At 59.7% G+C, this 47,758-nt stretch carries 42 protein-coding genes and 6 pseudogenes; 22 read left to right on the top strand and 26 right to left on the bottom strand.

Annotated elements, in window-relative coordinates:
* Positions 1–1,384 (top strand): chaperonin GroEL (gene groL, locus C7I87_RS06515; protein WP_149903476.1); only part of this gene is annotated, 1,384 nt, incomplete at its 5' end.
* A gap of 797 nt (positions 1,385–2,181) precedes the next feature.
* Here the strand turns inward: groL and C7I87_RS06520 are convergent.
* The 3 genes from C7I87_RS06520 to C7I87_RS06530 form a co-directional block, all read right to left on the bottom strand.
* Positions 2,182–2,346 (bottom strand): hypothetical protein, encoded by a 165-nt coding sequence (locus C7I87_RS06520; protein WP_246696210.1) that lies wholly within the window; start codon positions 2,344–2,346, stop codon positions 2,182–2,184.
* A 63-nt stretch (positions 2,347–2,409) separates the two neighbouring features.
* On the bottom strand, positions 2,410–4,206 hold the full coding sequence (locus C7I87_RS06525; RefSeq protein WP_149903423.1) for a cation:proton antiporter domain-containing protein: 1,797 nt from the start codon (positions 4,204–4,206) through the stop codon (positions 2,410–2,412).
* A gap of 386 nt (positions 4,207–4,592) precedes the next feature.
* Complete coding sequence (locus C7I87_RS06530) at positions 4,593–5,261, bottom strand: hypothetical protein (protein WP_149903424.1); 669 nt, start codon at positions 5,259–5,261, stop codon at positions 4,593–4,595.
* A 685-nt stretch (positions 5,262–5,946) separates the two neighbouring features.
* Between C7I87_RS06530 and C7I87_RS06535 the strand changes: the two genes are divergently transcribed.
* Entirely contained in the window at positions 5,947–7,422 is a 1,476-nt protein-coding gene (locus tag C7I87_RS06535; protein WP_149903425.1) for an NAD-dependent succinate-semialdehyde dehydrogenase, read from the top strand.
* Positions 7,423–7,623: 201 nt separating this feature from the next.
* On the opposite strand, the gene C7I87_RS06540 is transcribed toward C7I87_RS06535, so the two are convergent.
* The 4 genes from C7I87_RS06540 to C7I87_RS06555 all read right to left on the bottom strand — a co-directional run bounded on the left by C7I87_RS06540 (position 7,624) and on the right by C7I87_RS06555 (position 11,311).
* Positions 7,624–8,310: a transposase gene (locus tag C7I87_RS06540; protein ID WP_149903426.1), complete on the bottom strand. Its 687-nt coding sequence runs from the start codon at positions 8,308–8,310 to the stop codon at positions 7,624–7,626.
* Positions 8,311–8,883: 573 nt separating this feature from the next.
* Positions 8,884–9,102 (bottom strand): hypothetical protein, encoded by a 219-nt coding sequence (locus C7I87_RS06545; RefSeq protein WP_188393758.1) that lies wholly within the window; start codon positions 9,100–9,102, stop codon positions 8,884–8,886.
* Between the two features lie 616 nt (positions 9,103–9,718).
* Positions 9,719–9,940 (bottom strand): hypothetical protein, encoded by a 222-nt coding sequence (locus tag C7I87_RS06550; RefSeq protein WP_149903427.1) that lies wholly within the window; start codon positions 9,938–9,940, stop codon positions 9,719–9,721.
* A 402-nt stretch (positions 9,941–10,342) separates the two neighbouring features.
* A complete protein-coding gene (locus C7I87_RS06555) occupies positions 10,343–11,311 on the bottom strand; it encodes a TIM44-like domain-containing protein (RefSeq protein WP_149903428.1) in 969 nt (322 codons plus the stop codon).
* Positions 11,312–11,743: 432 nt separating this feature from the next.
* On the opposite strand from C7I87_RS06555, the gene C7I87_RS06560 reads away from it, so the two are divergent.
* Complete coding sequence (locus C7I87_RS06560; protein ID WP_149903429.1) at positions 11,744–12,139, top strand: hypothetical protein; 396 nt, start codon at positions 11,744–11,746, stop codon at positions 12,137–12,139.
* Positions 12,140–13,239: 1,100 nt separating this feature from the next.
* Here C7I87_RS06560 and C7I87_RS06570 read toward each other — a convergent pair.
* Positions 13,240–14,007 (bottom strand): TerC family protein, encoded by a 768-nt coding sequence (locus C7I87_RS06570; RefSeq protein WP_149903431.1) that lies wholly within the window; start codon positions 14,005–14,007, stop codon positions 13,240–13,242.
* 68 nt (positions 14,008–14,075) lie between these two features.
* A pseudogene (locus C7I87_RS06575) lies at positions 14,076–14,348 on the bottom strand (YmdB family metallophosphoesterase); the annotation flags it as partial.
* A gap of 121 nt (positions 14,349–14,469) precedes the next feature.
* Between C7I87_RS06575 and C7I87_RS36605 the strand changes: the two are divergent.
* On the top strand, positions 14,470–14,730 hold the full coding sequence (locus tag C7I87_RS36605; protein ID WP_306440469.1) for a hypothetical protein: 261 nt from the start codon (positions 14,470–14,472) through the stop codon (positions 14,728–14,730).
* A 239-nt stretch (positions 14,731–14,969) separates the two neighbouring features.
* On the opposite strand, the gene C7I87_RS06585 is transcribed toward C7I87_RS36605, so the two are convergent.
* Together C7I87_RS06585 and C7I87_RS06590 are read right to left on the bottom strand one after the other, a co-directional pair.
* A complete protein-coding gene (locus C7I87_RS06585; RefSeq protein WP_149903432.1) occupies positions 14,970–15,404 on the bottom strand; it encodes a pseudoazurin in 435 nt (144 codons plus the stop codon).
* A gap of 568 nt (positions 15,405–15,972) precedes the next feature.
* Complete coding sequence (locus C7I87_RS06590; RefSeq protein WP_149903433.1) at positions 15,973–17,256, bottom strand: NAD(P)/FAD-dependent oxidoreductase; 1,284 nt, start codon at positions 17,254–17,256, stop codon at positions 15,973–15,975.
* Between the two features lie 35 nt (positions 17,257–17,291).
* Between C7I87_RS06590 and C7I87_RS06595 the strand changes: the two are divergent.
* Positions 17,292–17,465, top strand: a pseudogene (locus C7I87_RS06595) (transposase); the annotation flags it as partial.
* 342 nt (positions 17,466–17,807) lie between these two features.
* Here the strand turns inward: C7I87_RS06595 and C7I87_RS06600 are convergent.
* Positions 17,808–18,233 carry a BA14K family protein gene (locus tag C7I87_RS06600; RefSeq protein WP_149903434.1) on the bottom strand — a complete coding sequence of 142 codons (426 nt, stop codon included), beginning with the start codon at positions 18,231–18,233 and terminating at the stop codon, positions 17,808–17,810.
* 1,040 nt (positions 18,234–19,273) lie between these two features.
* On the opposite strand from C7I87_RS06600, the gene C7I87_RS06605 reads away from it, so the two are divergent.
* From C7I87_RS06605 to C7I87_RS06665, 13 genes and pseudogenes are all read left to right on the top strand, one after another.
* Complete coding sequence (locus C7I87_RS06605; RefSeq protein ID WP_149903435.1) at positions 19,274–20,329, top strand: NAD-dependent epimerase/dehydratase family protein; 1,056 nt, start codon at positions 19,274–19,276, stop codon at positions 20,327–20,329.
* A 17-nt stretch (positions 20,330–20,346) separates the two neighbouring features.
* Positions 20,347–21,468, top strand: coding sequence for an acyltransferase family protein (locus C7I87_RS06610; RefSeq protein WP_149903436.1), 1,122 nt, complete (start codon positions 20,347–20,349; stop codon positions 21,466–21,468).
* A 45-nt stretch (positions 21,469–21,513) separates the two neighbouring features.
* Positions 21,514–22,326: an ABC transporter permease gene (locus C7I87_RS06615; protein ID WP_246696211.1), complete on the top strand. Its 813-nt coding sequence runs from the start codon at positions 21,514–21,516 to the stop codon at positions 22,324–22,326.
* 3 nt (positions 22,327–22,329) lie between these two features.
* Positions 22,330–23,073, top strand: coding sequence for an ABC transporter ATP-binding protein (locus C7I87_RS06620; RefSeq protein WP_149903437.1), 744 nt, complete (start codon positions 22,330–22,332; stop codon positions 23,071–23,073).
* A complete protein-coding gene (locus C7I87_RS06625; RefSeq protein ID WP_246696212.1) occupies positions 23,063–24,934 on the top strand; it encodes a rhamnan synthesis F family protein in 1,872 nt (623 codons plus the stop codon). The genes C7I87_RS06620 and C7I87_RS06625 overlap by 11 nt, the downstream gene beginning before the upstream one ends.
* 240 nt (positions 24,935–25,174) lie before the next feature.
* On the top strand, positions 25,175–25,393 hold the full coding sequence (locus C7I87_RS35145) for an RNA-binding protein (protein WP_188393759.1): 219 nt from the start codon (positions 25,175–25,177) through the stop codon (positions 25,391–25,393).
* A 295-nt stretch (positions 25,394–25,688) separates the two neighbouring features.
* A pseudogene (locus C7I87_RS06635) lies at positions 25,689–25,917 on the top strand (glutamine--fructose-6-phosphate aminotransferase); the annotation flags it as partial.
* 277 nt (positions 25,918–26,194) lie between these two features.
* Entirely contained in the window at positions 26,195–26,836 is a 642-nt protein-coding gene (gene msuE / locus C7I87_RS06640; protein WP_149903438.1) for an FMN reductase, read from the top strand.
* A 79-nt stretch (positions 26,837–26,915) separates the two neighbouring features.
* Entirely contained in the window at positions 26,916–27,848 is a 933-nt protein-coding gene (locus C7I87_RS06645; RefSeq protein WP_149903439.1) for a TauD/TfdA dioxygenase family protein, read from the top strand.
* A 59-nt stretch (positions 27,849–27,907) separates the two neighbouring features.
* A complete protein-coding gene (locus C7I87_RS06650; RefSeq protein ID WP_149903440.1) occupies positions 27,908–29,266 on the top strand; it encodes an LLM class flavin-dependent oxidoreductase in 1,359 nt (452 codons plus the stop codon).
* A gap of 23 nt (positions 29,267–29,289) precedes the next feature.
* Positions 29,290–30,153: an ABC transporter permease gene (locus tag C7I87_RS06655; RefSeq protein WP_188393760.1), complete on the top strand. Its 864-nt coding sequence runs from the start codon at positions 29,290–29,292 to the stop codon at positions 30,151–30,153.
* 45 nt (positions 30,154–30,198) lie between these two features.
* Positions 30,199–31,194, top strand: a complete 996-nt coding sequence (locus C7I87_RS06660; protein WP_149903441.1) for an ABC transporter substrate-binding protein — start codon at positions 30,199–30,201, stop codon at positions 31,192–31,194.
* Positions 31,195–31,202: 8 nt separating this feature from the next.
* A complete protein-coding gene (locus C7I87_RS06665; RefSeq protein WP_149903442.1) occupies positions 31,203–31,973 on the top strand; it encodes an ABC transporter ATP-binding protein in 771 nt (256 codons plus the stop codon).
* A 341-nt stretch (positions 31,974–32,314) separates the two neighbouring features.
* Here C7I87_RS06665 and C7I87_RS06670 read toward each other — a convergent pair whose 3' ends face one another.
* The 7 genes and pseudogenes from C7I87_RS06670 to C7I87_RS06700 form a co-directional block, all read right to left on the bottom strand.
* Positions 32,315–33,043, bottom strand: coding sequence for a hypothetical protein (locus C7I87_RS06670; RefSeq protein WP_149903443.1), 729 nt, complete (start codon positions 33,041–33,043; stop codon positions 32,315–32,317).
* A 165-nt stretch (positions 33,044–33,208) separates the two neighbouring features.
* Positions 33,209–33,732, bottom strand: a pseudogene (locus C7I87_RS35880) (Tn3 family transposase); the annotation flags it as partial.
* 1 nt (position 33,733) lies between these two features.
* Positions 33,734–34,023, bottom strand: a pseudogene (locus C7I87_RS35885) (Rid family hydrolase); the annotation flags it as partial.
* Positions 34,024–34,118: 95 nt separating this feature from the next.
* Positions 34,119–35,117, bottom strand: a complete 999-nt coding sequence (locus C7I87_RS06685) for a quinone oxidoreductase family protein (protein WP_149903444.1) — start codon at positions 35,115–35,117, stop codon at positions 34,119–34,121.
* A gap of 1 nt (position 35,118) precedes the next feature.
* Positions 35,119–35,838: a 3-keto-5-aminohexanoate cleavage protein gene (locus C7I87_RS06690; protein ID WP_149903445.1), complete on the bottom strand. Its 720-nt coding sequence runs from the start codon at positions 35,836–35,838 to the stop codon at positions 35,119–35,121.
* A gap of 539 nt (positions 35,839–36,377) precedes the next feature.
* A complete protein-coding gene (locus tag C7I87_RS06695; RefSeq protein ID WP_149903446.1) occupies positions 36,378–37,331 on the bottom strand; it encodes a magnesium transporter CorA family protein in 954 nt (317 codons plus the stop codon).
* A 115-nt stretch (positions 37,332–37,446) separates the two neighbouring features.
* A complete protein-coding gene (locus C7I87_RS06700; protein WP_149903447.1) occupies positions 37,447–38,031 on the bottom strand; it encodes a Sec-independent protein translocase subunit TatA/TatB in 585 nt (194 codons plus the stop codon).
* On the opposite strand from C7I87_RS06700, the gene C7I87_RS06705 reads away from it, so the two are divergent.
* Positions 38,030–39,373 carry a hemolysin family protein gene (locus C7I87_RS06705; protein ID WP_149903448.1) on the top strand — a complete coding sequence of 448 codons (1,344 nt, stop codon included), beginning with the start codon at positions 38,030–38,032 and terminating at the stop codon, positions 39,371–39,373. The two genes, C7I87_RS06700 and C7I87_RS06705, sit on opposite strands and share 2 nt — an antisense overlap.
* Here C7I87_RS06705 and C7I87_RS06710 read toward each other — a convergent pair.
* The gene (locus tag C7I87_RS06710; RefSeq protein WP_149903449.1) at positions 39,348–39,536 is read right to left on the bottom strand and encodes a DedA family protein; all 189 of its coding nucleotides are present in this window, start codon (positions 39,534–39,536) and stop codon (positions 39,348–39,350) included. The two genes, C7I87_RS06705 and C7I87_RS06710, sit on opposite strands and share 26 nt — an antisense overlap.
* An 886-nt stretch (positions 39,537–40,422) precedes the next feature.
* Here C7I87_RS06710 and C7I87_RS06720 point away from each other — a divergent pair.
* Positions 40,423–41,952, top strand: a complete 1,530-nt coding sequence (locus C7I87_RS06720) for a CoA-acylating methylmalonate-semialdehyde dehydrogenase (protein WP_149903450.1) — start codon at positions 40,423–40,425, stop codon at positions 41,950–41,952.
* A 220-nt stretch (positions 41,953–42,172) separates the two neighbouring features.
* Complete coding sequence (locus tag C7I87_RS35890) at positions 42,173–42,916, top strand: 2Fe-2S iron-sulfur cluster-binding protein (protein ID WP_246696213.1); 744 nt, start codon at positions 42,173–42,175, stop codon at positions 42,914–42,916.
* Here the strand turns inward: C7I87_RS35890 and C7I87_RS06735 are convergent.
* From C7I87_RS06735 to C7I87_RS06760, 6 genes and pseudogenes are all read right to left on the bottom strand, one after another.
* On the bottom strand, positions 42,859–43,794 hold the full coding sequence (locus tag C7I87_RS06735; protein ID WP_149903451.1) for an SMP-30/gluconolactonase/LRE family protein: 936 nt from the start codon (positions 43,792–43,794) through the stop codon (positions 42,859–42,861). The genes C7I87_RS35890 and C7I87_RS06735 overlap by 58 nt on opposite strands.
* Positions 43,791–44,177, bottom strand: a pseudogene (locus C7I87_RS06740) (NAD-binding protein); the annotation flags it as partial. The pseudogene C7I87_RS06740 and the gene C7I87_RS06735, both read right to left, overlap by 4 nt.
* Positions 44,178–44,193: 16 nt before the next feature.
* Positions 44,194–44,502, bottom strand: a complete 309-nt coding sequence (locus tag C7I87_RS06745) for a type II toxin-antitoxin system RelE/ParE family toxin (RefSeq protein WP_149903452.1) — start codon at positions 44,500–44,502, stop codon at positions 44,194–44,196.
* Complete coding sequence (locus tag C7I87_RS06750; RefSeq protein ID WP_149903453.1) at positions 44,499–44,759, bottom strand: type II toxin-antitoxin system ParD family antitoxin; 261 nt, start codon at positions 44,757–44,759, stop codon at positions 44,499–44,501. Before C7I87_RS06750 ends, C7I87_RS06745 begins: the two co-directional genes overlap by 4 nt.
* A gap of 214 nt (positions 44,760–44,973) precedes the next feature.
* Complete coding sequence (locus tag C7I87_RS06755; protein WP_149903454.1) at positions 44,974–45,276, bottom strand: DUF982 domain-containing protein; 303 nt, start codon at positions 45,274–45,276, stop codon at positions 44,974–44,976.
* 325 nt (positions 45,277–45,601) lie between these two features.
* Positions 45,602–47,212, bottom strand: coding sequence for a C48 family peptidase (locus tag C7I87_RS06760; RefSeq protein WP_246696214.1), 1,611 nt, complete (start codon positions 47,210–47,212; stop codon positions 45,602–45,604).
* A gap of 27 nt (positions 47,213–47,239) precedes the next feature.
* Here C7I87_RS06760 and C7I87_RS35895 point away from each other — a divergent pair, with 27 nt between their 5' ends.
* Positions 47,240–47,701 (top strand): hypothetical protein, encoded by a 462-nt coding sequence (locus tag C7I87_RS35895; RefSeq protein WP_246696215.1) that lies wholly within the window; start codon positions 47,240–47,242, stop codon positions 47,699–47,701.
* Positions 47,702–47,758 lie beyond the last annotated feature (57 nt).

Here is a 47,758-nt window from a genome sequence, read left to right on the forward strand (position 1 = left end):
TCTGGCCCAGGCGATCGTCAAGGAAGGCGCCAAGGCCGTTGCCTCGGGCATGAACCCGATGGACCTGAAGCGCGGCATCGATCTGGCCGTCACCGAAGTGGTCGCCGCTCTCGGCAAGGCCGCCAAGAAGATCAAGACCTCCGAGGAAGTCGCCCAGGTCGGCACCATCGCTGGCAATGGCGACGAGTCGGTCGGCAAGATGATCGCGGAAGCGATGCAGAAGGTCGGCAACGAAGGCGTCATCACCGTCGAGGAAGCCAAGACCGCCGAGACCGAACTCGAAGTCGTCGAAGGCATGCAGTTCGACCGCGGCTACCTCTCGCCCTACTTCGTGACCAACGCCGACAAGATGGTTGCCGAGCTCGAGGACGTCTACATCCTGCTGCACGAGAAGAAGCTCTCCAACCTGCAGGCGATGCTGCCGGTCCTCGAAGCCGTCGTGCAGACCTCGAAGCCGCTGCTCATCATCTCGGAAGACGTCGAAGGCGAGGCGCTCGCCACGCTGGTCGTCAACAAGCTGCGTGGCGGCCTGAAGATCGCCGCCGTCAAGGCGCCGGGCTTCGGTGATCGTCGCAAGGCCATGCTGGAAGACATCGCCATCCTCACCGGTGGCCAGGTCATCTCGGAAGACCTCGGCATCAAGCTCGAGAATGTCGGCCTCAACATGCTCGGCCGCGCCAAGAAGGTGTCGATCTCCAAGGAGAACACCACCATCGTCGACGGCGCCGGCAAGAAGGACGAGATCCAGGGCCGCGTTGCCCAGATCAAGCAGCAGATCGAGGAGACCACCTCGGACTACGACAAGGAAAAGCTGCAGGAACGTCTGGCGAAGCTCGCCGGCGGCGTTGCCGTGATCCGCGTCGGCGGTGCGACGGAAGTCGAAGTCAAGGAAAAGAAGGACCGCGTCGATGACGCCCTCAACGCGACCCGCGCGGCCGTGGAAGAAGGCATCGTTGCTGGCGGTGGCGTTGCCCTGCTGCGCGCTTCGGCCAACCTCAACGCCACCGGCGCCAACTCAGATCAAGCTGCCGGTATCAACATCGTTCGTCGTGCGCTGCAGGCTCCGGCCCGCCAGATCGCTGCCAACGCTGGTGCGGAAGCTTCGATCGTCGCTGGCAAGATCCTGGACAATGCGAGTGCGACATTTGGCTACAACGCCCAGACCGGCGAATATGGCGACATGATCGTCATGGGTATCGTCGATCCGGTCAAGGTCGTGCGCGCGGCTCTCCAGGACGCGGCCTCGGTCGCCGGCCTGCTCGTCACCACCGAAGCCATGATCGCCGAAGCTCCGAAGAAGGACTCGGCTGGCGGCGGCATGCCGGCCGGCATGGGCGGCGGCGGCATGGGCGGAATGGGTGGCATGGGCGGCATGGGTTTCTAAGGGCACCTTTCGACCCTGGAAGGGCGGCAGCGATGCCGCCCTTTCCTTTTTGTGTTTTGTCGATCGGTTGATATGCCGCAGCGATTCGGGCAAGGAGCGAGGCCGGATGAAAAAACTGGCATTTTGCTTTTTTGCCGCGGTGAGATCGACTGAAAATCGCCTGCGCTGCCTTGGATGCCAGCCGTTCAGGAACAGGCTTAGCGGCCTATCCGCTTCCGAACCCGCCCGACAAGCGCTGGGCTGCCCAAGGTCGTTCAGATTGAAAAAAGCGCCGTTTCCGCCGAGAGCGTCATCGAGATTTCGACGCCTAAGGGCGCTCCGGGGCAATGCTTCCGCACTTCCGCGTTTTGTGCATTGCAATGTGCTCTGCGATCCCTATGTTCGCGCTGTCGACCACCTCCTCCTCCCAGATGTGATGTCGGCGTTGGAGGCAGCGCACGCCCCCCTCGCGCTGTTTTCTATCTTGGCCCGCTGCCAGCCCCCCCGGCAGCGGGCTTGATCGTTTGAGAGGCAATTTCGGCCTATTGCCCAGGCCGCTAAGGATGCGAATGCATCTGGACTTCCGAGCTTTGCCCTTCCCGCATTCGGCAACCAACTTAGCAAGTCCACCTGCCTCGTTGCCGACGTAGGCAAATTCGCGTTGCCTTCGGCATTGCCGGAGCTTGTGTCGATCACGACAGTCGAACGCCGTGCCGACGGATTTCACAGCCGCCGCATCAAACAGTCCGTCGTGATCTGCTACACTCCTCGGCGACGTTCCGGAATCCGCGATTGAGCAGGGTGACGCTCCAACTAGTCTAGCCCTTGTGACCCGGAACGAACTGACAGACCAACAGCGTGAGTTCGCCACTGTCCGAACCGAACACGACGATGGTCCCGCCAAGTGCGACCCGTTCGATCGCGAGTGCGAGGCTTTCGCCGCCGGCTGACTCGGCAGTGTCGCGCAAAAGGCGGTTCTGCATTCGTCGCTTGAACCTGCCTGCGGTCACAGGCATATGCGCGCTGGCTGGCTTTGGGTTGTGGGCTCAGGCAGCGGAAGGTGCGGCCGCCTGAGGCCGCGACACCGGCTTATCGCCAAGCACCTCTTCAACGATGCCGCGCGCGATCTCGCGTTCGCCCATGATCACCGTATCGGCGCCGAGCCCCTTCAGATGCTCGACCTCGGCATCGGAATGGGCGCGGGCGACGACGTTGATGTTGGGACTGGCGGTGCGTGCGCGCAGCACGATCTGGCCGGCCTCGAAAGCATTGGGGATGGCAAGGATCAGCCGCTTGGCGCCTTCGGGATTGGCGGCGGCGAACACTTCGGCATTGGCGGCATTGCCGGCGATGGTTTCGATACCGTCTGCTTTCAGCTTCGCCAGCGTCTTGTCGGCGTCCTCGATGACGAGGAAAGGCAGTGCTGCTTCCTTCAGCGCGGCACCGACGAGCCCGCCGACGCGGCCATAGCCGATTAGGATGGCATGACCGGTGAGTGCCGTCCGCGGCGGCGGCCCGTCTTCCCCTTTGGTCGTCGCGGCAACCGAGGCCACGTGGCCCGGTTCCGTCGCCGGGCCGACTGGCTTGGCGTCCGCCGGCGGTGCCGTCCTGGCGGCGCGGGCTTCCAGCCACGGCTTCATCCGGTCGATGATCAGGAACATCAGCGGGTTGAGCACGATCGAGAGGATGGCGCCGGCCAGGATCAGGTCCTGACCCTTTTCGGGCAGAAGTTTCAGCTCGACGCCGAGCTCGGCCAGGATGAAGGAGAATTCGCCGATCTGGGCAAGGCTGGCCGAAATCATCAAGGCCGTGGCCAGGGGATAGCCGAAAGCGACGACGATCACGAATGCCGCCAGCGACTTGCCGATGACGATGATGGCCAGCGTCGCCAGGATCGGCAGGCCGTTGTTGATCAGGCTGGACGGGTCGAAAAGCATGCCGACCGAGACGAAGAACAGCACCGAGAAGGCGTCGCGCAGCGGCAGCGATTCTTCGGCCGCGCGGTGGCTGAGCTCGGATTCGCTCATGATCATGCCGGCGAAGAAGGCGCCGAGCGCCAGCGAGACGCCGAACAGTTTTGCAGCGCCGAAGGCGACGCCGAGCGCAATGGCGAGCACCGAGAGGCGGAACAGTTCGCGCGACCCGGTATGGGCGACATAGTGCAGGATCCAGGGAATGACCCGGCGACCGACCACCAGCATGACGACGACGAAGGCGGCGACCTTGGCCAGCGTGATGCCGACGACACCCCAGATGCCGTAACTGGCCGGCAGCGACAGCAGGCCGCTCGAATGGGCATCCGCCTGTTCCTGGCCGCCGAGTACGCCGGCAAGCGCCGGCAGCAGCACCAGCGCCAGCACCATGGCCAGGTCTTCGACGATCAGCCAGCCGACGGCGATGCGGCCGCGCTCGGTCTCGATTAGGCGGCGTTCCTGAAGCGCGCGCAGCAGCACCACGGTCGAGGCGACCGATAGCGCCAGGCCGAACACCAAGCCGGCGCCCATCGACCAGCCGAGCATCCAGGACAGCCCTGCGCCGAGTGCGGTGGCAAAGCCGATCTGGACGATGGCGCCCGGCACGGTAATGGCGCGGACCGACAGAAGGTCCTTGAGCGAAAAATGCAGGCCAACGCCGAACATCAGCAAGATGACGCCGATTTCGGCCAATTGGTTGGCAAGCCCTGCATCGGCGACGAAACCGGGCGTGTGCGGCCCGACCAGCACGCCGGCTACGAGATAGCCGACCAGTGGCGGAATGCGGAAGCGGTTGGCGAGAGCGCCGAAGATGAAAGCCAGCCCCAGACCGGCGACGATGGTGGCGATAAGGCGTGTGTCATGCGGCATTGTCTATGGAGCGCCTTTCAAGCCAGCGATGTCGGATATGCGCCGCCCGAAGCCGCCGCCTGTTTTGCAATATGGTGGAAGGGGTAACGACGATGCAACCCGCAAGGGTGCGAAAAGCAACCCTGCGGCGACAAAATGCTGGACTGGCGACCGAGGTGCCGCCGATCTGTTTGGGCCGGACCAGACCTACGTGTTTGCGCGCTGGCAGCGCTGCCGTGTCGGGCCGATTGGCATGTCGAGATTCGACGGACACTGGTGTTCCGCGTCACCGCAGGAGATTATGAGCCGGGCGTCATCGACCCAATGCGAGCGCTCTGTATTTCCCCCCGTGTCAAGGTCACGCGATCCTCGCAGATCTCGGCTGTCCCCACCGCCACTCAGAACGCCTAAATTTTCCTTGATGGTAGGCCCTCCCCTCGGCCGATGGTGCCGTCGGGAACAACTTCGTATGATCGGAGTTCTGCCGCCAACTGCTCGATGAGGCGCTCGTCTTCGGGATGCATGTCCCCGCCGGCGGAGGGGCGACTACGCTTCGCCGAATCCATACGAAGCTCTGAATGAACCACCTCGGACACCGGGCCGCGGGAGGCCTTTTCGCTATAACTTCCGAAGATCTTGCCGAGACCTGATTTCACACGAGAAAAGAGCCCAGGGCTTTTGCTATGCTTGGTCCGCGCCGCAGGCTGCGCTTCCGATGGGGCTGTGTAGCGCGTGCTAGCGAATGGCCTGTCACGCCGATCAGACTGCGAGGCCTTCGCACCGCGAGGAATATCGATGCTGTGCCGCGCATTGCTGAACCAACTATCCTGCAGATTGGATTGCTGCGGCATGCCAGTGTGCTCGAGACTTCTTTGTGCTTCGGCGGGTCGAGTGTCGGGCGAACTCAACTCAGCTGAGCTCTCCTCAGAAGAGCTGAGCAGCAGCTCGCTGAGCTGCTGCTCAAGGCCAGCTTGATCCGGCCCCCTGTTGTCCGACTCTTGCCCCGGACGTTGCAGCTCTTGCTGCTTAGCGTACCAACGCGCCCAATAATCCGGATCATTATCGTTTTGGTCCATAGTACTCTCCTTAGGTGAGATGAAACTTCATAGCCGCCCCGGATCGGGACGAGCCTCTTCGACTCGGTCCTCCGCAGCAAAAGACTGTCGCGGCGTGGAAATCGAGACATTTGAAGACCTTTGCAGATACAGCTTTCGAGAATCTGACGAGTCGGGGAGGAGCAGCCCGGACGCATTTTCAGTTGATGGGAGATCTGGACTTCGGTGTGGCTATTTGATCAAAGGAGATAATGGCGTTGCGAACTGCTGCGATGTCCGGCCGACGAGGCCTGCCTTCGCGCCCCGAGCCAAGCGTCCAATTTCGCGACCACCCTTGGATCAACTGCTAATCAGCGTTCGCGCGTTTGACGAGGTCAGGAACATCGTTCTCGATTGCCGCGATCGGGCACGATGCCGGGACGGGCTGGATGCTTTCCAGCGCCATTGCCGCCTCTCTTGCGTTGGACGTCGGTGAACGAAAGCGTGCGCGCTGCCAAGCAATGAGTTTTCAACGCCCTCGCTGGCCGAAATGACAGCGAAGCGGTAATCTCTCATCGGCATGGTCGATGCTGCCCCCTCCGGATCAGCAATATTCGCGCGTTTGGGATTACCAACCGGACGTCCGAGGCCCTATGCTGAGATCGGCCGTGCGGGATAGACAAGCGCATTGCCCCAGACGTCCGCCCCGTTGAGGAGGAATCCGGTATTGCCGCTCTGCCCGCCTTTGATCCGTCACCTGAACACCCCCGACCTGTTTGTCACCATCGACCGCTTGCCGTGTCTTGGCACGCCTGTGAGCGACCGCACATTCGAGATCTTCAACCCATCGACTGGCGAATTGCTTGCGGAACTTCCGGACATGGGTGCCGAAGAGACGCGCGCGGCCATCGGCAAAGCCCACGTGGCGCAGCCTGAATGGGCGGCGCTGACCGCCCGAGAGCGCAGCGACATCCTTTGGCGCTGGCATCAGCTGATTGTCGATCACGCGGACGATCTCGCCGCGATCCTGACCGCTGAGATGGGCAAGCCACTTGCCGAGGCGAAGTCGGAGGTCTCGCATGCCGCTGCTTATCTGCAGTGGTACGCCGAAGAGGCCAACCGCATCTACGGCGAGACGATCTCAGCGCCGTCGACAGACCGCCGCATGCTGGTAATCAAACAGCCGATCGGCGTCGTTGGCACGATCACGCCGTGGAATTTCCCGGCGTCCATGGTGGCGCGCAAGATTTCGCCGGCGCTCGCCGCTGGCTGCACGATCGTGCTCAAGCCTGCTGAACAGACACCGCTCGTGGCGGGTGCGATGTTCGCCCTCGCCGATAAGGCTGGCTTTCCCGAAGGCGTCGTCAACCTGGTCTTTGCTTCGGAAGGCGATGCAGTAGGCCGCGAACTCTGTTCCAATCCCAAGGTCCGCAAGATCAGCTTCACCGGCTCGACCGAGGTCGGACGCTTGTTGATGCGCCAGTGCTCGGACCAGATCAAGAAGCTCAGTCTCGAACTCGGCGGCAATGCCCCGTTCATTGTCTTTGACGATGCCGATATCGATGCCGCCGTCGACGGGGCGATCCAAGCCAAGTTCCGCAATGCCGGCCAGACCTGTGTCTCCGCAAACCGCCTTTATGTGCAGGCGAGCGTTCATGACAGGTTTGTCGACGAGTTCGTCGAAAAAGTCCGGCGGCTTTCGGTGGGCGATGGCTTCGACCCAGCCGTTGCTATCGGACCCCTGATTGACAGGCATGCCCTGGCCAAGATCGAATCCCATATCGCCGATGCCGTTGCAAAGGGCGGCGCAGTTCGATGCGGTGGCAATCGCATTGGCAAAGAGGGGACGCTTTTCCAACCGACAGTCCTCACTGATATCTCTTGCGAGATGGCAGTGGCGCGGGAGGAGACATTCGGGCCGTTGGCTCCGATCATTCACTTCGAGGATGCCGATCGGATCGTGCACGAGGCCAACGACACGATATACGGGCTTGCTGCCTACTTTTACGCTTCCAACCTCAAGCGGGTGTGGCGTGTGGCCGAGGCGCTGGAATATGGAATGGTCGGCATCAACACAGGCCGCATGTCGTCGGAGGCCGCCCCCTTCGGCGGCATCAAGCAATCCGGCATCGGGCGGGAAGGATCTCGCCACGGGCTAGAGGATTACCTTGAGATGAAATACCTCTGCATGGGCGGGCTATGAGTTCGCCGAGGGTAAGCCATTACTCCAGACCGCGTCGCCACTCCAAAGCCGCAATCTTTTGCCGAATCCGTCTGCGGATTTGCCAGTGGCGCCTGCCAGGGGCTCTCCAGCCTGTGGCAAATCGCCATGAGGCCGTGAGTTTGCCGAGTAACTCTCGGAGACTGGTCCGTCACCAACGCAGCCTGAGGCTCAAAGCAGATCCTAAACCAGGCCGAGCTTCTTCTTCAGTTCCGAGTTCTCCTTCCGGAGGCGCTCTGCGAGAAGGGCCTTTAGCCGCTTGTTTTCGTCCTCCAGCGCGAGAAGGTCTTTTAGATCGTCGCTGCGCGGCGCAGGTGTCGAGGCCCGCTTCCATTGATAGTAGGTCTGCTCCGATATGCCCGCCTGCTTTGCAGCAATTTTCAAAGTGGCGCCGCCGCTAAGTGACTTCTCGATCTCGGAGAGCTTCTGAACTCGCTCTTTCGCGGAGTAAGCTTTCCGGGGGCTTCGAACTGCTGCCGTGGAATCGGACGTCTGAGGCTGTGTGACCGCTCCATTGGTGTGGGAAGTCGACGACATCTCCGGCTTCGACTTGCGCGATTGCGCAACTCTTCTCTTGGCCTTTGGCTTTTCTGTTTTCCGAGGGGACTCAGAGGAGGATGGGACAGCTTCAGCGCCATTTGGATCCGGCATAGGAGTCTCCGCTTGCGAGTTGAACAGATGTTCAGGATCGGCCGAGATTATGCTGGAGTCAATCGTCTGACAATTGCGCAGCTCGGTCGCCCCCGATTCTCGGTTTGTCTCGGCGAGGGCCGCTGAAATATCAAAATTCCCCCAAATGGACCGGGACTGCTTTTGAATGCCACGCTTCCGCTTGACTTCCAATACGAATGGTCGCGTTTGACGCCTCATGTTGCTTCCTTGTGAGCATTATTGTCGACGGCCGGACTGCGATTTTCACCGCCACTTCCTGTTCGGCGCTGGCGTTTATCCCGCGGAAGATGCCTTGGCAACCGTGTCGAAGTCATAGCGCCCTGATGGCACCCTTGTAGCCGAGGCTCCAAAGTTCGGTGCCGGACCGGATGAAAAGACGCTTTTGTCGACCTTGCTCGAGACAGGTCTTCGGGCATGAACTCCCGCAAAGCGCTTGCACCATCGCTACGCTAGTATGAGCTGGATTAGGTTCAACGGGTCACTGCGCCGCGAAAGCCAGCAGTATCTCGACCCTTTGGGCCGAGCCGGTGGTCTTTTTGTCGAGCGCATTCGGTCCGGGGCGGGCGGCGGTCGCTCAAACCGCACGTGTGCTCCGGCGCATCTCCAGAATGACATCGCCATCCCGATCGACGGGGCCGTCAGACAGATAAGCGGCGTGACAGCCAGGTTTCGCGCAGGCCAGATCATTGTCTTCCCCAGTGTGCGAGGTCGTTCTGGGGCTCGGAGACCTTTGTGCCGTGAAAAGAAAGGCGTCGCGTCCGCAACTTCCTTTCAACCGTGGACTACGCCGGCCACCTCGTCTTCGGCGGCGCGAACGAGGTGCTCGGGCTCGCTGATGAGCAGTTCCTGCGGCTTCTCCCCGCGAAGGAAGCTGTTGACCGGGGCGAACCAGTAGGCGACGCCAATTGTCCTTCTTCCCCCCGAAGATGTGTAGAACCTTTGCCAGCGCCTTGAATGATAACCAAAATCATCACGGACAACAGGCGCCATATCGCTGCTCGGCAGGCGCGTCCGGCGAGCAATCCGGACAATCCGCCGTTCCGCCATGTCGGGACCAATGTGCTGAAAAGGGCCGTGGCACATCTCCACGATGCCGATTTTCTCGAACCCGCATAAAACGCGCCCGTGAAGATTTTTGCAGTATCCAGAGTACGAATTTTGCTGGTTGGGCTATTCTATGGAATGACGTTCGTCGCGGCAGCCCAGAAATGGGATCATAAACGTAAAACCGTTCGGCGATTTCCTCCCATCCCGCTGAACGGTGCTCCCTCTGAAGGTTTTGACCTTCTTTTGGCCGGGCCGCATTCGAGCCCGGCCATTTTTGTCCGCCGGTCTCTGTTGACCGGCCGCGATCAACCCCCTCCCCCGACGGGATTGATCCTCAAAATCTAGACGGTTTTGCATTCGCCGCCGATCGGGAGGTTCGGGACAACTACCTTCCCGACAGGCACGAAATGGGATCGACTTTCCTAGCCTACAAAAATTATGGATTTCGAGCCGGTCGGACTAGACGGACGACCTCCGGCGTCGACCGCGGCCTCTGCGCAGCAAAAAGCCCGCTCCAGCGTCCGGAGCGGGCCTCAGCTCAAAACGGGCTAACTTTCCCTTATTTGCAGTCTTTCAACAGCTTCATCGCCTTCTCGGCATTGGCTTGTGAATCGTATGCCTTCGTTCCGGCGTCGGTCATTTTCTTGCCGTCTGGCTTCGTGGAAACCACGGAGCACTTCTTCGTCGTGGCGTCCTTCGCGACCCAATACTGGGTGGCGGAAAATGCCGGCACGCTAACGAGCGTCACAATCGAGGCTGCAACCAGAACCTTGCGAATCATAGTGTTCTCCCAAATAGCTTAAGGACGGCCCGGCTCGTTCATCCGTGAAGTGCTGTTGCCCGATAAGTCGGATGCGCGAACCGAACCGCCGCCCAGCGGTATCTCGGAATATCCGGCGAGGGCAATTTACAAATATGTAAAGTCCACCCGCGCAATGAATGTTGTTGAAGATGATGTCGCCGGCACGATCTCACGCGGCGGGGTCACCCAGGCCGGCACGGGCACAAAGTCGGGTGTCGGCAGAACGAAGACGCCGACCGGCGGCGGCTCGGTTCGCCGAACGAAAAGGACGACAACGATTTCTGCGGCGTGCGCATCACAATCGGCCATCCGTTCACACCGGCCATGCTGCAGAAGTCGATACGTGTCCCAAACCGCACAAATTCGGGCCCGCAAAAAGGGCTATGGCTTTGTGATGTCCTGAATGGCGGACAGGAGCCACTCTCCTCCAGCCTCACGTGTAAAGGTCCAGAGTTCCGTCGTCTCGACCGGATTGACGGGATCGCCATTTGCGATCGCGGATGTCTGACGGTTGCGCATGACATCAACAGCCGACCAATGCAGCGCCACGGTCGCATAGTCGCGCGCACCCTCCCGCCATGCTTCGGCGACTTCACCGTTGAGGAATTGAAGATTTGATACTTCGTTCTTCAATCCCTTAGTCGCGTTGTCGGCCAACTCTTCGGAGAGGTAGGAAACCATTTCTGGCGTCGTCAGCCGGCGCAGCCCCTGATGGTCCTCGCGGGTGAACGCGGCCTGCACGTCTGCGAGAAGACGCTCGAAGGTGGAACGGTCGTTTTGGGTGATACCGATTTCATCCGTCTTGGTCGCGCCATAGGCCGCGGCGGCGGCGGCGGCGGGCGCTGTGTAGGCTGGTGCTCCTGTCCGGGGGTTTTGTTGGCCGAATGGAAAGCCGCTTCCGCCTGTCGCGGCTGAACTGTTGTTTCGGTTGAAGAACCGCATCGCCAGCATGATGAGCCCGCCAATCAGCAGCAGCTGGAGTAAGAAGCTGAAGCCGCCACCCAAGCCGCCGAATCCATGGCCGAACATCATTCCAAAGATGCCATTAAAGACCAGCCCGCCGATGAGACCGCCAACGAGCCCCCCGCCAAACCTGCTCCAGAAACTTGGACGCGTCTGAAGAGACGATGGCTGCATCGGTGACGCCGGACTTGGCCGGTTTGGCGTCATCGAGCGATGAATTGGCGTCGTGGACGGTGCGATGGCGGTGGGGGCCGGCGCCTGGTATGTCCGGCTGCCGCGGCTGCCGAAGCTGCCGCCTCTGCGTGCCTCCGACGGATTGACCGAAAAAATTCCAAAGGCCGTCGTCAGTATCAAGAGCATCGAGAGAAATCTGAGCGGATTAGTCATTTTACGGCCTAACGATGTGGAGGGATGAGCGATCTTTTCGCCTCGGGCGGTTCAAAGTCCGTCGAAGATGGAAATACAATGGAGGCGATTCAAGCCGCGCTTCGTCCAAATTTACAAAACCTTAAGAATTGCGCAAAGAAATGAAATGGACAAACGCCTACGGGATAATCGAGGCCCAAGACGGCCTGTCTCAAAGCGTGTTCCGATGATGCAGCTAAAGGCGGCGCTCCCGAAGGAGCATTGCCTGAAACCGGCCAGCCGCTCGCCCGAAGGTCCGCCGCAATTTGCTATCGCATTCACCGTGTCCGGCACGCCAATGACAATTTGCACCTGCTTGTCGGGATGCGGTGGCCATTGGCCAGCCCTCCTTGATGCTGTGAACAACTTGCATGGGCTGATTGCGCCGGCTGCGGCTTCGCGCACACTTTGCACATGGCGGCAGACGTTGGCCTCGATGCTCTCTTGTTCGAAATGGCGGCCGCAAGCGTTCGGCTGCTGCCCCTGAGCTTTGGTGATAAGGCAGCCAGGATAGCCCGCCAGACTTCGGGGCGACTTCTTTTTGAGGTCCGGGTCGATGGTGATCCTCAATTTCAGCGAATTGCAGCCGTCCGCTATGTGACCGGCACAACCGGAATCCTCGCCTTGAGCAAGGACGGGCTGGCGGTCGTGTCCTTCACGGCCAATGGCGAACTCGCCAGCTTTATCGATCCATTGGAAAGCTGGGACAGTTTGCCGCTGCGCGAACAGGCGCGCAGCGACGTCGAGGGACACATCAACCTGCTCCTCGCCGCCCTTCGAAGCGCGGGCTGCATGCTGCCATACCGCTAGACATTGAATCAAAGGCCGTTGTGGATATTTCCGTTTCGTTTTGTCGGCGCATGTCACGGCTCCCTCGGGGGGCGCCACGATGGAGGCATCATTGACATCAGATTTCGCGGCTGCCTGGTTGCATCTTGATCGAGCGTATCACTATCTCGGGGGTGACGATGACACGAGCCGCAAATCCCGTGCAGCTTTGGATCTGTTGATCGAGGCCGTTGCGACGGAACAATATTCGCGCCCACGTGGCAAGGTGGTGCAGTTCCCCCGCCGAGGCCATTAGGGGTCAGAACGATAGCAGCTCAAATCCTGCGCAGCCTCTATAAACCAAAGACAGTAATGTTCTTGCGACCACTGGTCCGGGCAGCCTGTTTCTCAACATCGCGCAGGCCGGCTTCCGGTCAGTCGACCGGGTTCCAGATGATGGCGTACGCGAGAACGCTGGCGGCTTCGGCATCACCGAAGAGATTTTTCGCGAGACGATCGCGGCGGGCTGTGAGGTGTCGACCGGCACCCATCTGGGAGCACGGTGACGCGCTGGCGCGACGGGTCTATGCGGCGAAGATGAGCCGGGCCTGCCGCCTCGTTTTCCATGTGGAGCTTCGCGCTCTTTAAAAGCGGCGTCCAATCCGTCGTTTGAATCGAAGCGGCTCGACCGATTCATTGCGATTGTGGGTGAGCCGCGACGCGCCGTTGTGATACTCTCGCGAATGGGTGCCCTTTTTGGGTGGGCAAGGCTCCGGCCTTGTCCTATCGTCCAGCCCATGATTGCCGGCTGTATGCGGCTTTGTGCTGACCGACTGCTCCCCTGATATCGAACATGGTGCCTGTTGTCCTATTGGATGCACGCTGATAACGGCGCTCGCGTTTGGGGTAGGGCGCACTTCCGCCTCTCTCGTTTAACGCTACCGGCGAGGGATAGGCGTCGTCCTCAGTAGGGTTTGAGCCCTGGTCAAAGGCGAGTGTGGCTTGAAGCCTGACGGAGGCTCTGGCCGGGCCTGTCGGACAGCGTCAGCCGCTCAGCGCCTCCTTAAAGTGGCGGCATGAAGGTGAAGCCTCTTAGCCGGCGATGGCGTTCCGGCGAATTAGGCTTGTCCCGCCGGTCGGTCTCAATGCCCGTCGCCGGACTTCGCTTTCTTGCGCCGCCGCGCCAGCATGTTGAGCCCCTCGACCAGCGCCGAAAAACCCATCGCCGCGTAGATGCAGCCCTTGGGCACATGATAGCCCATGCCGTCGGCGATCAGCGTTATGCCGATCATCAGCAGGAAGCCCAGGGCCAGCATGACGATGCTCGGGTTCCTGGCGATGAAGTCCGCCAGCGGGCCGGCCGCCAGCATCATCGCCGTGACGGCCACGATGACCGCCATGTACATGATGGCGATCTCGCCGATCATGCCGACGGCGGTGATGATGGAATCGATCGAGAATACGAGGTCGAGCAGCAGGATCTGGAAGATCGCGCCGGCAAGCGAGATCTTGAGCGTTTCGCCCAGCATCGTGTCCTGATAGTCTTCGGGGTCGACCGTGTGATAGATCTCCTTGGTCGCCTTCCAGACCAGGAACAGGCCGCCGGCGATCAGGATCAAGTCGCGCCAGGAAAAGCCGTGACCGAGCGCGGTGAAGACCGGCGTCGTCTGCTTGGCGATGATGGAGACGGTGGCGAGCAGCACCAGGCGCATGATCAGCGCAGCCGAGATGCCGAGGCGGCGCGCACGAGCCCTCTGCTCCACGGGCAACTTGTTGGTCAGGATGGAGATGAAGATCAGATTGTCGATGCCGAGCACGATCTCGAGCACCACCAGCGTCAGCAACGTGACCCAGGCAGTCGGGTCGGAAACGAATTGAAAATGCGGCGCCAGGAATTCGATGAGCCGCATGGAGGTCGTCCCCTACGATCTAGAGCAGTGTCGCCGGCAATTAGGTACTGCGACCCCCCATATCAATGTCACGACCAGAAGGACGGCGCGGTTTCCTCCAGTCGTGGCCCGCGACGAAACGGCGCGATCTTCTCGGTCAGTCCGGTGCGGTCGGAAATATCGACGCCGACGCCGCACAATGTCGCCGGGCCGGTCGCTGCCTCGAAACGGCCTTTCGGCACCTTCGACAGGAACCGGTTGAGCGGTTCTTCCTTGTCCATGCCGAGCGAGGAATCATAGTCGCCGCACATGCCGCCATCCGAGAGATAGCCGGTGCCGCCATTGAGGATCTGGTGATCGGCGTGGGCTGGCAGCCGAGGATGCTGGCTGGCGCGAGGTGGCCAGGATCGTCTTGCACATCGATCCTAACAAGGAGCCGGAGCGAGCATTCAGGGCATGGGAAACGCACCTTGCACGCGATGGATGACCACGAATGGCTATCGCTACCTTCTTGCGCGGCGCGCCGTACTGATCCTCGAGGCGGCGGACGAATTACGGAAGCTTAAAAACGTTTGTCACTACGCGGAGGCCCGGCGACAGAACCTCACATGGGCCGCGGCAGACACGCCTCACCCCGCCCGGCCTTGCCTTCAATTGCATTGGGACGGAGCAGGCTTCAAGCGCAAGGCTGCCAAGTCATTGCGGCTGCGCGATCAGTCGCTCGGAAACGGCGACGCGGATTGAACCGCGCCGACAGCCCGTTACGAAGCAAGGTGTGGCTAACAATCGAAAAGCTGCTTGAATTTGCGCTCTCGCCGTAATTGGAGTCAGCAGAGACCACGTAATCAAGCAATATAGCCGTCGCGCCCGAACCTTGATCCCCAAGTTCATCAGGCCAGGCGCAATCGAAAGTCTCAGCCTTTCCGACCAGCAGGTGCGGATCTTCAGGTCTCGGTTCGATCCGCGATGGCGGATGCATGGGATCAGCCAGAGATCCCGGCGCGCGCGAAGATTTCGGCAAAGCGCTTCTTCGCTTGTGGGGGCGCATCGAAGTTGCGGAAGGCGTCGCTGGTCGCGGCTTCGCCCACCTTGACCACCATCACCATGCCCATGCCGTAATGCGCGGAGCACTTGATGCCGTAGTAGCCAGGCTGGTCAAAGCGTACCGTGATCTCCTCGTTGATCTTGCCGTTGAACCCGGCATAGCCCTCCGGAACCATGCCTTTGATCGAGGCGGCGTTGTGGCTCTTATTGCTGGCTACGAAATGGAGTTCGTCCCCGGGCTTGAGCTGGACATAGTCGGGTTCGAAGACCATCGAGCCGTGCTCGCCGCGATTGAGCATCTTAATCTCGATCGTGTCAGCGCAGGCGGCCGAGGACAACAAAAGCGAGAATGCGAGTATAGCGTTTCGGATCATGGATTGGGCTCCCATCAGCGCGGGCTGATTGCCCACGCAGTGGAGTTGCAATGGTCGTGCCAATTGCGAAGAAGGAGCCCAGAAGAAATTTCGTGCAAGTGTTCAGCGACTTACATGACGCGACAAGAAGCCGTACCGAACAGCATCGTGTCGCTGATGCTACAAACGAGAAACAGGGAGTGTCCTTTCAAGGATGGCGAACAGGGCTCCACCGACGCGGGTCGGGGTTGTGTTGTCATATAACCATCTCCGGAGTTCGCCCGCTTCCGAAGGTTTGAAAGCCCGAAGGGCGTACTTAGAGCGCGCTGAAGTGTTTAGGAATCCATCCGCGGAGATTCATCAGGGCCAGCGGCTCAACGCACCGAATAAGGCCGAACTATGACTGCAACCGACGGTTTTTGAGAATGGTGCCACTTTCGTCTTGCCAAGGAGGCGTCCACATAGGCACCCTGAGCAGGTTCTTGCCGCCCATTTGCCGGGTTGCTAAAGCTGCGGTCCTTTCTGGTACTCCAAATGGGTTCGCCGCCCGCATAGTCGCCCGCGCAGCCGATTGGGAGCGGCTTGGTGCTTATGAACGCGCCGAGGCCAGATGGGCGAGCTGAGCGCCTATTTCGTACCAGGCCTCCCGAGCGCGGATGAAGGGAATTTCGACCAGGTGCGATAATTGCAACGGCAGCTGCGCCTCACTTTGTTCGCCAAGGATCAGCAGAGCGAGTTCACGGCCGAACACCGTGCCTGGCGAGATGCCACGACCATTGTAGCCGCAGAAGCCGACAACATTCCTGGCAAATTTATGGAAGCGCGGCAGCGCATCCGTCGTCATGCCGATCTGTCCGTACCATTCATGGTCGAAGGCAATACTTCCAAGCTGCGGATAGAGCTTCGCCAGTGCCCGTCTGGCCCAGGCTTTGTGGATCGCCGTGCCAGTGTTGCGCAATGCACCGACACTGCCGAACACCAGCCGTCCCGACCTGTCCAGTCTGAAGGAGGACAAGATCGTCCTGGTGTCCCAGGCGCCCTCGCGCCCGGGCAAGATGGTTCGCAATAGATCGACGCTGAGCGGCTGCGTTGCCAGATTGAAGTATGGGAGATGCACCTGCTCGGCACGCGTGCTTCGCCACCGCCCCGTGCCGTACGCGTCCGTGGCGACCACTACCCACTCGGCATCTACTGCGCCGCCGGCGGTGCGGACAGTCCAGCCATCACCTTTCCGGTCTGCGGCGACGACGGGACTGGACGTGTGTATCGTCACCCCGGCTCGGAGACAGGCCTGGGCAAGGCCGCGCGCATAGGCGAGCGGCTGCAGCGTGCCGGCGCGCTCATCGAGCAAGGCGCCGGAATAGGCCGGCGTGCCCAGCCTTGCTTTCGTTTGCTCGGCATCGAGGACACGCACCGGCGCGCCACGCTTTTGCCACTGTGCCTCGCGCTCCTTGATCTCCTTGAGCCCTGCGGGACCGACGGCGCAGTGAAGCGTACCGCTTCTTTCCAGTTCGCAGTCGATGCGATGCCTGTCGATGATATCCATCACCAGTGCCGGGCCGTCGCCGAGCAACCGCAGCAAGCGCCCGCCATGGAGAGAGCCGAGCGCGGCGATCATGTCGTCAGGCATCAGCCACAAGCCGGCGTTGATCAGCCCGACATTGCGGCCCGCCCCGCCAAAGCCGATCTCACGGCTCTCCAGCAAGATCACCCTCCGGCCTGCTTCGGCCAGATGAAGGGCGCAGGACATGCCGGTGTAACCGCCGCCGATGACAACCACATCGGCCGATACTTCTCTGTCCAATGAGGCCGTTGCCGGCGGTTCGGGCGCGGTCGCTTGCCATAGACCGTGCGAGCGGGGATCATTCAGCATCGGTCGCTGTCGCTCCCAAGCCGCGAACAAGCCGCAGCGATGCGTATGTGCAAGGCGTGTCGACCAGGAAGGTTAAAATGATCACCGAGGAACTGTGCGGGCATGCCTTCTCGGCCTCGTCGATCTCGGCCATCAACAAGCGGCTGGACGAGAGCCTGAAGGCCTTTGCCGAGCGGCCGCTGCAAGAGCCCTTTGCCTACCTCATCATGCACGAAGCTCGGGGGCCTTCTCAGATTCGTCAGCCGAAGCAATTCCTCCTCCTCGTCGAAATCGTCCGCATGCCGCATCAGATCGGCGAGCTCTCCCGGCTCGGGTGGGAACAGTGCAGCCAGGCGGTCATCGGAGTTGTAGTGGTCGACGAGTGCGGCGCGCCTTTCGTGCAGGACCACCGCATGGGCCGCAACTTCCTGGCCTTCTCCGAGACGCCAACAACGCCGTGCTCGCCGCCGTCGGCTACAATCTCAGCCTCCTGCTCACTTTCGCTCTTCTTCAGTTCCGACTAACAAAAAGCGCTGACAAGGCCCAGCGCTTTTTGTCTGGGCAGGGAAGCCTCAGTTGGCAGTGCAGAAATGCTGTTCGCCGTCATAGCCCGTGAATGTGCCGGTGCGGGCGTCAAAGCTGCGATAACGGTCCGAACAATAGGCATACCATTCGCGCGTCCACGGTGCGGCACAACGGTGGGCGTAGAGCACCTGCGGCTGCGCGTAGTAGCGGCGAACCGGTGCCGGGCGCACCCGTAGTACGTCGCGATGATAGTAATCGCCATCGTAGTAATCGCGCGGCGGCGGCCGGTCATTGGTCAACCCGCCAACGATCAGCGCGCCGGCGGCAAGGCCGAGCACGCCGGCGGCAACCGCGTCGCCGCTGTCGTCATCGCCGTGAAGACGCCAATCACCCGCATTGGCAGCGGGCAAAGTCGCGAGCGCAGTGGCGACCACGGCGGCGGACAGAACGGCCGTCTTGAAAATTCGCTTCATGTCGATCTCCTTCGTGCCGGCCCTTTGAATTTCGGGAGTGCGTCCGGCGATACCGTGAACAAGCAAGCGGCGTACCTACTTGAAATTTCTGATTTTGCTCGTCTCTGACCGTAGGCATTGTCAACTTGCCGACCTTTTGGGTCCCGATCCGACAAACGACCCACTCCAAATGCGCCACAGCAAACAGTCTAGTCAGGGCATGTCAGCGGTTCCTGGCTGCCATTGGCGCCCTGGGCGTCTCCCAAAGGCTTTTAGGACACAGGCCAAGACACCTATGCCGGCGACCTAACAACTCCGGCAGTGGCCACGATGACCACGGTCCAATTAGGCGCCGTCACCAGCCCTGACGGAACTCTTGGTAATGGTGACAAGGGTGTGCGCCGACGTGACGGCTCCGCCTCGCATGGGGATTGGGACGTCCGCACCCGGGAAAGCCAGTACCCATGCATTGAGCAGGATCACCGACGGATCAGGTGCCGCATCAGCTCCATTTTCGGCCTCAAGGCGAAGGCGACCGCCGATATAGCGCGACAAAAGGCATGACCATCGGGCGAAATCCCTGGGATATGCCTCCCAAAGCTGCAAATGTAACGCAAAAATAGTTCGGCAGATCGCTCGCAGCTGATAGCCCTGGGTAACAAAAAAAGGACCCCTGAACAATGGACCAATGCATAGTTTCGACCATGAGGTGCATTGCACCGGCCACGACACTTTGAATTCCCAGGATGGAGAGCGGGGCGATGTTCCAAGGGTTCGGGACGACTATGATCGAACTCGCGAATCGGTTTAGAAACCGTTTTGAAAATCGGCTTGCTGAGAGACGTAAGGGGGGGCTGAACAAGTCCTTCGCGCTAGGCCCATTCATACCATCCGGTCGGTGCCGTGGAGCCCCGGTTGGTTTATCGGTCCGGCGCCTCAATGGCCGCGCTGCGCACCATTTCAGCTGCACGCCATTTTCATCGCTGTTTGCATTCGTGGGGGCCATGGCGTGTCGCCGCCCAGCGTCGGGGCGGCTTCTGTAAATGTATGGAGCGGAACCAATGGCGAAAGTTTGCTGGGTAACCGGTGGGGCCGGTTTTATTGGCTGTGCGATTTCAGCTGGCCTTGCAGATCATTTCCACCGTGTTGTCGCGATCGATAACCTTCATCCGCAGATCCATGCTGGGCGCAGAAGGCCCGGTGCCCTCGACCAACGCGTAGATCTTGTCGTCGCTGATGTGACAGAGCCAGACATCTGGCCAGAATTGCTAAGGAATGGCGGACCGGATGTCGTGGTTCATTTGGCGGCGGAAACCGGCACGGGACAGTCACTGACAGAGGCGTCTCGTCATGCCATAGTCAACGTTGTCGGAACCACGCGGATGCTTGACGCTTTTGCCAGCGCGCAGCATGTCCCAAGGCGCTTTGTGTTAACCTCAAGCCGTGCGGTGTATGGCGAAGGCGCCTGGAAGAGCGAGGCGACAGGTGAGGTAGTCTACCCAGGACAGCGGTCAAAAGAGCAACTTGCGCAGGCCCGGTGGGACTTTCCGGGACTGGCCCCATTGCCAATGCACGCTGCGGCCACCATTCCGCACCCCACCAGCATCTATGGAGCCACGAAACTTACCCAGGAGCAGGTTTTATGCGCTTGGGCGCTCTCGGTCGGCTCTGCAACAAATGTATTGCGCCTTCAGAATGTCTACGGTCCAGGTCAGTCGCTTACAAACTCATATACCGGCATAGTCTCGCTGTTTGCAAGACTTGCCAAAGAGGGCAAAAGCATCCCCGTCTACGAAGATGGCGACATTGCCAGAGACTTTGTGTTCATTGACGACATAGCTGCAGCGATCGTTCGGGCAACCGAACTGGACTTGCCGTCAGCAGCGCTTGATGTCGGAACCGGCCAAGGCACGACCATCCATGACCTCGCAAAGGCCATAGCCAAATTCTATGGGGCGCCCGACCCAGAGATCAATGGCTTTTATCGAAATGGGGATGTCCGGCACGCCGTGGCGGATATCAGCCGGACACAACAGGCGCTCGGGTGGTCTCCGCAGTATGATATCGCACAAGGGGTCGCTCGCCTGTCGCGCTGGATCGACGGCGAATTAGGCTGATATGAGAGCCGCCTGACGTGTCAGATTTGCACGACAACACAGCCCTCTTTGATCACCGGCTGGATTTCTTGGACGCCTTGAGAGGCTTTGCCTCGGTGTGGGTGGTCATGGTTCACGTTGCGATGCTGCCATCCCCGCGGCTTCAACTGCCACCGTTCATCAATGTAATCGTGACGAACGGCGTTATGGGAGTGGAATTGTTCTTTGTTGTTAGCACGTTTTCGCTGTGTCTAAGCATGATAGGTCACGGTGAGGAAAGGCGACCCGTTCTCGGCTTCGCACTTCGACGAATTTTCCGGATAGCGCCGTTGTTTTATGTGATGATAGCGGTAGCGTTCATACGCAATTTTAGCGGGACGGTCATCGACACGACAACTGTACTGCTCAATTTTTCGTTCTTGTTCAACCTCGTTCCCGGTTACCAGCCTTCCATCGTTCCGGCCGGATGGACAGTAGGGGTTGAAACGTTATTTTATGTCATTTTTCCGTTAGTCTACAGATGCGTAGATGGTATGTTATCTTCGGTTGTCATGTTGCTTTTGTCGTTGGCAGTGTCAAGCATCTTCTTCCACATTATAGGAATGCTCGTCTCGAACCCGGGGACGTATCATCTGTTCTCAATATTCTATCGCGCTCCGATTTTCATGTTTGGCTTCATAGCTTTTTACGCATTGTCTATCCTCAAAGCGCGCGACGACGCGAGATTGATTGGCTGCGTCCTTCTCGCAATTGTCCCGGTACTGTTCTTCGCCATCAATGCCGGCAAGACGTCGTTCATTGAGAACTACTACTGGGAGGGAGCGATGTTCGCTGCTTTAACTGTTGGGCTCGCCTTGGTTCGGGTCAAAGCGATCGTGAACGACATTTCCACATTTCTCGGACGAATTAGCTATTCGATCTACCTCGTTCACACGCCGATCATTGTCATGCTCATTCCATCGATGCGGTTAGTCCAAACTCACGTTCCCAATCTTATAGTGGCGTACCTGATCTGCCTCGGCGCGACACTGGCGCTGGTGGTACCGACAGCAACTTTGTCTTACCGCCTGGTGGAGCGCCCGGCCAATCGGTGGGGAAAGCGGTGGGCTTCTCGGATTGCCGATCGCCCTCCCCCCGCGAAGCTGGTGTCCGCCACATGACACTGGCAGCGGCGTCGACAGCATAAAAATTAAGAGCCCTTCGGAATGAACATCATGACAAGACGATTCGCTGATCGAGACGCTCTAGAAGACATCCTGGAGGCTATCAAGAAATATCACCTGGCTGCCACTTTCGGATGGCAAGACGTTGCCCAGCGCTATCGGCGTTCACGTGTTGGGGCCTTTTGGCTCACTATCAACATGGGTGTTTTAATCGGAGCTCTGGGGCTTGTTTTTGGAAACTTGTTCCACTCTCCAATGCAGGAATTCCTTCCTTTTATCTGCGTTGGGATGGTTGTCTGGGGTCTAATTTCGTCTTGCGTTGTCGAAGGCTGCACAAGCTTGATCAGCGCAGATGTCATTATCCTTCAAGTTAGAATGCCGATATTTACGCATATTTTGCGGGCGCTCTGGCGAAATATAATTATATTCTGCCACAACCTGGTAATATATCCGTTTGTTCTGCTTGCCTTCCTAATTCCCTTGCCGTCCACGGCTGCTCTCGCGATCCCGGGTCTATTGGTCGTTCTTTTGAATTTGGCCTGGATGATGCTTGTGCTGGGAATCGCATGTGCGCGGTTCCGAGACCTGACACAGCTAGTGCAGAACCTTTTGCAGGTGACGTTCTATGTGACACCAGTCATGTGGCAGCCAAGGAGCCTGCCAAACGGGGCCTCACCCTACTTGTTGGATTTTAACCCCTTCTATCATCTGGTCACGCTTCTACGGACGCCACTGCTAGGGGGAATTCCTACCCTGACGACATGGAAATATGCGATTGCAATGCTCATCCTGGGATGGATTTTCGCGCTCTGGCTTTTCGACCGCTACCGTCGCCGCATCGCGTACTGGCTGTAAACTATGTCGCATATCCACCTCAGGGACGTTGCGGTCGAATTTCCAATTTACAACGCCGCAAGCCGATCCATTAAAAACCGTGTCCTAAATGTGGCCACGGGCGGCGCGATACAGAGACGCTTCGATGGCCATGTGGTGGTTAAGGGGCTCGACAATATCAACCTCGACCTTGAAGACGGAGATCGCGTTGGACTGATTGGACACAACGGCTCCGGCAAGACGACATTGCTTCGCGTGCTCTCTGGGATCTATGCTCCCACCCATGGGGTTGCCGATATCCAAGGGGATAGTGTTTCACTCATCAATATCGGCCTTGGCATCGATCCGGAAGCAACCGGTCGGGAAAACATTCGACTGCGCGCAGCTATGATGGGAATGGCCCCCCACGAGTTGCACGCGCGTTTTGATGAGATCGCTGAGTTCTCCGGCCTAGGCGATTTCTTGGAAATGCCCTTCCGAACTTACTCGTCCGGGATGCAACTAAGGCTGGCTTTCGCAACATCCACGTCCATCAGACCGGCTATCCTTATTATGGATGAGTGGCTCTCGACAGGCGACGAGGATTTCAAAGAGCGCGCGAACAAGCGTCTTCATGACGTCGTGACGTCTACCGACATTCTTGTCCTCGCCAGCCACTCCAAAGAGCTTCTGCTGCAGAATTGCAACCGCATCGTGTGGCTAGAGCACGGTAAGATTCGGATGGATGGGTCCGCATCGGCGGTCGCGGCGCAGTACTTTGGCAACTGACGATAAACTCTTGCAGGTGGGTGCCCAATTGAAACGCTGCGTCATTGCTTTTTACTATGAACCTGCCGGACACGTAGAGGATTACTACTTTTTCCTCCTTGATTCGCTACGGCCATTTTCTGATCGGATTGTTGTAGTCTCAAACGGCGCTCTCAACGAAGCGTCGAAGAAACGTCTTGCCGCTTCCGTCGATGCTGTCATCGAGCGGGAGAACGAGGGTTTCGACGCCTGGGCGTACAAAACGGCGATCGAGCAGATCGGGTGGAAGAGCCTTTCGGAATTCGACGAGCTCGTTCTCCTCAATCATACGTTCTTTGGACCGATATTTCCTTTTTCGGAGATGTTCGCCGAGATGGAGAGCCGAACCTGCGATTTTTGGGGCATCTCCGCTCACAAGGCGATGCGGCCGCATCCGTTTGATTCGACCCAAGCAGAGCTTCCATTTCACCTAAATTCGCATTTTATTGCGGTACGCAGTCCGCTGCTGGAGTCCACGGAATTCGCCGAGTATTGGGATAAGATACCACCAATCAAGTCATATATGGATTCAGTCGGCAAGCATGAGGCCGTTTTTTCGAGGCGTTTCCAGGACCTTGGCTATGTATGCTCTGTCTATGTCGATCCGGCCGACTACAAGACACCGTACCCAGTTTTCATGGAGGTGGATCGCACAATAGAGCAGCGGAGTCCGATCCTTAAGAAGCGCCTTTTTTTCCACGATACGCTTTTTTTGGAACGCGGCGCGATCAACCTGCCGCGCGCCCTTGAGTTGATCAAAAAGCACTCGGATTATGACTTGGATCTCATCTGGCGCTCAGTCGGTCGGTTGTCGAAACCGCGCACGCTCAACAATAACGCAGCACTGATGTCAGTACTTCCAGAACAGGGTCTACCGACATGTTCAAAACAGCCGGCATTGCGGATAGGGGTCTTTGCTCACATCTTCTACCCCGAAATGACGGAGGAACTCATTCGCTATGTGGATAACATCCCTCCTGGCTATGATTTATTCATAACAACAGATTCGATAGAAAAGAAAGCTCTCATATTGCCAATGGCGGCTGCTGCATGCGGCGCAAAGAACGTAGACGTTCTCGTCGTTGATTCTAATAAGGGACGCGACGTATCGGCGCTACTAATAGGTTGTAGAGACCTCTTGTTAGACAACAAGTACGACTTGGTTTGCCGCCTACATTCGAAACAGTCCCCTCAAGATGGCGCGAAAGGCGATCAATTCAAGCATCATATGTTCGACAACCTACTTTACACCCCTGGCTATGTTCTGAATCTCATCAGCCTCTTCGCCGAATGCCCGTCGTTGGGATTGGTCCTGCCGGCGATGATACATGTCGGCTATCCTACAATGGGCCAGTCGTGGTTTGGAAACAGATCCAGGGTTGAAAAGTTGGCCAGGGAACTCGGGCTCAACGTCCAGTTGGACGATAATACTCCGGTGGCACCTTATGGAGGGATGTACTGGTTCCGGCCGATGGCGCTTAGGAAGCTGTTCGCCAAGGAATGGAGCTGGCGTGATTTTGCTGACGTGGATTATGGAGATGGGAGCCTTCCGCATGCCATCGAAAGGCTAATCGCTTACGTCGCGCTCGATGCTGGCTATGTGTTCCGGCATATTCTAACTCCGCAACACGCCGCACGAAACTACACGATGCTTGAGGCGAAACTGCAAGCGGCGGCCTCTGGCGCGTTGCCGGCAGACTTCGCAGGCATGGGTGTGAGCCGCTCGTTCCAAAACCTCATAGTATCATTGAAGCGCTCAATCATTTTCCGCTCGCCGCTGGCGTTCCGAATTTTGCGGCCCCCGTACCGCCTTATGGTCTCTTTGCTCGGTCGTTTACAATAGCGTCGTCAAGACGTGGAGGATCGCGTCCTTTGGCAACATCGCTGCCCGCGGTCATCGGGATTTTCGATCTGCTCAACGCGGCCAGGTCCTCGGCGACCCGATCCGCAATGGCTCGGCTACTATTGACCCGTGCCTGACACATTTGGGGCGTATGGTCTTCAAGTCGTCCGCATCCAATGAGGCAAAACGGACGCTTGAAAGTCAACTCAGGTGCTTTCGCCCGAACGGGAGGGGGGCATCATGGCTTTCTCGAAATTCGCCAGTATGTTCACGTCTGAAGACCTGAACCTTCTGCAGAAGGTATTCGACCAGCTATGCCAAAAGCGTCGTCTGGCTCTTAAAGACAGAGACCAAAGAGAGCGGCTTGCTTCAGAGGTCATGCAAGCCTTTGAGGCCGGCTTCACCGACGAAACAGAGTTGTGGCAAGCGCTTTCGAAGCGCCGCACAGCCCAAGGGTGAAACTTAGGCGTTGTGCTTTTTATAGGGGCCGCACACCAAACTTGTCAGTGGCGCCAGCGGCCATGGCCGGGGTCATGCGCAGCGATGCATGAGTGCGTACGAATTGTAGTTACATGAAGTGCAGCGCCACCGCGTTGGCGTGGGATTCGACCTTTTTAGGAGAGCCATTTGGTCAGGCGAGCAAAGCGGCGCATAAGGTTTGGCAACTTGGAAGTGCTTCGATTCTGCCTCAGCTAAGCAGATCTCTCGGCGGCTTGTTTCGAGATGAGCACGCTCGGCGTCGATTTTCTGGGGGATCGTGATTGCGCCGCACGACCGCATCTTCGAGAAAACCGTGTCCAACATGCAGGAAGTGGCGGCGCGTGAAGACGATGGAGACGATCGTGCTTCCGGATGTGCTGGCAATCATCTCGCCGATCATCTACGTGCTGCCGATCCAGATGCTGGCCTATTTCGCCGCCGTGTTCACGGGCACCGACGTCGACCAACCGCGCAATCTGGCGAAATCGGTGACGGTGGAGTAGGCTGCAAGCTGGATCGAAAAGCTCCTTAGGCCTTAGCGCAAGTCCGGTAAAACATTATGCATCGCTAATGCTTTTATGGTCCTGCCCTGAAGATCGGCGGCAAAACGTTCGCTTGTCGTCGCTCATCGCAAGTCCGGACCGCACTACGACAAAAACCGAGAAAACGAATTTACGAACGACTGCAAACACGCAATCTTCTTTCTCTATAGAGTTTGTATAATTACCTAGCCTGGTCCTGTCTTCGCGAACGCAGTCTGCGTTCCAAAGGAGAAGGATCATGACCACCCCAGCAATCGTCGGATTTTCCGGCAGCTATAACGCTCCCTCCCGCACGCGCATTCTGGTCGAAGAAATCGTCAGGCGAGCGGCGCGACGATATGACAAGACCTCCGAAGTCCTGGACATCGGCCAGTTTATTCCCCAGCTGGGCGCCGCGGTCCGTCTTTCCGATCTCAATCAAACCGCAAGGAGGCTCGTTGAGCGCCTGCTTCAAGCCGAGGCATTGGTTGTCGCCAGTCCGGTCTACAAAGGCAGCTACACCGGGCTCTTCAAGCACCTGATCGATTTGTTGGAACCCACTGCGTTCAGTGGCAAGCCAGTCCTGCTCGCCGCGACCGGCGGTGGCGATCGCCACGCGCTGGTGATCGAGCATCAGTTGCGACCGCTCTTCGGTTTCTTCGAGGCGCGAACGCTTGCGACCGGGATCTATGCCTCGGAACGGGATTTTGCCGATCCGACATCCATTTCCCCTGCCCTGGCAGAGCGACTCGACCGAGCGATAGGACAGTTCGCGCCCTATCTCGGACCGCGGATTCCACGCGAATTGTCCGTGCAGGCCAGTGTGCTCAGAGCGAACGGTGTAACGAGCCAAGCGCATGGGCGCACCTTGAGCCGAGTTCCTCTAGCCAGCTTGGAGTGAGGGCTGGTTCACGCCCCTCTTCGAACATTGGAAAGCCCCGAATTCCCGTCCAGCAACTCACTTAAGCACGGAGACTATCATGACAAAGCCAGTTCTCGTTGACGCTTCAATCACGCAAGCCGACGTCGCCCCGCTCACGGTGCGTGTTGGCGCGGAAATTCGCAACGTCCGCCTCTCCGGCGATCTGCCACACGCGGTCGTGGCCGGCATCAACGACCTCCTGCTGCGCCACAAGGTGGTGTTCTTCCGCGACCAGGGCCACCTCGACGATGCCGAGCAGCAGCGCTTTGCGCGCCTGCTCGGTGACCTGGTGCCACATCCGACTCAGGGTCCGGTCGCCGGGACGGCCTCGATCCTCGAACTCGATTCGAGCCGTGGCGGCGGGCGAGCCGATCAGTGGCACACCGACGTCACCTTCGTCGACGCCTACCCAAAGTTCTCGGTTCTGCGCGGCGTCGTCATTCCGCCGGTGGGTGGCGACACGATCTGGGCCAACACCACTGCCGCCTATGAGAGCCTGCCGACGGCGTTAAAACTTCTCGCCGACAATCTTTGGGCGGTGCACTCCAACGCATACGACTATGCCGCAGCTCGACCGCGAGCGACTGATGCGGAGAAAAAGCATTTTGACGAGGTGTTCACCTCGACGGTCTACGAAACCGAGCACCCGGTCGTGCGGGTTCATCCCGAAACTGGCGAACGCACGCTGCTTCTCGGCAATTTCGTGCAGCGCTTTGTCGGCCTTTCGAAGAACGATTCTCAAAAACTTTACGAGGTTTTCCAATCCTACGTGACCGCACCGGAAAACACCGTCCGCTGGCGTTGGCGGGCCGGAGATGTGGCGATCTGGGATAACCGAGCCACCCAGCACTATGCTGTCAATGACTATGGCGACGGCCACCGGGTCGTCCGCCGCGCCACCGTGGATGGCGACGTGCCCGTTGGCATTGACGGGCGTCGTAGCGCCACCCGCACCAAGGTAGCCAAACCGGCGACGGCGAAAGCCGCCTGAATCCAGCCCATTTCCCTCCAGTCAGCCATATCCCTCGAGTCAGCAATAAGAGGAACGAGATGTCCAGAAAGATCAGACTTGGCGCATTCCTGCCCGGCGGCGGACAGCATATCGCCGCGTGGCGCCATCCCCACGCGCCGGCCGACGGAGCGACCAATTTCGAGTTCCACAAGCAACTCGCGTTGACCGCCGAGCGCGGCCTGTTCGACGCCTATTTCCTCGCCGACAATCTGACCGTCGGCCTCGGCGCCCGCGAAGGCGGCAACGCCAAGATCGCCGGTTTCGAGCCGGTGACGCTGTTTGCCGCGCTGGCACCGCTGACCACGTATCTCGGCTTCATCGCCACGGCGTCCACCACCTATGAAGAGCCCTATACCCTCGCCCGCAAATTCGCCTCGCTCGACCTAATTTCGAACGGCCGGGCCGGCTGGAACGTCGTGACCTCGGCCGGCGACGAGACCGCCCAGAATTTCAATCGCGACCTCCAGCCCAACCACGCCGACCGCTATGCACGGGCGCACGAGCATGTCGAGACCGTCAAGGCGCTGTGGGACAGCTGGGAGGATGACGCCTTCATCCGCGACAAGCAGTCGGGCCGCTTCTACGACAAGGACAAGCTGCACGACATCGATCACAAGGGCGCGCATTTTAGCGTCAAGGGTCCGCTCAACGTGCCGCGCCCGGTGCAGGGCCACCCGGTGGTGGTGCAGGCCGGACAATCCGAGGACGGCCGCGGGCTTGCCGCGCATTCGGCCGAGGTGATCTTCACCGCCCATCAGAAGCTTGACACGGCGCAGGAATTCTACCGCGACATCAAGGCGCGCGTGGCGGAAGCCGGCCGCGATCCCGGTCAGGTGCTGATCATGCCGGGCGTAGCGCCCTTCGTCGGTCGCACCAAGGAAGAGGCACAGGCCAAGTACCAGCAGCTCAACGATTTGATCCTGCCCGAGGATGGCGTCGCCCTGCTCAACGGGCTCGCCGGCCAGACGCTCGACATCAGAGGCTATCCGCTCGACGGGCCGCTGCCGCCGAGTAAGGAGACCGAGGGCATGAAGAGCCGTCAAGCACTGATCCGCCAGATCGCCGACGAGCACAATTTTACGATCCGCCAGCTTTACCAATGGGTGGCGACGGCGCGCGGCCACTACACCATCGTCGGCACCGCCACTCAGGTCGCCGACAAGCTGGAGGAATGGTTCGCCAGCGAGGCCGCAGACGGCTTCAACATCCTGCCGCCATGGCTGCCCGGCGGGCTCGACGATTTCGTCGACCTAGTGATCCCCGAACTGCAGCGGCGCGGCCTGTTCCGCACGGTTTACGAAGGCCGGACCTTGCGCGAAAACCTCGGCCTCAGGCGGCCGGTGAACCCGTGGACCGCAGCCCGGGCCGTCCGTGCGACCGTGCTCGCCGCCGAGTGATCCTTGAAACGAAAGGCATTGCCATGACTTTGCAGCACATGGAGCGGCCGGTTGGCATCGGCACGCATGAGGGCACGGAGAGGGTTGGTGCGGGAGGGCTTGGCATGGACTTCCAGCGGCTCACTGTCCGGACCACGGTACGCATCATCTCGCGCTATGGCGTGCTTCTTGGCTTCCTGGCGCTGTGGCAGGCGGCGGCGAGCAGCGGTTGGGTGAATGCCGCCGTGCTGCCGCCGGTCGACATGATCGTCGCGGCACTCTGGAAAGGTCTCGCCGGCGGCAGTTTGCTCGGCGACATCGCCATAAGCCTTCAGCGCGCGGGCCTCGCCTTCGCTGCGGCGGTCATAGTCGCCATTCCGCTCGGGCTGATGATTGGCCAGGTCCGCGCCGTCGAAACGGCGCTCGATCCGATCCTGCAGCTGTTCCGCCAGACCTCGGCGCTGGCGCTCTACCCGGTGTTCATCCTGCTTATGGGTCTGGGCGAGGCCTCCAAGGTATTCGTCATCTTCTGGGCGACGCTGTTTCCGCTGCTGCTCAACACGATCAGCGGCGTCAAGGAGGTCGATCCGAAGCTGCTGGAGATGGCGCGTGTCTATGGCGCGCGCCGGCTGACGGTGTTTCGCCGCGTCGTGCTGCCGGGCGCGGTCCCTTCGATCTTCGTCGGCCTAAGGTTAGGGGCCACCACGGCGCTGTTGCTCTTGATCGCTTCGGAGATGATCGGCGCCAACAAGGGCATCGGCTTCCAGGTGATGAACGCGCAGTACAATTTCCAGATCCCGCTGATGTTCGCGGCGATCGTCATTCTGGCGGCGCTCGGCCTGATCGCCAACCAGGTGCTGGTCAGCCTACAGCGGCGGCTCTGCCGCTGGAATGATCCCGCCAGCTAAACAGCCTTCCGTTCACCTCATTTCAAACAATGAAAGACCCGGATCATGACCATCACCCGCCGTACGCTTCTTCTTCGCGCCCCGCTCGCCGCCGGCATCATCGCTGCCGGACTGCCATCGATTGCGCGGTCGCAAGCCGCTTCCGTCAAAATCCGCTATCTCGCCAGCCGCGGCGGCATCTCCCCGCACGAGCTTGCCGACGAACTTGGTTACTTCAAAGGCCTCGGCATCGAGCTCGAGAATGTCGGCTATGTCGGCGGCGGGCCTGAGTCGCTGTTTGCGCTCGCCTCCGGCAGCGTCGACCTCGGTTCAGCCGCGACACCCGCGGTGATCAACTCGATTGCCGGCGGCAACGACTTTGCCGCCGCCTATCCGAGCAACGGCATCAACAAGGACGTAAAAAGCGTCTTCTATGTGCTCGACGACAGCCCGATCAAATCGATCGCCGACATCGCCGGCAAGACGATCTCGGTCAACACGCTGGGCGCCCACCTCGACTATACGGTGCGCGAGGCGCTGCACAGCGTCGGGCTTCCGCCGGATGCGGCCAAGCTGGTCGTGGTGCCGGGACCGCAGCTCGAACAGACCTTGCGCTCCAACCAGGTTGACATTGCCGGGCTCGGGTACTGGCAGGCGACCTTTGCCGGCTCGCTGGTTGCCAATGGTGGTGTGCGCGGCGTTTTCAACGACACAGATGTGCTGGGTGAAATCGCCGGCGGCTTCGTTGTGCTGCGGCGCGACTTCATCGCCGCCAACCCGGACGCCGCCCGCAATTTCGTCCAACAATCGGCGCGTGCGTCGGACTGGTCGCGGCAGAATCCCGACGAAGCGCGCAAGCTGCTTGCCGATATCCTCAACAGGCGCGGCGAGAATGGCGATCTGGCGCGCTACTGGACGGGCTTCGGCCTCCGCGGAAAGGCTGCCGTAACCGACCGCGACGTCGACTTCTGGGTGAGAATTTTGGAGCGCGACGGCCGTTTGCAAAAGGGCAGGCTCAAGGCCGCCGATATTCTGTATCGGCCCAGCGAAACCAAGAGCTGAGGGCCGAGATGAGCGTGACCAGCATCACTCGTGGCGGAGAGGTCTCGATCCGTGACCTCTCCAAATCCTTCAGCCTTGGCGGGCGCCAGCTTGCTGTGCTGAGGACGCTCAACCTCGACATCCGCCCCGGCGAATGCCTGGTCATCGTTGGCGCCAGCGGATCGGGCAAGACGACGCTGCTGCGTATCCTGGCCGGGCTGGAGGCCGCCGACGGCGGCACTGTTTCGATCGACGGCAGAAAGGTCGAGGGCGTCGGCACAGAGCGGGCGGTGATCTTTCAGGAACCGCGCCTGCTGCCCTGGCTTAGCGTGCTCGGCAATGTCGCCTTCGGCCTCGAAGTGCGCGGCGTGCCGAAGCAAGAAGCCGAGAAACGGGCGCGCTTCAACATCGCTCTGGTCGGCCTTGCCGAATTCGCCGACGCCTGGCCGCGGCAGCTTTCGGGCGGCATGGCGCAGCGCGTCGGCATCGCCCGCGCCCTGACGGTGCAGCCCGAGATCCTGCTGCTCGACGAGCCGCTCGGGGCTCTCGACGCCATGACCAAGATTTCCATGCAGGAGGAACTGGCGCGCATCTGGAGTGAGGACAACGTCACCATGGTGATGGTCACCCATGATCTGGAAGAGGCTATCTATCTTGCGAATCGGGTTCTGGTTCTGCCGAAGGAAAAGAACGGCGCCGTCCGGCTGGTAGACATTGACCTGCCCCGCCCTCGTGACCGCAGCGAAAGCCGCTTCGTGCGCTATCGCGAGCAGCTTCTGCGCGAGTTCGGTCTGACTTGAAATGCGAGAAGAGAATGTTGGACTTGGCGGCCCGTGCTTTTGGGGTCAGGACAAGAGCTGTTCAAAATCTTGCGCTAAGGACGAACGGATCGGCGGAGCGGATGAAAGAACACGGCTTCAAGGAAACGAAGGCCAGCATTGCCAACAAACTGGCGGGGCACGCATCCCACGGCATTTTTTCTTGCCGCCCTAGCTGCAATCGGATGTAAGACGGTTAGACTAGAGGATATCTAGCGGCTTTTTTACATTCGGGGGACGTGGTGCGGGTATGGTTACGCCGGATAACTGCTTTGGTGCTGTTTTGGAGCTATGTTTGGCTCGTCGCGCTAAGTGTTGGACCCCTATTCCATCCCCTTGTTCAAGAACATGGCCAAGGGAATGCCCAATACGATCAAGCCAACGGCGGAAGCGACCTTAAGGAGCCACTCGGCGAAACCTTCTGGGTACGGTTGACGACTGACCCGGTTGCCTTCTTTACGGCAGTCCTTGCCGCATTCACCATTGTTCTTGGTGGATCCACTATTCTTCTCTGGTGGGAAACTAGAAAAGGAGGCGAGATAAACCGCCGGCTGGCCGCCGCCTCCGAATTGAGCGCAAGGGCGGCGATAGGCATTGAACTGCCTATAATCCGCGCATACCTCCCGAATTTGAACGCGGTCGATGGTCCAGTTCCCCCGATTGGCCCTGTGGCTTCCATAACTCTGACCCTCAGCCCATCGGCCTTTTGCTATGTCCCGGAGGTTAAGTTCCAGAACTTCGGCAGGACTAATGCTTTTCTCGATAGCCTTAGGATCGGATGGGAGGTTTGCCGCAATTTGCCCAGTGAGCCGCTTTATAGGTTCACAATTGTGCCGCGAGGCTTGCCAATCTGTTTGCCGGGAGAGCCCGAGGAATCGGTAGACACCCCCACGCACACGATTGTTCTGACCAATGATCAAATCGACGCGATTGACGCTAGGGAGGTGTTCCTGTGGTTCTTCGCCGAATACCGCTACGCTGACTTTTTGGGCAACAACCACGCCGCTAGATTCTGCTGGCAATGGGCGTGTCCAGATGGCGTTGGCGATCATTATCTCGCTGCCGTAGGCAACCCTCCCAAAGGGTACACCCGTCACACATAGAAGCCACACGACTAGAGCAACGGTCCTCATGCCAGCACCCCGCCAGCATGTGGGTCTAGCCCGCTCGCCGCGCTCGTGGCGTTTGTGCCATAATACCGGAACGGATCATGAACTCTATGCTGCTCGACGGATTGGAATCAGAAGTCTTAGCGACCGGAATCCTTCAGCCATTTGATGTTCCGCGTCCAAAGTGTAGATGCCGGTCAGGTTGATGTGCTCCCAACTCAACGGCGAGATGTGCTTCAGCAGATGATCCGGAATCTCTCGAGGTGCACTGCGCAAATGGGCAACCGCCCGGTCTATGTAAACGTATTCCAATGGATGATCGCGCTGACGACGAGGTTCAAGCCTGATGCGCTGAACGCCTGGCTTTCGAACGACCGGTCGCGGATTTCGCCTCGCTCATGGAAGAACACGGCACGCTTGAGCTTGTGTGCCGCCTCGCCTTTGTTGAGACCGGCTGGGCAGCGCCGGCGCAATGCCGGACTTGAGAAATCGATCATGAATAGGGACCGCTCGATGCGACCGAGTTCCCGCAGCGCCCTGGCGAGTTGGCTCTCCTTTGGCGATGCCGAGAGCTTCTTCAGGACGGTCGACGGCACGACGGATGGTATCGTGATCGATACTGCCAGGTGAAGCGCTGACGGCCTGATAGTTTGCCCAGTCGGTCATGAAGTTGTGGTTCATCGTGACGTCTTTCATGGTGCCGCTAGCGGCCTCGATCACCGATTTGAGGTTTCAAGCACGTGGCGGGTCTGAGCACCCGCATCGCCTACATGCACGACATTGTTGTCTTTGTCGAAGGGCAGCGTGCCCGACACATAGACCACCCCATCGGCAAGAGTACCTGGGGAATATGGTGCGACAGGTTTGCTGCTGCCGCCGGCAGTACAACAGGCTTTTGGTTCTCCTGTTTCGCAGTTGAAGATTTGGATGAGAGCGGTTTGAGAAATTGGCCACAGCAATCGTAGGGATCGCCTACCGGGTACAGTTCGGCACGAGGTGGCAGGTCGCGCTTCCGGCACTACAGCCCGTCAGGGATGAGGATGACCGAACCATGTGTCCGGCGCGCCTCCATGTCCTCGTGCGCTTTGACCGCATCGCTCAGTTTGTACTTCGAGGCGTTCGGTGCCTTGACGATGCCAGCTTCGATAGCGCTGAAGAGATTCCTGGCAGCCGCCTCATATTCGCTGCGGTCTGCCGTATAGTGCGCGATGGATGGACGGGTAACGAACAGCGACCCCTTTCCACCCAGTGACGCAACGCTAAGGGGATCAACCGGACCAGAGGCCTCGCCGAAGCTGACAAGCGTGCCGCGGGGACGGAGGCAATCTAGGGACTTGGCGAACGTATCGGCGCCGACGGAGTCGTAGACGACGCGCACGCCCTTACCGCCTGTGATCTGCGCGACCCGCGCTTTGAAATCCTCCTTCGCGTAGACGATCGCGTAATCGCACCCATTCGCGCGTGCGATCTCGGCCTTATCTTCCGAACCGACGGTGCCGATCACGGTTGCGCCGATATGCTTCAGCCACTGGCAAGCAATCGAGCCAACCCCGCCTGCCGCCGCGTGGAACAGCACTATGTCGCCTTTCGCCACAGACACACAGCGATGGATCAGATACTCGACAGTCAGCCCCTTCAAGACCAGCGCCGCAACCACGGTGCTATCCAAACCGTCGGGCACCGCTAGGGCGCGAGCGGCGGGCAAATTGCGGAAAGTAGCATAGGCGCCGGGTGGGCCGCCGACATAGGCGACACGCTGGCCCACGGCCAGGCCCGCGACGCCCTCGCCCAAAGCTGTGATTACGCCGACGCCTTCGATCCCAAGGCCGCTTGGCAGCGTCAGCGGCGCGGCGTAGACACCCCGGCGGTGGTAGATGTCTATATAGTTCACGCCGATAGCCAAATGACGGATCTGGATCTCTCCGTCTAAGGGATCGGTGAGCGCGTGCCGCTGCCGGCTCAACACATCAGGCGCGCCAAATTGAGAGAAACGAAAGGCTTCGGTTTCGAGGGTCACGTCAATTCGACCGGCTACGGAAGATTTCGACGACCGCGGCGGCGAGCGCCGCGTTATCGCTGGCGATCGTCCCATTCGGGAGATCCTTTCCATCTTCAAAACCGACGCGAGTGGAATAGCCCCGTTCGCGCGCCAATTCGACGAATGGCCAGACGGTCTTGTCGAAACCACGCAGAAGAATCGGGCGCCTGATCTCGGCGCGCCTGAGCGCACCAACAATGCCCTCCTGAACATCGCGTGCAAGCCGCAGATCCTGTTCGTGATCAAGCTCGATCCGCACACGGAAAACATGATCATGATCTTCGACGCCGATGTAGCGTTCCGCGTCGGGTACCGATGCCAACCCAACCTCAATGCCGACGCCCCTCTGGCGCAGCAACTGCATGACGGCAGGCGCATCGTTTTTAGCCAGATTCACGGAGGCATAATCCGGCACCTCAGGCCAATGGCGTATTGCATCTCGCGTTCGATCCTCATCACCCTCTATCCAGGCTCCGGTGGACACGCCAACAACGGTTCCGGGGCAGGCGCGGCGGATCGCGCGGATCGTGTCATCGACGGCGGCGAGGCTCTCCTTCTCGTCTGCTCCACGCGGATGAACGTGGAGCTCCGCGGCGCCGGCGGCGACGGCCGCATCGCGCGCCATGGCATCTATGGTAAGGGGTAGGAGTGGATGGAAAATCTTCGGCCGCCCGCCGTTGATGCAAGCTTGAACGATCATGTTGAACAGACCTCTGCTTTTGTAGGAATTGTTATCTCAACCTCGTCGCCGATCGTTGCGACGGGTCAAAGTGGAAGAGCGCGATCTCATCATATTTTTTTCGACCAGAAACCGACAGGACAAGGACCAGCATGCCAATTTCGGAAAATCGGATTTGAATTTTCCCGTCAGATCCTATCTCGTGAGGCGCTGCCATAATCTGACTGGCTTTTTCGGCGCTGTCGATAAACCATTGTGCAATTCTGTTTTGCGAAAATTGAAGGCTGCGTGGATTGGAACGACCTTAAATACGATGCCGATGGCAGCAGCAGGCGCGACCTGATCCACTCAACGCCCGATGACTTGGCCTCCACGCGAATTTTCCTAGGCGGATGCCTTTGGCCGCCTGGCTTGGGCCATGGTCTGGGCAAAGGAGATTACGGTGCTTGGCAGGCACTAGTGGAACCGCGCCACGATCTACCAGCAGCCCGGATAGATGAGGAGCCGTCATCGAGACGACCTGTTGAACGGCCGCATTCATGGCACTGCAGCAGTGAACTCTAAAACCAGCCCCGCCACTTGAACCATGCCAGCGGAATGATGGCGCTGAGCGCGATCATCGCCAGCCCATAGGGATAGCCGAATGCCCAGTCATATTCAGGCATGCCCTTGAAGTTCATGCCATAAATGCCCGCTATCAGCGTCGGTGGAATGCCGACGATCGAGACGATGGTGAGGATCTTGAAGATGTCGTTCTGGGCGATCCCGATCAGGCCGACCATGGCGTCGAGCAAGAACTGAACCTTGTCGGCCAGATGCACCTCGTAGTCGTCCAGGGAGGCCACGTCCTGTTTGAGGCCGTTCATGCGCTGCGCCATCTGTCCGGCGTTCCAGTCCGCGGTCATGCGGGATGCGAAATCGATCGCGCGTCCTAAGGCCAGTAGGACGTCGCGCTTCTCTGAAAGATGGTCTCCTAGCCTACCGACGTGACGTAGTTGGGCGCGAATGACCCGATTGGAGCGGATGGCCTTGCGGCCGCCACTGTCCGGCACGTGGAAGGCGGTCGCAGACAGGGTGCGCAATTCTGTCGCCGACTGTTCGAGGCTGTCGGCAAGGTGGTCAACAATTTCGTCGCAGAGATCAACGAACACCTCCAGACTGGAGCTTGGGCATCCGATGGAATCGGCGAATCGTCCTGCGACCGTATCGAAGGCCGTCGACGCCGCGAAGCGGACAGTAACCAGGCGCTCGCGAGACAGCACGAACCCTACCGGTGCGACCTGCGGTGCGTCACCTTCGACATGCGTGACCATGGGCACGCTCATGGTAAGCACGTCTTCGCGAACCTTGAGCCGGCTCGAACTTTCGATCTCGCTCAGGCTTTCACGGCTCGGCACGGCCACGCCGGTCAGCTTCTGGATCTCGGCGAATTCCGCAGGATCGGGATTGCAAAGATCCAGCCAGATCGCCTGCGCCGCCCCTGGAGCTTTAGTTTGCGGATAGGCGCTGAACATCGCGGGCGCAGCCAAAAATGGGAAAGGTTAGGCGTGCTTAGCACGCGACAGCGGCCTCGGCGAGCACACCCGGCTTCGGCCGACCGCAATTCCACCAAGGCATCCTAGAAACTACTCACGAAGCAGCGGTCCGCCCGTCCTGGCCAATCTCCTTCGCAATTGCGGCTCCGCCGGTATCTTGCGGCACACTGCTTGCCGCTTCCTGATGTTTCGAGCGGGCTTCTTCCAGGTCAAGCTCCTTCTCGGCCTCACGCATGGCGTCGTCGAACTGCCTGCGGAAATCGCCGAGATATCGGTTGACCGTCTTCATTGTTGTGCCAAGCGACCGCATGACATTTGGAAGCTCCCCTGGTCCGAAGACAACCAGCGCCACAACGAAGATGACCACAAGATGGTCCCAGCCAAGTCCGAACATCAGTATCTCCCATGGCGCCTTTGATGACATCCGCGGAAGGCCCGCCTGATCACCTCGATCAAGGCTGCGAAGCGTACTATCATAGCGTCCCGCCCGCACCATTCCAGTATGCGCCGTTGCGATGCCGTTCACAGTTGCTTCAAGTCGGATGTCCGGCACGCCACACAAGAGCACCGGCTGCCTTGTGACGGCTGCCTCTCTGCCGTTCTGGCAATGAAACAGAACCATGTTATGAGTGATTCTACCTACAACACGCGGCGGCATTCCGCCCAAAAGGGAGATCATGTCCAGTATCGATAGCAGTATTTTCGATTTTCTCGGGATATTGGCCGTACTTGCCCTCGTCGCCGCCAATGGTTTCTTTGTAGCAGCCGAATTTTCACTTGTGGCGGTTCGCCGCAGCCGCGTGATCGAACTGGTCAATGCTGGCAGGCTCAACGCAAACGCGCTGAAACACGCAGTCGACAATCTCGACGCCAACCTGGCGGCGACCCAGCTCGGCATCACAATTTCTTCGCTGGCGCTCGGCTGGGTCGGAGAACCAGCGCTCGCCCATCTGATCGAGCCGCTGCTGAACGCATTGCTAGGATCGCTGGCGACATTCGGTTCGCACGCCATAGCGGTCGTCATTTCCTTCATCATCATCACTGCGCTGCACATCGTGCTGGGCGAACTGGCGCCCAAGAGCCTGGCGCTCCAGCGCAGCGAAGGAACCGCACTCTGGGTCGTGCGCCCGCTCGGACTGTTCCTTTTCGTGCTGCGGCCGGCGATCATCGGCCTCAACGGCCTTGGCAATCTCGTGCTGCGCCTGTTCGGGCTGCGGCCGGGAACGGGCGAGGAATCGCTGCATTCGCCCGATGAGCTGAAGCTGCTCGTTGCCGCCAGCCAGGAGGCCGGGCTGCTGCAGCCGGCGCAGCAGGAACTTGTCGAGCGCGTCTTCAACATAGGCGACCGCCGCATCGCCGACATCATGACGCCGCGCCGCGACGTAGACTGGATCGACGCCGATGACAGCATGGAGGAGATGCTTCGCACTATCCGAGACTGCCGCCACGACCAGCTGCTGGTCGGACGCGGCGGCATCGACGAGCCGCTGGGCATGGTCCTGAAGACTGACCTTCTCGACCAGGTGCTGCACGGCAACGCTGTAGATCCGATAGCCGCCATACACGAACCCATGATCGTGCACGAGGGAACCCCGATCTTCCGCGTCCTCGACCAGTTCAAGAGGGCGCCGGTGCGGCTCGCCATCGTCCTCGACGAATATGGCAGCCTAGAAGGCATCGTTACCCAGACCGACCTGCTTGAGGCCATCGCCGGCGACCTGCCGGACACGGAAGGCGAGGACCCCGACATCGTCGAGCGTGAAGACGGCTCGCTGCTGATCGACGGCATGATGCTGGCGCACGATGCCTTCGCACGGCTCGGTTTTCGGCCGGGATCGGCGGATGGCGATTTCCACACCATCGCCGGCTTCGCCCTGTTCCAACTCGGACATCTTCCCGAAGCCGGCGAACATTTTGCCTACCAGGGCTGGCGCTTCGAAATCCTCGACATGGACGGAAGGCGTATCAACAAGCTGCTCGCCCGCCATGAAGGCGCTACATCCACTGCTGCAGCCATTTGAGGCCGAAGGCGCCGGGCGCCAGTATGCCCGTCACCCACAAGATCGCCGAGCTGATGTTGGCGATCTGGAAGACCGGCGCGGAAGCGCGCAACGGACCTGAGAAGCGGCCGACGAACACGCCTGGCCCGCCCCAGCGTTCGAAGAACTTGTGGCCGCGTGGCAAAAGGTCTGGGTAGCGCGTCAGCGGCCAGCAATCCGAAACCCGGTGCCCGAGTCTTGTGCGGGTCCCAAGATCATCCGGCTCTAGATCAGCGCCTTCGCCGCCGGCGAGGGGTCAAATCGTCACTTCGCTTGATAGCCAAACGATCTGTTAGAGCAGCCTATTCAGATTGGCAATTCGGGTTGCCGCTCTGGACCAGCATCACGTTGGCAGCCGCCGCGCTGACCACGTGACCCGGGGCGTCCCTAACTAGGAAGGCCGCGAAAAACATCGGCCGCTCGATGATAGGTGCGAAGATACCCCCAAAAACGAAAGAGACCCTAGAGGTGCCGGCAGCCAACGGGGCCCAGCCGCGAGGCACCACATTTTCACGCAGGAGACGCTTGACGTCAGGCTGTCGTCAGGAAGATCTCCTAATCAGTTTCTGCCGCCGCTGTGCTGCCGCCTAACCCCCGGCCTTTGTGCGGCACGCCCTGCCCGCTTACTCCTCCCTGCGGGCAGGGCGTCATTCAAGAATGGGCGAAAAAGAAGCTCTGAGAGATGAAGGATTGGAGATAGGTTACTTTGCTGAGAATGATTGCGTCGCCGCTTGGCGACCTGTCATTTGCAGCCGAGGCGCTTGCTGACGCTGCTGTCGGACGATTTCGGTCTGCTTTGGGGCGAGCACGGGTCAGCGTGCCGTAAGGTCCGCATCGCCCCGAGTGTGGAACTCGGCTTTGTTTTGCAAAAGCGGCCGAGACCGTCCACCACGCTTTCTCTCACCGTCAGATCCATCCTGGGCGGGAACCTGAAGGAACAACCTTGCACGGCTGACTATGCGCGATCGGCCGCGTCCAAGCGGTGAATTGCCGGCTTGCGGCCTCACAAGTTCAAACAGAGTACGGTCAAAATGGATACTGTCAAACAGGCGCCGCGATACGGTTCGCACCACTATATCAACGGCGCATTTTCAAATGCTGAGCCCTCGCGCACGGGTTCGGTCTTCAACCCCTCTACCGGACACGAAATTTACCGTACAGCTTATGGGGACCGCGCCGTAGTGGATGACACGGTGCAAGTGGCCGTCAAGGCAGGGCGCGAATGGGCTAACGCCTCCCAGGCGCATCGGCTGCAGGTGATCTTCCGCATGCGAGAACTCATGCTTCATCAGGCCGATAAGATCGCCGAAATCACCGGCCTCGAAAGCGGCAAAACCATCTCCGACGCTCAGGGCGAGCTAAGCCGCGCGCTGGAGGCCATTGAATTTGCCACCAATGCACCTCAGATCACCAAGGGAGAGTATTCGCGCAACGTCGGCGGCGGCATCGACACGTTTTCCTTCCGTCAGCCGGTAGGCGTGGTCGGCTGCATTGCGCCGTTCAATTTCCCTGTCATGGTTCCGATGATGATGGGAACGATGGCGATCGCCGTCGGGAATGCCGTTGTCCTCAAGCCGTCCGAACGCGTCCCAGGCGCTTCGGCGCTGTTGAGTGAGCTCTGGGCAGAGGCCGGTTTGTCAGCGGGCGTCTGGAACATGGTGAACGGCGACTCTGAGGTGGTCAACGCAATCCTTGAACATCCGGGCATTCCTGCGATCAGCTTCGTCGGTTCCACACGCGTCGGAGAGCACATCTACCAGCATGGCAGCAAGCACAACAAGCGAGTTGCGGCCTATACTGGCGGTAAGAACCACATGGTCGTGTTGCCCGACGCTGATCTTGACGCGGCGGCAAGCGCCTTCGTCAGCGCGGCCTACGGCTCTTCCTCGCAACGTTGCATGGCCGTATCGCTTCTGGTCTGCGTTGGCGATGAGACAGCGCAGAAGCTACGCGATCTCGTCGGCGATCACATCGCCCAACTTAAGGTCGGAGCCTACGATGATCCCTCCGCCGATTTTGGTCCGCTCGTTACTCAGGCGGCCAAGGCGTCCGTCGAAAGCGCAATCGAGCGCGCCGTTGCAGAAGGCGGTGAAATCGTTTCTGATGGTAGGGGCATCACTATCGACGGCCACGAAAACGGTTTTTTTGCCGGGGCCACTTTCATCGACAAAGTTACGACTGACATGCAACTGTGGCAAGATGAAATCTTCGGTCCTGTCCGTGGCATGATGCGGGCGAAAAATCTTGATGAGGCAATCCGGATTGTGAATGCTCACGAGTATGGCAACGGTGCCGTGATCTTCACACGCTCGGGCGGGGCGGCGCAGGTCTTCTGTGCCGAGGTCGAGGCCGGCATGCTCGGTGTAAATGTAGCAGTTCCCGTTCCCGTCGGGCATCACAATTTCGGAGGCCTCCGCCGCTCGAAGTTCGGGGACGCCCACATGTTTGGGCCGGACGCCGCACGTTTCTATACAAAACTCAAAACAGTGTCACAGCGATGGCCGCAGACCGAAACGGCACAGCCGGCGAAGCCGTCACTCAATTTCCTGAGCAATGGTTGATCGGTGACGGAAAAGCGATGTCGGTTCACGAACCGATAACCACGTTGGTGGTCGCGCAGTCGAGGATGAATGTGCGGCCGTCCATGAACAAAGCGAAGCCAGCGAATACTCCTGCAGGCACTGGTCCCTGATTGAGTTGGCAGGCGGACGAATTTGCGTGAGATCACGTGTTGGATATTCACGCAAGTCGGCGCTGATGCACATTTGCTAAAGCACTCCTATGTTGCGCATGACGGATGAACTCGTGTGTCATGGCGTGCCGCGCTTCGAGATCTTCGCGGAGGGATACACGATGGAGATTCCTGACCGACTCAGGCCGTGCAGGACCACCATCGCCGGCACGCACCAATCCTTCGAATGGACCCCGGCCGCAGGCTCGATCCTCGACGTCGCTCTGGCCGCCGGCGCGCCGCTGCCGAGCGGTTGCCGCGTCGGCCAATGCGAGAGTTGCGCCATCCAGGTTGTCGATGGCAGTTTTGCCCACCTGATTGAATTCGATGGAGAACCTGGCCGCTGCCTGACCTGTCACGCGGTTCCGTTGTCCGATAGCACCATCGCCCGTAATGCCCGCGGCGCGGCCAATCGAGCCGGCACCGTCAATCACCTTGACCTCCTAGCTGATTGCCTTGGAGGCTTCCTCGACACCGGTGATGCCCCCCGAATGCAGCCGTTCTTGAGGTCGCCGGCCAAAACGACGATGGTCTTGCCCGGCTGCCCTTTTGGGCCGGTGGTTGGCCCGTCCCAGGCTGTGACTTTCTCCGCATGTTTCTGCACGACAGCCATGGCATCGGCTTTCGCCCGGCTGGAGAACAGAGCCGGAGCCGCGATGGTGATGGCCACCAAGAAGGCGGAGGATTTCAGAAATTCCTGCTATTGGTACCTCTCTTTGCTTTCAAGAATGATGCGTCACCGGCTGATATCTCCGGCCACGGGACCGGAACCGGCGGGATGGGCGTTGACGTAGATGGCGTAGAGCGATGTCTGCGCGGTGATGTAGAGGCGGTTGCGCTTGGGACCGCCGAAACAGACATTGGAGACCAGTTCAGGAACCAGCACCCGGCCGATCAGCGTCCCGTCCGGCGCGTAAACCCGCACTGAATCGGCGCTCGAGGCCCAGATGTTGCCGTTGCGATCGGCGCGGAAGCCATCGAACATGCCGGCCGCGCATTCGGCAAAGACGCCGCGCGCCCGCACTGAGCGGCCATCATCGGCGAGTTCGTAGGCATGGATGGCGTGCGGCAAGCCCGGCACATGGCTGGCGCCGGTTTCCGAGACATAGAGAAACTTCTCGTCCGGCGAGAAGGCGAGACCGTTCGGCTGCACCCTGTCGGTGATGACAGTGGTCAGCTCGCCCGCGGCCTCGTCGAATCGGTAGACGTGGGAGCCGCCGATCTCTGGATTGGCGATCTTGCCCTCATAGTGGCTTTCGATGCCGTAGACGGGGTCGGTGAACCAGATCGTTCCGTCGGATTTGACCACCACATCGTTGGGCGAGTTGAACCGCTTGCCGTCGACGCTTTCGACCACCGCCTGCCAGCGGCCGTCATGCTCGAGCCGGGAGACACGGCGCCCCCCATGCTCGCAACCGACTACGCGGCCTTCCCGATCAAGTGTGTGGCCGTTCTGGTTGTTGCACGGCGTCTCGAAGACACTGACGGAGCCGTCGGTTTCATCGTACCGCAGCAGCCGGTCGTTGGGGATGTCAGACCACAGCAAATGCTTTGCCGAGGGCACATAGACCGGACCTTCCGCCCAGCGGCTGCCGGTCCACAGCCGTTCGAGCTTGGCATGGCCGATGATCAGCTTGCCGAAACGCTTGTCCAGGAACTCGTAGTCGCTCATGCTGTCATTCCGAATGGGTTCGCCGCACCAAGCATCGCCTGTCGGTGCAGTTGCGCGGGCGTCTTGGTCTTCAAGGCGAAAGACTGGAGGGAATCCAGATCCTTCAGCATGTTGTTGATGCGGCCGGTCGGCGAGTAGTCGCGCGCGGCGAACTTTCGCCATGAATTCCTGCATAATGCTGGAATCGGCGCGCCCGCCGTTGAGCGCCGCCGGGATCGTCCTGGGATCGACACCGCCGGCCCCGGCGAGTTTGACTGCTTGGGCCACCGCGCAAACAGTTGGTTGATGAGCTTAGTCATCTGCCCTGCCCCACTTGGCCCTATCAGCATGTAGTTGGCGCACAGATGCCCCCTTACCAGCCGTGCGCGTTCGAATCCGCCGGCTCTCCGCCAGCCTACGCTACGACATCCTCACCTCCTCAAACAGTATGGCGGCATAGTCCATCGCACCGTGCAGGACGTGGACGATCACAACCTGCTCGCCATCCACCCGATAGAAAATCAGGTAGTTTCTATGGACGCGGCGGCGGATTTCGTATCGCTCATAGCGAGGCACCAAAGGGAAAGCCTTTGGGGACGTTGCTATCGTTAGGCATTTCTGTTCCAACTCGTCAACGAATGACAAAGCTCTGAGTGGGTTGTCTTTCGCGATGTTGTCGCCTATCTGCCGCAAATCCGCCTTTGCTTCGCTCGCAAAGCGCACTTTCATTCGGTCGAGCCCGGCAGCATGGCTTTGTAGCGTTCCCGCAGTTCGCTGAAAACATCCTCGGCAGCATGGGTTCGCGCTGCGTCAGCATCGGCTATTCCACGCATGATTGATGCATCCAGTGCCGCCAGTTTCGTTTCTCGGTCTTGAATCAATCGCACGCCTTCCCGCAGAACCTCACTTTTCGAGCCGTAGCGGCCCGTTTCGACGAGTTGCTGAATGTAGCTTTCAAGCTGTTTGCCCAGATCAGCGCTGATCAAATGAATCTCCCTCCGTCACGGCATACCTGAGATAGGGTGTTTATCAACTATTATCAACATCCCTTCCCGGACCGACGCTACTTTGCCCGCCGCCGCCACATAAAGGGCCTGACCTTCCAGTGCAGTGTCGACGAAGCGCAGCTCCGCAAGGCAAAGTATAGGTTGCGCCGGCGTGCAGCGCTCGGCGCTGAGGTCTCTCCAGTGAAGCGCCGGTCTACACCGGCACTTTTCCGCTGCCCGATTTGCAGACAGCGAGCCATTGGATCGCTGCGTTTGGATCTTCCAAAATACCGGCCCGTTTCGCAAAGCCGAGAAAGGCATTGTGGGCCGCGCCTATAGGCTTGTACCCGTCGTGTGCGTCAAAGCACGCCCGAAGGGCGGTCTGATGGATCAAGTCTCTGCGATCTTCAGGCCATTCGTCGAGAAAATCGATTGCGTCTGCAAGGCCGGCAATCTCTTGCACGATAACCGTGGCACGCCTCACGAAGATGGGACTGGCGAAAACTTCAGCGTTCATTCATTCTTCCCATCTGCTGAACTGCTTATCTGTTTGAGAGCCGCGAATCCCCGCGCCTCCCACCATGGCAGAATGTCTTGTCACTGCGATGACGGGTCAATCGGGAGGAAGCTGCGTTCACGCCTGAGGGAGATCACGGATATTGTGGAGCGCGGGGATGCCGGGGTGTCCATTCTTCCATCGACAGTTCCGCTCCCTTATTGGGCCCAGGCGTGATCGCGATCATATTCTCTCAGAGCCCGCGCCCTGTTGCTCGCCTGTCAATCTGCAAGGAATGTGTGCGTCCCTGGCTATCATTCTCGGTGCGTTAATCACGCCGTAGCACTCAACGTCCCGCGGAGCGCTCTCTGCTTCTGAAGGAAGCGATTAGGTCCGCTCGGGCTTGATCGGGGGCTTGGCTGATGGACGTTGTGGGTGCTTCGCTCAGCTGCCGCCCCATGGCGAGGCTTTGCGGATTATCAGTCCTCTGCCTCTTCGCCGGTATTAACAACGCGGTGTAATGTTCCTTGTTGATGATCATGCCCCCGCTGCTCACGAGGTTGCTCCTGTCAATTGTACTCGTCAGCTCGTCCTGGGCCTCGCGCCTCTTGCCCAAGTGCCGTTCAAACGGCGCTGGCGCGATTTGTCGGGCTTGCTGCTCTTGCAAGACGGCGTGTTGCACCTGCGACCCAGCTGGTAAAAAAGCTTCTGCGGGGATTGCGGCAGGCTCGTGCGGAAGGCGCTCCTCCCTCAGTCGGTTTTGCAGCGCCCCCCGATCGGCGGCGAGGTAGTTGAGGTGCAGCGGCAGCTGCTGGTCTGGCCGCTCTTCGTTCGCCAATCGACGAACCAGCTCGCGCGTGCCGTCCACCACGAAGACGCCGCAATCAACAACGTTGTTCTGCCGGGCCATGGCGGGTGTCACCAGCGCGGTCGCGTCCAGTCTTGCTGCAAGCTCTCGTGCAAGCGCGTGGTTGTATCCCAGTCCGTTTTGCTGGATGGAATCGTAGTGATAGGCCACCGCTCTTTTCGGGTCGCGGCGATCAACGAGCAGCAGCGACCAATGCTCGACGCGGTTAGGATCCGGCGCCGGATCCATAGGATCGGCACTGTTCACCGGCAGGAACACGAAGTCGGCTGGGGCGCCGTTTTGATGATAGATGGACAGCAACCTACCTTGCACGTCCACGTCGTCACGGCGCAGGAGATGGGAGACTGCCGCATCCACCAGCCGCGTTCGGGCGGCGAGCGCTGGATGGACCTCCTGGAGGTCCTGCTCCAGCAACCGGTAGTCCCTGTGGATATGGGCGTCGCTCAGCAGTTCGTCGGCGGCGAGCACCGCCCCCTCAGGGGGGTTGGACAAGCGTGACGGAAAAGCTCCGATCTGAGCATCGGAGGAGGTGGTCAGATCGACCAACGGAACACCGCGATAGCTGTTTGATAGCCTGGCGGCCGCTGGCGAGGCGGGTTCTGGAGCCCTTAATTTGCGAGGACTATGACCATCGCGAACACGGGTGCTTGAGGCCAACCTGCTGTCACTGGCCACTTGTTCTAAGACATGCGCGTCTGATGGCGCTGGCCGCCCGGCAGTAGCTGAATAGCCCCGCTCATGATCACGGAGGACGGTCAACGCCCTCTTCATGGCATTGTCTTTCGGAAAGAAGGCATCGACGTGATCGACCATGGATTGGTGATTTTTTAGATCAACCGCTTGGCCACCGGCGCCGAGATCATTCGCCAATCGGTAAAGTGCATTCCCGTAGTTACGGACCGTTCCCTCGCGATAGTGTTTCCGAGCCGCAACGTCAGTGAGCGCCTGATCAATAAGGTCCCGGTGTTCGCCGGACAAATGGGGATAGAAGGCTGAATAGCCCGGGCTCTCATAATACGCACGGAGGACGTTCAACGCCGGCTTCATCTTACCGCTTTTCGGAAAGAAAGCATCGACGTGATCGACCATGGATTGGTGATTTTTTAGATCAACCGCTTGGCCACCAGCGCCGAGATCATTCGCCAATCGGTAAAGTGCATGCCTGTACTTACGGACCGTTCCCTCGCTATAGCGTTTCCGAGCCCCAACGTCAGTGATCGCCTGATCAATAAGGTCCCGGTGTTCGCCGGACAGATGGGGATAAAGAGCATTGTGGGCGCCACTCGCGCCAGCCGGATCGGCTCGGCGCGCCTCGGCCACGTGCTGCTCAACTTGCCGGGCCTGGCCCGCATCCGGCAAGAGGCCATCGCGGTCCAAGGAAGAGAGCATCGCGTCTGGGACGCGTTGAGCTCCATGGGAGAAAGCATCCTTGATCGCAGAGGCGGCTTGATCATCCTGCCCTCGCTGAAGCACCTCGCTAAACCCGTCTACCAGTCGCAGAAACTCCTCTGGATTGGTTGGCGGCTCGTCGGCTTGATCATCGAACAGCGGCCGGAGCGCGTCGGGAACCCCGTCTGATCTTGGGGACGGGGCAGCCCAGCGGCCGGGCTCTTGAGAGCCGCCCGAGGAAACTGG

It is taken from the genome of Mesorhizobium sp. SARCC-RB16n (genome assembly GCF_008520305.1).
Classification (GTDB): Bacteria; Pseudomonadota; Alphaproteobacteria; order Rhizobiales; family Rhizobiaceae; genus Mesorhizobium.

Excerpts from the sequence above, each read along its gene's own strand:
- C7I87_RS06520 (WP_246696210.1), bottom strand. The coding sequence starts at position 2,346 with ATGCAGAACCGCCTTTTGCGCGACACTGCCGAGTCAGCCGGCGGCGAA.
- C7I87_RS06525 (WP_149903423.1), bottom strand. The coding sequence starts at position 4,206 with ATGCCGCATGACACACGCCTTATCGCCACCATCGTCGCCGGTCTGGGG.
- C7I87_RS06530 (WP_149903424.1), bottom strand. The coding sequence starts at position 5,261 with ATGGACCAAAACGATAATGATCCGGATTATTGGGCGCGTTGGTACGCT.
- C7I87_RS06540 (WP_149903426.1), bottom strand. The coding sequence starts at position 8,310 with ATGAGGCGTCAAACGCGACCATTCGTATTGGAAGTCAAGCGGAAGCGT.
- C7I87_RS06545 (WP_188393758.1), bottom strand. The coding sequence starts at position 9,102 with ATGGCGCCTGTTGTCCGTGATGATTTTGGTTATCATTCAAGGCGCTGG.
- C7I87_RS06550 (WP_149903427.1), bottom strand. The coding sequence starts at position 9,940 with ATGATTCGCAAGGTTCTGGTTGCAGCCTCGATTGTGACGCTCGTTAGC.
- C7I87_RS06555 (WP_149903428.1), bottom strand. The coding sequence starts at position 11,311 with ATGACTAATCCGCTCAGATTTCTCTCGATGCTCTTGATACTGACGACG.
- C7I87_RS06560 (WP_149903429.1), top strand. The coding sequence starts at position 11,744 with ATGGCGGCAGACGTTGGCCTCGATGCTCTCTTGTTCGAAATGGCGGCC.
- C7I87_RS06570 (WP_149903431.1), bottom strand. The coding sequence starts at position 14,007 with ATGCGGCTCATCGAATTCCTGGCGCCGCATTTTCAATTCGTTTCCGAC.
- C7I87_RS36605 (WP_306440469.1), top strand. The coding sequence starts at position 14,470 with ATGACCACGAATGGCTATCGCTACCTTCTTGCGCGGCGCGCCGTACTG.
- C7I87_RS06585 (WP_149903432.1), bottom strand. The coding sequence starts at position 15,404 with ATGATCCGAAACGCTATACTCGCATTCTCGCTTTTGTTGTCCTCGGCC.
- C7I87_RS06590 (WP_149903433.1), bottom strand. The coding sequence starts at position 17,256 with ATGCTGAATGATCCCCGCTCGCACGGTCTATGGCAAGCGACCGCGCCC.
- C7I87_RS06600 (WP_149903434.1), bottom strand. The coding sequence starts at position 18,233 with ATGAAGCGAATTTTCAAGACGGCCGTTCTGTCCGCCGCCGTGGTCGCC.
- C7I87_RS06605 (WP_149903435.1), top strand. The coding sequence starts at position 19,274 with ATGGCGAAAGTTTGCTGGGTAACCGGTGGGGCCGGTTTTATTGGCTGT.
- C7I87_RS06615 (WP_246696211.1), top strand. The coding sequence starts at position 21,514 with ATGAACATCATGACAAGACGATTCGCTGATCGAGACGCTCTAGAAGAC.
- C7I87_RS06620 (WP_149903437.1), top strand. The coding sequence starts at position 22,330 with ATGTCGCATATCCACCTCAGGGACGTTGCGGTCGAATTTCCAATTTAC.
- C7I87_RS35145 (WP_188393759.1), top strand. The coding sequence starts at position 25,175 with ATGGCTTTCTCGAAATTCGCCAGTATGTTCACGTCTGAAGACCTGAAC.
- msuE (WP_149903438.1), top strand. The coding sequence starts at position 26,195 with ATGACCACCCCAGCAATCGTCGGATTTTCCGGCAGCTATAACGCTCCC.
- C7I87_RS06645 (WP_149903439.1), top strand. The coding sequence starts at position 26,916 with ATGACAAAGCCAGTTCTCGTTGACGCTTCAATCACGCAAGCCGACGTC.
- C7I87_RS06650 (WP_149903440.1), top strand. The coding sequence starts at position 27,908 with ATGTCCAGAAAGATCAGACTTGGCGCATTCCTGCCCGGCGGCGGACAG.
- C7I87_RS06655 (WP_188393760.1), top strand. The coding sequence starts at position 29,290 with ATGACTTTGCAGCACATGGAGCGGCCGGTTGGCATCGGCACGCATGAG.
- C7I87_RS06660 (WP_149903441.1), top strand. The coding sequence starts at position 30,199 with ATGACCATCACCCGCCGTACGCTTCTTCTTCGCGCCCCGCTCGCCGCC.
- C7I87_RS06665 (WP_149903442.1), top strand. The coding sequence starts at position 31,203 with ATGAGCGTGACCAGCATCACTCGTGGCGGAGAGGTCTCGATCCGTGAC.
- C7I87_RS06670 (WP_149903443.1), bottom strand. The coding sequence starts at position 33,043 with ATGATCGCCAACGCCATCTGGACACGCCCATTGCCAGCAGAATCTAGC.
- C7I87_RS06690 (WP_149903445.1), bottom strand. The coding sequence starts at position 35,838 with ATGATCGTTCAAGCTTGCATCAACGGCGGGCGGCCGAAGATTTTCCAT.
- C7I87_RS06695 (WP_149903446.1), bottom strand. The coding sequence starts at position 37,331 with ATGTTCAGCGCCTATCCGCAAACTAAAGCTCCAGGGGCGGCGCAGGCG.
- C7I87_RS06705 (WP_149903448.1), top strand. The coding sequence starts at position 38,030 with ATGTCCAGTATCGATAGCAGTATTTTCGATTTTCTCGGGATATTGGCC.
- C7I87_RS06700 (WP_149903447.1), bottom strand. The coding sequence starts at position 38,031 with ATGATCTCCCTTTTGGGCGGAATGCCGCCGCGTGTTGTAGGTAGAATC.
- C7I87_RS06720 (WP_149903450.1), top strand. The coding sequence starts at position 40,423 with ATGGATACTGTCAAACAGGCGCCGCGATACGGTTCGCACCACTATATC.
- C7I87_RS35890 (WP_246696213.1), top strand. The coding sequence starts at position 42,173 with ATGTTGCGCATGACGGATGAACTCGTGTGTCATGGCGTGCCGCGCTTC.
- C7I87_RS06735 (WP_149903451.1), bottom strand. The coding sequence starts at position 43,794 with ATGAGCGACTACGAGTTCCTGGACAAGCGTTTCGGCAAGCTGATCATC.
- C7I87_RS06745 (WP_149903452.1), bottom strand. The coding sequence starts at position 44,502 with ATGAAAGTGCGCTTTGCGAGCGAAGCAAAGGCGGATTTGCGGCAGATA.
- C7I87_RS06755 (WP_149903454.1), bottom strand. The coding sequence starts at position 45,276 with ATGAACGCTGAAGTTTTCGCCAGTCCCATCTTCGTGAGGCGTGCCACG.
- C7I87_RS06760 (WP_246696214.1), bottom strand. The coding sequence starts at position 47,212 with ATGGTCGATCACGTCGATGCTTTCTTTCCGAAAAGCGGTAAGATGAAG.